Genomic DNA, 57,303 nt, shown 5'->3' on the forward strand with positions numbered 1-57,303 from the left:
TGCCGTGCCCCTCGATGGCGTACGGGTATCCGGGGCCCTCGTACAGGAGGGCCCCGGGCAGCACGGCCGGGCGTTCCCCGCTCGTGCGGCCCCGGAGGAACCGGTCGTGGTTGTGCCGGCCGGGGAGCAGCGTGCCGTACACGAAGAACGGCAGTCCGGAGCCGGTCACAGGGCGGCCGCTGCCGCCGTCTCCGCCGTCACCCAGCCGAGGTAGCGGGCGCTGCCCCGGACGATCGGTGTGGCCATGATCTCCGGGGTGTCGTAGTCGTGCGCCGCGACGAGGTGGGCCTCCAGCTCGTCGTACCGCCGGGCGGTGGTCTTGAACAGCACCTGCCACTCCTGGCTGGTCTCGATGGCGTTGTGCCACCGGTAGACGGAGGTGACGGGCGCGGAGATCTGGGCGCAGGCGGCGAGCCGGGCCTCCACCGCGCCCTGGGCCAGGGTGTGGGCCTTCTCCTCACTGTCCGTCGTGGTCAGTACGGTCAGCCATGCCGGTTCTGTCATCTCCGGCCTCCTCGGTCTCATGGGTTCGTCGGTTCGTCGGTCTCGTCGGTTCGTCGGTGCGTCGGTTCGTCGGTGCGTCGGTGCGGGCGGCTCTCCGATTGTCGGTCCGGGCCGGGTCAGCCGCTGTACGGACGCAGATTCCTGGCCTCGCGGAGCGCCCGCCCCCACCAGACCAGCTGATCGAGCATCGTCTTGACCGCGGCTTCGGCGGCCGCCGGGTCGCCGAGCCGGCCGCGGTCGTCGAAGAGGGCGCCCGCGTTGTGGAAGGAGACGGTGTCGCGGACGGAGACGGCGTGCAGCTCGGCGAAGACCTGGCGCAGGTGTTCGACGGCCCGCAGGCCGCCGGAGATCCCGCCGTACGAGACGAACGCGACGGGCTTGGCCTGCCATTCGGCGAAGTGACCGTCGATGAGCTCCTTCAGCGGGGCCGGGTACGAGTGGTTGTACTCGGGGGTGAGCACGACGAAGGCGTCGGCCCGGGCGAGCCGGCCGGACGGGGGCTCCGCGTCGGCGACGTCGACCAGCTCGACGTCGAGGTCCGGGTGGCCGGCGGCCCGGGCGAGGAACCACCTGGCCACGACGGGGCCGAAGCGGCCCTCGCGGTTGCTGCCGAGGATGGCGGCCACCTTCAGCGGGGCGTCGGACGGGGCGGGAACAGCTGGGGTGAGGTCCATGCACCGAAGACTCACGCCTCAAGCGCGGTTGAGGTCAAGTGCGGTGGAGGCCGGGCCCGCCGTGCCCGGCACACGGCACGCTCTACCGTGGGCGCATGACCTCCGCCGCGCCCGCCCCGTACGTCGAGATCGACGGCCGTCCGGCCACCGCCGAGGATCTGCGGATCCCGGCCTTCACCGGCTACGGCCACTTCACGGCGATGCAGGTCAGGGGTCGTGGCGTGCGCGGCCTCGGTCTGCATCTGGACCGGCTGGACGCCGCGAGCCGGGAGCTGTTCGACCAGCCCCTGGACGGGGAGTACGTGCGCGGGCTGATCGGGCACGCGCTCGACGGCGCCGGGGCCCGGGACGCGTCGGTCCGGGTGCACGGCTTCCTGCCGCCGGGGGACACGGTGACGACACCGATGGTGACGGTGCGGGGGCCCGCGCGGATGTCCACGGCCCCGAAGAGCCTGATGTCCGTCCCCTACACGCGCACCGTGCCGCACATCAAGCGTCCCGGCGAGTTCGGGCAGACCTATTACGGCCTGCTGGCCGGGCGTTCGGGCTTCGACGAGGCGCTGCTGACCGCGCCCGGCGGCGTGGTGACCGAGGGGGCGATCACCAACATCGGCTTCTGGGACGGCGCTTCGGTGGTCTGGCCGGACGCCCCCGCGCTCACGGGCATCACCATGGCGCTGCTGGAGAGCGGACTGGCGCGTACGGGCCGGCCGTCGGTGCGGCGGCCGGTGACCCTGGACGGGCTCAGCGCGTACCGGGCGGCGTTCGTCACCAACTCGCAGGGCATCGCGCCGGTGCACCGGATCGACGACACGTCCTTCGAGGTCGACGTGGAGCTGATGAAGCACCTCGGGCTGGTGTACGACGACGTCCCCCCGGACACCGTCTGAGCCCGGCCCACCGGAGGATCCGGCCCCGGGCCGGGTGCAGCACCATGGGGTCATGCAGATCCACATCGAGGCCTCAGACCTCCCGGGCCGCACCTGCCGGCCCGGCACCGACTTCGCCGGATACGACAACATCCACGTGGGCGTGCAGCGCAAGGACCGACTCGACGAGCTGCTCGGCCCGCACCCCGGCGATGCCCCGTCGGCCGCCTGGACCCTGGACTGCACCGCCGTGCCCGCCGAGGACGGCATCGAGGTCTCGGGACCCTACATCCAGAACAGGCTCGGTGGCCGCTTCGTCTATCTGTCCTGGGGGACGGTGGACGGGGCCGGAACCTTCACGATGTTCCGGCGGGCCAAACTCATGATCGCCGATGTCCCCCGTGACGTCCTGGAGACCGCCGTCCTGACCGGGCACCTCACCGCCCGGCTGCGCCTGACGGACGACCGGGGGCTGCCGCGGTGCGCCCGCGTGCGCCCGCCGGACATCGCGTGGTCCGCCACGGGCGGGACATGACGTCGCCGGACGGCACACACCGCGGCGCAGGAGGCCGGGCAGCGCGAAACCCCGGGGCATGACACCGCCCCCACCGGTCCCGGGGGGGGGGTGGGCCGGTGGGGGCGGTTGCCGTGGGGGCGGCGGGGGGCTGCCGTCCCGTGGGGGGTGTGGAGCGTGTTCCCGGCCTCCGCCGGACCATGCATGTGATGTGCATCACACTGCAGGCGCGGGGTGTCACCCGATCGGCACCGGGTGGGCCGGACAACCGGCGTCACCGCCGCGACCTGCACCGGGCCGCTGGAGCGAAGGCGCGGCGGAGGCCCGTACGGGTGAAAGCTGACCATGCGTCAGCATGCGACGGGCGGGCGACGGGCGTTGTCTCGGAGGCAGGACACATCCGTCTGCCCGGAGGATTCCCATGCGCAGCCCTGCCCGCCTCGTGACCGGCACCGCCGCCGCGGCCCTCACCGCCGTCGCGCTCGGTCTCGCCACCACGCCGTCCGCGTACGCCGAGGGGGCGGTGACGAGGCCGGAGTCGCACGCCTGGCCGGCCTCCCTGACGAGTCCGGGGACGCGTCCTGCGACCGGGGCCGCAGCAGAGACCGACCCGAAGCCGGGGACGGAGCTGGGGGCGGACACGGAGCCGGCGGAGAGCGAGCTCTTCGGAACCGCGCTCACGGAGACGGAACCGACGGAGACCGGACTGACGGAGGAAGAGCTGCCGGAGGCGGAGCTCGACGCGGAGGCGGAGCTCGACGCGGAGGCGGAGCTGTCGGACCTGGAGCCGGAGCCCGGCGCGGAGGAAGAGCTGTCGGAGGCGAAGCTCGGCGCGGGGACGAGGCCGGGGGCGAGCCCGCGGCCCGAGCCCGTGAAGCCGCCGCCCGGGACGAGGCCGCCCGGAACGAAGCCCGAGCCCTTGAAGCCGCCCGCACCGCCGACCGGGACCTGGCCCGAACGCCCCTCCGGGCACGTCGGGACCGGTGTCGGCGGCAGCGCCGGCCCCGGCACCGCACAGCTCGCGACGGGCGCCGGGATCCTCGGCGCGGCGGCCGTGGGCGGCGCCTGGCTCCTGCGCCGGCGTCGCACGGACGGCGCGCAGGACGGCTGACGACGGCACGGCGAGGACGACCACGTGGACAGGACGACCCTGAGGTCCCGGGCATGGCTGGTGGGCGTCGCCGCGCTGTGCGGCGTCTGGCTCGTCCAGAACGGGGCGGTTCCCCGGACCGCCGCCCCGCAGCCGTCCACCGCCGAGGCCTTCGCAGCCGGTCCCGAGCCGCGCACCGGTTCGCCGGTCGCCGGACCGCTGGGCCCTTCCGATCCGGTCAGGGTCCGCATCCCGGGCATCCGTGTGGACGCCCCCCTGACGGGCCTGGGCCTGAACGCGGACGGCAGCCTCGGTGTCCCGCCGGCGGAGAACCGCAACCTCGCCGGGTGGTTCGAGAACGGCACCCCGCCCGGAACGCGGGGCACCGCCATCGTCGCCGGCCACGTCGACGACGCCGAGGGGCCGGCCGTCTTCTACTCGCTCGGGTCCCTGAAGAAGGGCGCCCGGGTCGAGATCGACCGCAGGGACGGCCGCACCGCGGTCTTCGCGGTCGACGCGGTCGAGGTGTACGAAAACGAGGACTTCCCCGACCGCCGGGTCTACGGCCCCACGGCGCACGCCTCGCTGCGGCTGATCACCTGCGGCGGAGGCTTCTCGCGGGAGACCGGCTACCTGGGCAACGTGGTGGCGTACGCCCACCTCACCGGCGTGCGGTGATCAGGCGGTCCACTGGTCGAAGCCGAGCTTGGCGACGAGCGAGAACACCACGACCAGCAGGACCCCCCGGACGAAGCCGCTGCCCTTCCTGAGCGCCATGCGCGCCCCGAACAGGGCGCCCGCGAGATTGAATACGGCCATCAGCGCGCCCAGCTGCCACAGCACGGTGCCCTGGTAGGCGAACATGGCCAGCGCACCGGCGTTGGTGCAGACGTTCACGATCTTCGCGGTGGCGGACGCCGTCACCAGGTCGAGGTGCAGCACGGCGGTCAGCGCCAGCACCAGGAAGGTGCCCGTACCCGGCCCGAACAGCCCGTCGTAGAAGCCGATGCCGCCGCCGACCAGCACGATCGCGGTGACGGTGCGGGCCCGGGTGGCCTTCTTCCCCGTCCCGTCGCCGGCGGCCGCCGTGCCGAAGGACGGCCGCAGCAGGACGAAGGCCGCCACTCCGAGCAGCACCACCATGATCACCGGACGCAGCACGTCGCTGCTGATCCCCGCGGCGAAGAAGGCGCCCGTCATCGACCCGGCCAGTGCCATGAGCCCGATCCGCACGGCGGTCCCCACCTGGACCGGCGCCCTGCGCACATAGGTCACGGCGGCCCCCGCGGTGCCGACGATGGCGACCGCCTTGTTGGTGCCGAGAATGTGGGCGGCGGGGACGTTCGGCAGTCCGAGCAGCAGAGCGGGCAGCAGGAGGAGACCTCCGCCGCCCACCACCGCGTCGATCCAGCCGGCCGCCGCGGCGGCAAGGCAGAGCAGGACGAGGGTGGTCAGCGTCATCTCGGGCATGTCCGCGACCTTAGGCAAGCAATAGGTGCCCCGTCCAACCAGTTGCCCGGCCCTCACAGAGGTCGTCCGCACGCGCTGAGCGCAAGGTTCCTCCCGGGAAACAGGAGGGATGCGGTCGGGTAACACCGGCCCCGCAGTCTCATTGGCATGAGGACACAGAGCGGGAACACGGCGCGTGTGGTGGTGATCGGCGCCGGGATGGCGGGCGCGCGGCTCGCCGCCCGGGTCCCCGGTGTCACCGTCATCGGCGAGGAGGAGCACGCACCGTACAACAGGGTGCTGCTCGCCGAGGTGCTCGCCGGACGGTACGAGCCGGACGTCATCGCCCTGCCTCCCGCCGACGTGCGGCGCGGGGTGCGGGTCGTGCGGATCGACCGGTCCGACCGGCTGGTGCACTGCGACGACGGCAGCGTCATCGGGTACGAGCGCCTGGTGCTGGCCACCGGATCCAACCCGGTGCTGCCGCCGCTGCGGGGGATCGGCCGCACGCTGCCGGACGGAGTGCATCCGTTCCGCACCCTCGACGACTGCCTGGCCCTGCGGGCGGCCGTACGCCCCGGCGTACGCGCCGTCGTCATCGGTGGCGGGCTCCTCGGGGTCTCCGCGGCCCGCGCGCTGGCCGAGTGCGGCGCCCAGGTGGTGCTGGCCCAGCAGGGCGAGCACCTCATGGAGCGGCAGCTGGACGCCGAGGCGGCCGGGTTGCTGCGCCGCCACCTGGAGGCCCTGGGTGTCGAGGTGCACACCGAGTGCCGGGTGCGCGGTCTGCGCTGCACCGACGGCGCCACCCCCGCGGTGCGCGCCGTGGAGCTGGCCGACGGCTACGAACTGGAGGCCGAGATCACGGTGCTGGCCTGCGGGGTGCGCCCCAGGACGGGTCTGGCTCAGGCTGCCGGGCTCGAGGTCCGCAAAGGCGTCGTCGTCGACGACGAACTGCGCACCTCGGACCCGTACATCCACGCGGTCGGCGACTGCGCGGAGCACCGCGGCACCGTGTACGGGCTGGCCGGCGCCGCGCTGGAACAGGCGGACGTGCTGGCCGGGGTACTGGCCGGAGGGTCCCCGCGCTACGGCGGCACCCGGGCCCTGACCCGGCTCACCCTGCGCTCCCCCGCCGCCGTCCCCGTCGCCGCCGGTGCCGGTGCCCCCGGCGGTCTCGACCTGGCCGCCTTCGGTGAGTCCCGCCCGCTGCCCGGCGACGACGTGATCCGGCTGGCCGACGCCACCCGGGGTGCGTACCGCACGGTCGTCGTCCGGGGCGACCGGCTGGCCGGCGGGGTGCTGTTCGGCGATCTCGCCGCGGTCGGCACCCTCGCCCGGACCTGGCAGGACGACGAGCCCCTCCCCGCCGACATGTCCCTGCTCCACCTGCTCACCAACGACGGAGGCTTCTGATGCCGGTGTCCACTCCCCCGACCGCCCCCACCGCGGGCGTGCCGACGATCGTGGTCGTCGGGCACGGCATGGTCGGCCAGAGGTTCCTGGAAGCACTCGCCGACCGCGGGCTGACGGCCGCCGCGGGCACCGCCCGGGTCGTCGTGCTCTGCGAGGAGCCCCGCCCCGCCTACGACCGGGTGCAGCTGACCTCGTACTTCGCCGGGAGGACGCCGGAGGACCTCTCGCTCGTCGAGCCGGACTTCATGGCACGGCACGGAATAGAGCTGCACGTGGGCGACCCGGCGGAGAGCGTCGACCGCGAGGCGCGCACGGTCACCGCACGCTCCGGGCAGACGTTCTCGTACGACACGCTGGTGCTGGCGACCGGCTCGTACCCGTTCGTGCCGCCCGTTCCCGGCAAGGACGCGGAGGGCTGCTTCGTCTACCGCACCATCGAGGACCTGCTCGCGATCGAGGAGTACGCGAAGACCGCGACGACCGGCGCGGTGGTCGGCGGCGGGCTGCTCGGCCTGGAGGCCGCGGGCGCGCTGAAGGGCCTCGGACTCAGCACGCACGTCGTGGAGTTCGCACCCCGGCTGATGCCCGTCCAGGTCGACGAGGGCGGCGGGGCCGCGCTGCTGCGCACCATCGAGAACATGGGCCTCTCCGTCCACACGGGCGTCGGCACCCAGGAGGTCACCGCGGGCGAGGACGGCCGGGTCAACGGCATGGCGCTCTCCGACGGCTCCTCGCTCGCCACCGACCTCGTCGTCTTCTCCGCCGGCGTACGCCCCCGGGACCAGCTGGCCCGTGACTGCGGCCTGGCGGTCGGCCCGCGCGGCGGCATCGTCGTCGACGAGGAGTGCCGCACCTCCGACAGCGACGTCTTCGCCATCGGCGAGTGCGCGCTCGCCGCGGACGGCCGGGTCTACGGGCTGGTGGCGCCCGGTTACGAGATGGCGGTGGCGGTGGCGGAGGTGATCGCGGGCAACGCGGCCTCCTTCACCGGCGCCGACCTCTCGACGAAGCTGAAGCTGCTCGGGGTGGACGTCGCCTCGTTCGGCGACGCGCACGGCGCGGCCGAGGGCTGCCTCGACGTGGTCTACGCGGACTCCCGCTCGGGTGTGTACAAGAAGCTGGTGATCGGGCAGGACGGCACACTGCTCGGCGGTGTCCTGATCGGGGACGCCGACCAGTACGGCACCCTGCGGCCGATGACCGGCACGGTCCTGCCGGTCGCCCCGGAGCAGCTGGTGCTGCCGGCCGGTGCGGGCGGCCCGGTCACGCTCGGCCCGTCCTCGCTGCCCGACGAGGCCGTGATCTGCTCCTGCCACAACGTGACCAAGGGCGCGATCTGCGAGCACACCACACTGCCCGAGGTGAAGAAGTGCACCAAGGCGGGCACGGGCTGCGGAAGCTGTGTCAAGGTCATCGGGCAGCTGCTGCCGCAGCCCGAGGACCAGGGGCTGTGCGGCTGCTTCGCGTACACCCGCACCGAGCTGTACGAGATCGTCCGCACCCTGGGCGTCACCTCGTACGCCGGCCTGCTGGACTCGCACGGCCGCGACGCGGCCAGGGGCGGGGACGGCTGCGAGGTCTGCAAGCCGACGGTCGGTTCGATCATCGCCTCGCTGGCGCCGACGGTCGGCGCGAGCGGCTACGTCCTGGACGGCGAGCAGGCGGCCCTCCAGGACACCAACGACCACTTCCTCGCCAACCTCCAGCGCAACGGCTCCTACTCGATCGTGCCGCGCATCCCGGGCGGTGAGATCACCCCGGAGAAGCTGATCGTGATCGGTGAGGTGGCCCGGGACTTCGGCCTCTACACGAAGATCACCGGTGGTCAGCGGATCGATCTGTTCGGCGCCCGCGTCGACCAGCTGCCGCTGATCTGGACCCGGCTGGTGGACGCCGGCTTCGAGTCGGGGCACGCCTACGGGAAGTCGTTGCGCACGGTGAAGTCCTGTGTGGGGCAGACCTGGTGCCGCTACGGCGTGCAGGACTCGGTGAAGATGGCGATCGACCTGGAGCTTCGCTACCGGGGTCTGCGTTCCCCGCACAAGCTGAAGTCGGCGGTCTCCGGCTGCGCCCGCGAGTGTGCGGAGGCCCGCGGCAAGGACTTCGGCATCATCGCGACCGCCCAGGGCTGGAACCTGTACGTCGGCGGCAACGGCGGCGCCACACCGCGCCACGCGGACCTGCTGGCCCAGGACCTGTCCGACGCCGAACTGGTCCGCCTCATCGACCGGTTCCTGATGTTCTACATCCGTACGGCGGACCGCCTGGAGCGCACCTCGACCTGGCTGGACCGGATCGAGGGCGGTCTGGACCACGTGCGGGACGTCGTCGTCCACGACTCGCTGGGGCTGTGCGACGAGCTGGAGCGGCTGATGGCCGACCACGTCCGCGGCTACCGCGACGAGTGGGCCGAGACCATCAACGACCCGGAGCGGCTGCGCCGTTTCGTGACCTTCGTCAACGCCCCCGACGCACCCGACCCCTCGGTCAAGTTCGTCCCCGAGCGCGACCAGGTCAAGCCCGACCTGGACATCCTCGCGGGCCCCGTGCTCGCCATCCGTACCCTCGAAGGGACTCCCTCCTGATGACGACCCAGATGATGGAAACGGCGCGGGACACCCGGACGATCCAGCTCGCGGACGGGGACGGGTGGCTCACGGTCTGCGACCGCGAGCTGCTGACCCCGGGGCGCGGTGTGGCGGCCCTCCTCCCGGACGGCCGGCAGGTCGCCCTGTTCGTGGACCGGGCGGGGCGGGCGTACGCGATCGACAACCGTGACCCGTTCACGGGGGCGTACGTCCTCTCCCGGGGCCTGGTCGGCTCGGCCGGCGGACGGCCGTTCGTGGCGTCGCCGCTGCTGAAGCAGCGCTTCGACCTGGAGACGGGCGCCTGCCTGGACGACGACGAGGTCACCGTGCCGGTCTTCGCGGTCCGCGCGGACTGATCGCGCTCCGTTCACCACCTGTTGACACCCCGTCAACTGCGCACCTCTACTGTCCTGACGTTCGACCCGCCGGGCCGACCGGACCGGCGGGCCCTCACGTCACCCGTGGAGTGATCGTGGAACGTCGGACCTTCTTGCGCACTGCGGTGATCGGCGGCTCGGCGGCGGCCTTCGGCGGCACCCTGTGGCGGGGTGCCGCCTTCGCCGACCCCGCCCAGCCGGGCGCCGGCCCCTACGGCGCGCTGCAGGCCGCCAACGGCAACGGCATCCTGCTGCCGAGCGGCTTCACCAGCAGAATCGTCGCCCGTTCGGGACAGGCCGTCCCCGGCACCTCGTACACCTGGCACAGCGCACCCGACGGAGGTGCCACGTACGCCGACGGCAGCGGCTGGATCTACGTCTCCAACGCCGAGGTCTCCTCGGGCAGCGGCGGTGGGGCGAGCGCGGTGCGCTTCAACTCCTCCGGAACGGTCACCTCCGCCTACCGGATCCTGTCCGGCACCAACAACAACTGCGCGGGCGGCAGCACTCCGTGGAAGACCTGGCTGTCCTGCGAGGAGGTCAGCCGCGGATTCGTCTACGAGACGGACCCCTGGGGGGTGAACGCGGCCGTCCAGCGGCCCGCCCTCGGCCGCTTCAAGCACGAGGCGGCGGCGGCCGACCCCGACCACGGGTACGTGTACCTCACCGAGGACGAGACGGACGGCCGCTTCTACCGCTTCCGCCCCACGACGTGGGGCAACCTGTCCTCCGGCACCCTCCAGGTCCTGGTGGCGGGCTCCGGCACCTCGGGCCCGGTGACCTGGGCGACGGTCCCGGACCCGGACGGTTCACCCACCCTGACCCGCTACCAGGTCTCCGGCGCGAAGGTCTTCAACGGCGGCGAGGGCTGCTTCTACGCGGCGGGCACCTGCTGGTTCACCACCAAGGGCGACAACCGGGTGTGGGCGTACGACGCGAACACGTCCAGCATCTCGCTCGCCTACGACGACTCGCTGGTCACCGGCGGCGCCCCGCTGACCGGCGTGGACAACGTCACCCGGTCCGCCTCGGGCGACCTGTACGTCGCCGAGGACGGCGGGAACATGGAGATCTGCCTGATCACCCCGGACGACACCGTCGCCCCGTTCCTGCGGATCAGCGGGCAGTCCGGCTCCGAGATCACCGGTCCCGCCTTCTCCCCGGACGGCACCCGCCTCTACTTCTCCTCTCAGCGCGGGACGAGCGGGAGCTCCTCCGGCGGCATCACGTACGAGGTCACGGGGCCGTTCCGCCGCTGAGCGGGACATGGGCCGCGCGGTGCCGGTACCGGCGCCGTGCGGCCGTCCCCGCGGTCATCAGGCCTGGCCGCCGCTCTCGACCGCCGCCGGGTCCATCCACACGACCTCCCAGATGTGGTGGTCGGGGTCCTGGAAGGAGCGGCCGTACATGAAGCCCATGTCCATGGGCTCGTTGGCGGGCGAACCGCCGGCGGCGAGTGCGGCGTCGGCCAGCCGGTCGACCTCGGCCCGGCTGTCCGCGCTCAGGGCGAGGAGGACCTCCGTCGTCCTCGACGCGTCGGCGATCTCCTTCTTGGTGAAGTCCTTGAAGCGCGGCTCGCTGATGAGCATGGCGAAAATCGTGTCACTGATGACCAGACACGCGGTCGTCTCGTCGCTGAACTGCGGGTTGAAGCCGAAGCCGAGCTTCCCGAAGAAGTCCTTCGTCGTCTCCAGGTCCTTGACCGGCAGGTTCACGAAGATCATCTGAGGCATGGCGGTTCCACTCTTCCGTCCTGGCACTTCACGTGCTCCGTGGCGCCGTGTTCGAGCGCCTTCGAGAGGTAGACGGCGGGGCCCGGCGAAACTCATCGCTCGCACGGGATCTTCCACCCGTATGCCGGAGCCGGTCGCGCTGCGGGGGCCCGCGCCCGCCGGCCCGTCCGTGGCGGGGTGCGGGCCGGCGGCCTGAAAGGTCTCCGGGACTCCTCCGGCCGGGGCCCTGCCGGCGGAGTCCCGTGTCCCGTCAGGACATGGCGAGCGGGGCGCCGCCCCTGAGCAGCGACGCGCCGAGCGGGGTGAGCGTGTGCAGGACCGAGCTGCCGTGGCGCAGGGTCAGGACCAGGCCGGCCTCGCGCAGCACGCAGGCGTGCTGGCTCGCGGAGGCCAGGGACACACCGGTCCTGCGGGCCAGCTCGCTGGTCGTGCAGCCCTTGTCTATGGCCTGCAGGACGGCGGAACGGGTGTGCCCCACAAGCCGTCCGAGCCAGGGGCCGGGCCCCGCGAAGGCCGGGGCGCCCGAGTGGGTGACCGGATAGACGAGCACCGGCGGAAGGTGCGGGTCGCGGTAGACGACCGGGGTACCGCGGCAGAAGAACGAGGGCTGCAGGAGCAGGCCCCGTCCGTCCAGGTGCAGCTCGCGGTCGACGGGGTAGTCCGCCTCCAGCACGGGTGCCCGCCAGCGGATCATCGACGGCAGCGTGGCCAGGAGCTCGTCGGCCCCGCCGTCCAGCAGCGCGCGGCCCCGGAGGGCACGGTCGGCCTCCACGCTCGCCTGGATGTGCGGCCAGTACGGCTCGACGGCGGCGCGGTGGTAGCCGCGCAGGGCGGCTATGAGGCGGCCCAGCGGCTCCGTGCGCCCCTCCGCGAGCGTGTCCAGCAGGGCGGTGGGTGACCCGCCACCGCCCCGCGCGCGCACCACGGCGGGACGGCTTTCGGCCAGCAGGGCCAGATCGCCGTGGAGCCGGTCCGCAGGAGTGTCGCGGAGTGCCTCCATTCCGACGTCGAGGCCGAACGGCTCGGCACCTTCCTGGGAAGGCGTCAGGAAGTCGGGGAAATAGCCGCGGAGCGGAACGACCGCCGACAGCAGACGCGCCTCACCATTCAGTCTGGTACGGGATTCCGTCCGCCATTTCCCGAACACCGACGAGCCCCGCCGGTCCCTCAGTCGGTGAAAACTGAGAATGGTTTCCCACATTGCGTCGGGCCTCGTGGCCATCCGCACTCTGGAAAGGTCCACCCCGGACACATGGATACGCAGCACCGAACCCCCACTGTTGCAACCGCAATCGCCCCCATCAAAGGGTATGCATGCCGTCACAGGAGGTCACCACGGGGTTTCGGCCAGAGTTGAAACGTCTCGCCCGCATCCTCGCCAGCCGAAAGGCTGTACGACGTCGGGTGCGAATCCGGCGCCACCGAAAGAGCGGGTGAGGGCCGTGGGGGGCTTTGCCTGTTCGGCGGCGGTGGTGACGGTGCGGCTCCGTACCCGGCAGGGGTAAGCCGGGTGCGGTCCATGGGTGGGGATCCATGGACCGCACCCCGGTCCGCCGGCCGCGGGATTTGCTCACCGAACGAAGAAAAGAAACAACCTTAAATGGTTCGCTATTCAATTGAAGAGGAGCGGAACCCCGCATGAAGAAGCGGCAGCACCCCCGCACAGGGTGCTGCCGCTTCCGGGTTATCCGCAGCCGCCGGAGGATCGTCGAGGGTACGGGTGATCCTCCGGCGCCCCCGGAGTCGTGGTGGTCGTCGCCGGACCGGCCGGCCCCGGGCTCAGCGGCTGTCGCTGCCCTTCGGCCCGGCAGCGGCGCGGCCCGCCTCCAGCCGCGCGACCGGAATGCGGAACGGCGAGCAGGAGACGTAGTCCAGACCCACCTCATGGAAGAAGTGCACCGACTCCGGGTCCCCGCCGTGCTCACCGCAGACGCCGAGCTTGAGGTCGGGACGGGTGGCCAGGCCGGCCTCCACGGCGCTGCGCACGAGGGCGCCGACACCGTCCTTGTCGATCGTCTCGAACGGCGACACCCCGAAGATGCCCTTCTCCAGGTACGCGGTGAAGAACGAGGCCTCCACGTCGTCGCGGGAGAAGCCCCACACCGTCTGGGTGAGGTCGTTGGTGCCGAAGGAGAAGAACTGCGCGGCCTCGGCGATCTGGCCCGCGGTCAGCGCGGCCCGGGGCAGCTCGATCATCGTGCCGATGGTCAGCCTGAGGCCGGTGCCGGTAGCGGCCTCGACCTCGGCGATGACCTGGACGGCCTCGTCACGGACGATCTCCAGCTCCTGGACCGTGCCCACGAGCGGGATCATGATCTCGGCGCGCGGATCGCCCTTGGCGTTCTTGCGGTACGCCGCCGCCTCCGCGATCGCCCGGACCTGCATCGCGAACAGGCCGGGGATGACCAGGCCGAGACGGACCCCGCGCAGTCCCAGCATCGGGTTCTGCTCGTGCAGCTTGTGCACGGCCTGCAGGAGGCGCAGGTCGTTCTCGTTCGCGTCCTTGCGGGACTCGGCGAGCGCGACGCGCACGGAGAGCTCCGTGATGTCCGGGAGGAACTCGTGCAGCGGCGGGTCGAGCAGCCGTACGGTGACGGGCAGTCCGTCCATCGACTCGAACAGCTCGATGAAGTCGGCCTTCTGGAGCGGCAGCAGCGCGGCGAGCGCCGCCTCGCGCTCGTCGTCGGTGTCGGCGAGGATCAGCTTCTCGACCATCTCGCGGCGCTCGCCGAGGAACATGTGCTCGGTGCGGCACAGACCGATGCCCTGGGCACCGAAGCGCCGGGCCCGCAGGGCGTCCTCCGCGTTGTCCGCGTTGGCGCGCACGCGCAGGCGGCGCACCCGGTCCGCGTACGCCATGATCCGGTGAACGGCTGCGACCAGCTCGTCGGCGTCGTCGGCACCCGCGTGCATGCGGCCCTCGAAGTACTCGACCACCGGGGACGGCACGACGGGTACCTCACCGAGGTACACCTTGCCGGTGGAACCGTCCACGGAGACGAGGTCGCCCTCCTCCACGACGGTGCCGCCGACCGTCAGCCGGCGGCGCTTGGTGTCGACCTCGATCTCCTCGGCACCGCAGACACAGGTCTTGCCCATGCCGCGTGCGACGACGGCGGCGTGCGAGGTCTTTCCGCCGCGCGAGGTGAGGATGCCCTCGGCGGCGATCATGCCGTCGAGGTCGTCGGGGTTGGTCTCCCGGCGGATGAGGATGACCTTCTCGCCGGAACGGGACCACTTGACGGCGGTGTACGAGTCGAAGACGGCCTTGCCGACGGCCGCCCCCGGGGACGCGGCGATACCGCGGCCCAGGAGGACGGTGCTGGCTTCGTGGTCGAAGCGCGGGAACATCAGCTGGGCGAGCTGGGCGCCGTTGACGCGCTGGAGCGCCTCGGCCTCGTCGATGAGGCCCTGGTCGACGAGCTGGGTGGCGATCCGGAAGGCGGCTCCGGCGGTGCGCTTGCCGACCCGGGTCTGCAGCATCCAGAGCTGCCCGCGCTCGATGGTGAACTCGATGTCGCAGAGATCCCTGTAGTGGGTCTCCAGCGTCTCCATGATCGCGATCAGCCGGCCGTACGACTCCTTGTCGATCGACTCCAGCTCGGCGAGCGGCACGGTGTTGCGGATGCCCGCGACGACGTCCTCGCCCTGCGCGTTCTGCAGGTAGTCGCCGTAGACGCCCTGGTGGCCACTGGCCGGGTCGCGGGTGAAGGCGACGCCCGTGCCGGAGTCGGGGCCGAGGTTGCCGAAGACCATCGAGCAGATGTTGACGGCCGTGCCGAGGTCGCCGGGGATGCGCTCCTGGCGGCGGTAGAGCTTGGCGCGGTCGGTGTTCCACGAGTCGAAGACCGCCTTTATGGCCAGGTCCATCTGCTCGCGCGGGTCCTGCGGGAAGTCGCGTCCGGCGTCCCGCGTGACGATCTTCTTGAACTGCTTGACCAGCTTCTTCAGGTCGGCCGCGTCGAGGTCCACGTCGACGGTGACGCCCTTGGCCTCCTTCGCGGCCTCCAGCGCCTCCTCGAAGAGCTCGCCGTCGACACCGAGGACGGTCTTGCCGAACATCTGGATCAGACGGCGGTACGAGTCCCAGGCGAAGCGCTCGTCACCGGCCTGGGCGGCGAGCCCGACGACCGAGGCGTCGGAGAGACCGATGTTGAGGACCGTGTCCATCATTCCGGGCATCGAGAACTTGGCGCCGGAACGTACGGACACCAGCAGCGGGTCGTCGGCCTGGCCGAGGTTCTTGCCCATCCGGTTCTCGAGCGCGACGAGGTGCGCACTGACCTCGTCGCGCAGTTCGGCCGGCTCGTCACCGCTGTCGAGGTAGACCTTGCAGGCCTCGGTGGTGATCGTGAAACCCGGAGGGACCGGCAGCCCGAGATTGGTCATCTCGGCGAGGTTGGCACCCTTGCCGCCCAGAAGGTCCTTCAGATCCTTGTTGCCCTCGGTGAAGTCGTAGACGAACTTCTGAGAATCTTTGTTTTCCGACACGGGTCTCGACTCCTCGAGGACGCGGTGGCTGCCCTGACGGCGAGGAACATACCCAGATCGAAGGTGTCTGGGTACGCCCACTTGCGCGTCGTGAGGCCTCAACCACCCGTCCGCCAGCAGATCGAATGTGACGCCTCGAACCACCTCGGAGAACATCCGCGTTCACTTCCTGAAGTGAAGACCGCGAAGAGTGACGGTCTTCACCCGAATCGCGTACGGAGAGTGCTCAACGCGTCGATCGATCAAAATAAAGGCCACTGGCACCCAGTGCCATCATTTGAGAAGTACAGCATCGAAAAATCCGCTCATCTGAGCCGCCAAGCTCTCAGGGGTGGCGAGAATCACCCTCTGGGGCGCGCTCAGATGTCACCATCCGAACGCCGCGGGGACGACCGCAGGTCACCGTGTGCTTCCCGACGTGGCGCGGAGAGTGAACAAAGGGCGCTCGAAAGGGGTGCGCATGCCCGGCACGGGCCGGATCACGCCCGGACCCTGCACAAAAACCCGCTCATGTGAGCGGGCTCCTGTTCGGGCACCCGGTGCCTCGTGCGGCAGCGCCCCGCTCAGCCGCCCGAGGTGTCCAGCTCGGCCTCGGCGCCCACACCCGCGCAGTCGTACGGGTCCTTGAGCCAGCCGTCCGGCAGGGCCACGCGGTTGTTTCCGGAGGTGCGCCCGCGGGGGCCGTCGGCCCCGTCCGGCCACGGCTGGTCGAGGTCCAGTTCCTGCAGCTGCCCGCCCAGCTCCTCCAGGGAGGAGGTGACCGCGAGCTTCCGGCGCATCTCCGAGCCCACGGCGAAGCCCTTGAGGTACCAGGCCACGTGCTTGCGGAAGTCGATCACGCCACGGCTCTCGTCGCCGATCCACTCCCCCAGCAGCGTCGCGTGGCGCAGCATGACGTCCGCGACCTCGCGCAGGGCGGGCGCCTGCCGCGTCTCCACGCCCTCGAAGGCGGCGACCAGGTCTCCGAAGAGCCAGGGGCGGCCCAGGCAGCCACGGCCGACGACCACTCCGTCGCAGCCCGTCTCGCGCATCATCCGCAGCGCGTCGTCCGCGCACCAGATGTCGCCGTTGCCGAGGACGGGGATCTCCGGGACGTGTTCCTTGAGGCGGGCGATGGCGTCCCAGTCCGCGGTGCCGCCGTAGTGCTGGGCGGTGGTCCTGCCGTGCAGGGCGACGGCCGTGACGCCCTCCTCGACAGCGATGCGGCCCGCGTCGAGGTAGGTGGTGTGGTCGTCGTCGATGCCCTTGCGCATCTTGATGGTGACCGGCAGGTCGCCCGCGCTCGCCACGGCCTCACGCAGGATCGCCCGGAGCAGCGGCCGCTTGTACGGGAGCGCGGAGCCGCCGCCCTTGCGGGTGACCTTGGGGACCGGGCAGCCGAAGTTCAGGTCGATGTGGTCGGCGAGGTCCTCGTCGACGATCATGCGGACCGCCCTGCCGACGGTGACCGGGTCCACTCCGTACAGCTGGATGGAGCGCGGGGTCTCGCTCGCGTCGAAGTGGATGAGCTGCATGGTCTTCTCGTTGCGCTCGACCAGCGCCCGCGTGGTGATCATCTCGCTGACGAACAGCCCCTTGCCGCCGGAGAACTCGCGGCACAGGGTGCGGAACGGGGCGTTGGTGATGCCGGCCATGGGGGCGAGCACGACCGGCGGCTGCACGGTGTGCGGGCCGATCCGGAGCAGCGGGAGGGCGGGGGCGAGCGTGGTCATCCACCCATTGTCGCGCACGCCGGGCGGGCCCCGGCGCCGGCCGCCGCGGGGGCGCACCCTCGGCGGCCCTGCCGGCCGGGTGGACGCCGCGGCCGGGAAACGCGGGTGGGCCCGGACCACCGAGGTGATCCGGGCCCACCGTCGTGCCGGTGCGTCAGCTCTGCGCCGCCGTGCCGTCCTGCTCGGAGGCGGCGGCCGGAGAGGCGTCCGTCTGCGCGGAGCCGTCGGCGCGCTCGCGCATCTTGCGCACCAGCTCCTGCTTCTGCTCGGCCGCGGTCCGGCGGTCGGCGTCGCGCGCGGTGCCCGCGCCCTGCTGCTCGGCGCGGGACAGCTTCTTGCGCTGTCCGCCCACACCGAGGAGGTTGTTGCGGCTCTTGGCCACGGGGTTCTCCCATTCGTGGTGAGAAGTGAGGTCTGAAGTGATCAGGGATCTCAGGGATCGATTCGATGGGCGACGGGCGCTCGGCCCGTCGCACGCTCACTCGTAGATCTGGAAGAACGAAGACATACCGAAAAAGGTACCCCGGCCCGGGCAGAGCTCTCACCCGGTTTTCGCCGGAGGTGCGGTGCCGGCTCAGGCGGTCGGGTCGACCGTCGCCTGGTGGGCCTCGGCAAGGTGCTCCTCGGCCTTCAGCCAGGGCAGGAACTGCGCCGCCTTGTGCCACCCGCAGGTTCCGCAGGTCAGCTGCCGCTGCATCCCGGACTTCCGTACCCGGACGACGTGTTCGCGGCCGTGCTGGTCCCATCTGGTGACCTTGCTCGTGGTCATGGACGCCATCCGAGCCTCCTGTAGGGGTGTGCCCAGCAGTGTGCACGAAGCCCCCGGCTCCCTGCGCGGGAACCGGGGGCTTCGTTATGAAGCTGCGTACCGTCAGCAGCCCAGCAGACGGGAGCCGAGGTAGCCCTGGATCTGGTCCAGGGAGACGCGCTCCTGCTTCATGGTGTCGCGCTCGCGCACGGTCACCGCGTTGTCGTCGAGGGTGTCGAAGTCGACGGTGACGCAGAACGGCGTGCCGATCTCGTCCTGGCGGCGGTAACGGCGGCCGATGGCACCCGCGTCGTCGAACTCGATGTTCCAGTTCTGCCGCAGGTCCGCGGCGAGGCCCTTGGCCTTGGGCGACAGCTGCGGGTTGCGGGACAGCGGCAGGACCGCGACCTTGACCGGCGCCAGACGCGGGTCGAGACGCATGACCACGCGCTTCTCCATGACGCCCTTCGCGTTGGGCGCCTCGTCCTCGGTGTAGGCGTCGAGGAGGAAGGCGAGCAGCGAACGGCCGACACCGGCGGCGGGCTCGATGACGTACGGCGTCCAGCGCTCGCCGGACTCCTGGTCGTAGTACACCAGGTCCGTGCCCGAGGCCTTGGAGTGCGCCTTGAGGTCGTAGTCCGTGCGGTTGGCGACGCCCTCGAGCTCGCCCCACTCGCTGCCGCCGAAGCGGAAGCGGTACTCGATGTCAGCGGTGCGCTTGGAGTAGTGCGAGAGCTTCTCCTGCGGGTGCTCGAACCACCGCATGTTCTCCTCGCGCATGCCCAGGCCGGTGTACCAGTTCCAGCGCTGCTCCATCCAGTACTCCTGCCACTGCTCGTCCTCGCCCGGCTTGACGAAGAACTCCATCTCCATCTGCTCGAACTCGCGCGTGCGGAAGATGAAGTTGCCCGGAGTGATCTCGTTCCGGAAGGACTTGCCCATCTGCGCGATGCCGAACGGCGGCTTCTTGCGCGATGTCTGCGCCACCTGACCGAAGTTGGTGAAGATGCCCTGGGCGGTCTCGGGACGCAGGTAGGCGACGGAGCCGGAGTCCTGGGTCGGGCCGAGGTGGGTGGAGAGGAGACCGGAGAACTGCTTGGGCTCGGTGAACGTGCCCTTGTTGCCGCAGTTGGGGCAGTTGAGGTCGGCGAGGCCGTTGACCGGCGGCTTGCCGTGCTTCTCCTCGTACGCCTCCTCCAGGTGGTCGGCGCGGTAGCGCTTGTGACAGGAGGTGCACTCGGTGAGCGGGTCGGAGAAGGTGGCGACGTGGCCGGAGGCGACCCAGACCTCGGGGGCCAGGATGACCGACGAGTCGAGACCGACCACGTCCTCGCGCGAGGTGACCATGTAACGCCACCACTGGCGCTTGAGGTTCTCCTTCAGCTCGACGCCCAGCGGCCCGTAGTCCCAGGCGGCCTTCTGACCGCCGTAGATCTCACTGCAGGGGTAGACGAAGCCACGGCGCTTGCTCAGGCTGACGATGGTGTCGATCTTGTCGGCGGCCACGGTGCTCTCTTCATTACGACGGCGAAACGGACAGGGGCGGGGCGGAGCGCCTCGCTGCGGGGGGTGATGCTCAGGTGACGCTGCGGGCGAATGGCTCAGATTACCGGCGGGCGCACCCCCCGGATCAAATCGGCAGGGGGTACAGCGGCCCGCAGGGTGTGATCCGGGCATCTCATCAGCCTTGTTGACAATCGTTTCCACTTTTGTTGAAAATGACTGTCATGAACGTACGCCGTCTGATACCCACCGCCGCCGTCGCCGGGGCAGCCGTCCTCGGCCTCACCACGCTCTCCGCCTGCTCCTCCTCGGACGCGGCCGACCGCGGGAGCGGCGACAAGCTGAACGTGGTGGCGTCCTTCTACCCGATGCAGTTCCTGGCCGAGGAGATCGGCGGATCGCACGTATCGGTGACCACGCTGACGAAGCCCGGGGTGGAGCCGCACGACCTGGAGCTCACCCCGCGCCAGATCGGCGGTCTGGGCGACGCCGACCTCATCCTGTTCCTCAAGGGCATCCAGCCCGCCGTCGACGACGCGGTGGCCCAGTCCGGCGTCGAGAACACCGTCGACGCGGCGAAGCTCACCACGCTCGAGAACCACGGCACCGAGGTCGACGGTCACGACCACGGACACGACGAGGGCGAGGAGCACGCGCACGAGGAGGGTGAGGAGCACGCGCACGAGGGCGAGGAGGCGGGCGCCGACCCGCACATCTGGCTGGACCCGGTGAAGTACGCCGAGGTCGCCGAAGGTGTCGGGAAGTCCCTGGAGAAGGCCGACCCCGACCACGCGGCGGACTACCGCAAGAACACGGATACCCTGGTCGGCGAACTGAACGCGCTGAACACGGCGTACGAGACCGGGCTGAAGGACACCGCGACCACGACCTTCATCACCACCCACTCCGCCTTCGGGTACCTCGCCGAGCGCTACGGCCTCACCCAGGAGGGCATCGCGGGCATCGACCCCGAGGCCGAGCCCAGCCCCGCCCGGATCAACGAGATCCACGGCGTCGCGGAGAAGAGCAGGGCGACCACCGTGTTCTTCGAGACGCTCGCCAGCGACAAGACCGCCAAGACCCTGGCGAAGGACCTCGGCCTGAAGACCGGCGTCCTGGACCCGCTGGAGGGAATCACGGACAAGTCCGAGGGCGCTGACTACATCGAGGTCATGAAGTCCAACCTGGCCGCACTGCAGAAGGCTCTCGGCGCGAAGTAGTCCACGCACCACCCGTACCAGTCCCAGCAGCATCGGAGGCGCTCGTGTCCGAGCCCAGTACGCCCGAACCCGTGATCAGCATGCGCGGAGCCACGGCCACGCTCGGTGCGCGCACCGTGCTGCGCGGCGTCGACCTCACCGTCGGCCGCGGCGAGGTCGCGGCCCTGCTCGGGGCCAACGGATCCGGCAAGTCCACCGCCGTGCGGTCCGTCATCGGGCAGGTACCGCTCACCGGCGGCACCGTCGAGCTGTTCGGCACTCCGCTGCGCCGCTTCCGCCAGTGGGCCCGCGTCGGGTACGTACCGCAGCGCACCACGGCGGCCGGCGGCGTCCCCGCCACGATCCGCGAGGTCGTCGCCTCCGGACGGCTGTCCCGTACGAAGCTGCGGCTGCCGGGCAGGGCGGACCGGGCGGCCGTCGACCGCGCCATCGAGCTCGTCGGCCTCTCCGACCGCGCCAAGGACTCCGTGAGCGCCCTCTCCGGCGGCCAGCACCAGCGGGTGCTGATCGCCCGCGCGCTCGCCGCCGAACCCGAGCTGCTGATCATGGACGAGCCGATGGCCGGGGTCGACCTGGCCAGCCAGGAGATCCTCGCCGAAACCCTGCGCGAGCAGGTCGGGGCCGGTACGACGGTGCTGCTCGTCCTGCACGAGCTCGGCGCCCTGGAACCCCTCATCGACCGGGCGGTCGTGCTGCGCGACGGCTGTGTCACGCACGACGGACCGCCTCCGGAGGCCATGGGCCAGCACGCACTGCCCGGCCACGACCACGTACACCCCCACGCGGCCTCCGAGCCCGCCCGGACGGGACTGCTGACCTGATGGAATTCCTCACACCCCCCTTCATGCAGCGGGCCCTGGTAGCGGCCGTCCTGGTCGGCATCACCGCTCCCGCCATCGGCATCTACCTGGTCCAGCGCCGCCAGGCCCTGATGGGCGACGGCATCGGGCACATAGCCATGACCGGGGTCGGCCTCGGCTTCCTGCTGTCCACCAACCCCATCTGGATGGCCACCCTGGTGGCCGTCGTCGGCTCGGTCGTCATGGAGCTGATCCGCTGGTACGGGCACACGCGCGGCGACATCGCCCTGGCCATGCTGTTCTACGGCGGCATGGCGGGCGGGGTGATGCTGATCAACCTCTCCGGCACCGGCTCCAACGCCAACCTCACGTCGTACCTCTTCGGCTCGCTGTCGACGGTCTCCGAGGAGGACGTCACCGCGATCGTCGTGCTGGCCGCCTTCGTGATGCTGGTGACGCTCGCGCTGCGGCGGCAGCTGTTCGCCGTCAGCCAGGACGAGGAATTCGCCCGGGTCACCGGGCTGCCGGTGCGCGTGCTCAACCTCCTGGTCGCCGTGACGGCGGCGGTCACGGTCACCGTCGCGATGCGGGTGGTCGGTCTGCTGCTGGTCAGCGCGCTGATGGTGGTCCCCGTCGCCGCCGCGCAGCAGATCGCGAAGTCCTTCAAGGTGACGTTCGTGCTGGCCGTCGCGATCGGCACGGCGGTGACCCTGGCCGGCACCGTGACCTCCTACTACCAGGACGTGCCGCCCGGCGCCACGATCGTGCTGCTGGCCATCGCCGTGTTCATCGCGCTGACCGCGCTCGCCACGCCGCTGGCGCGCCGCCGGGCCCGCGGACGCGACAAGGACTCCGAGGAGTGCACCCTGGAGGTACCGGTGGCTCGCCCGGACGCCGACGACGTGCGGGTGTGACCGTGCCGCCGGGGCGGGCTGGCACAATGGCCCGACACACGTACGGGCGACACGAGGAGGCACCTGTGGCCACGGCGCCGATCAGTGGCACGAACGCGGCCCCGGTACGCGGCCGGTCGACCAGGCAGCGCGCGGCGGTGGCCGCCGCGCTCGACGAGGTCGACGAGTTCCGCAGCGCCCAGGATCTGCACGACGTGCTGAAGCACCGGGGCGACTCCGTCGGTCTGACGACGGTCTACCGCACGCTGCAGTCCCTCGCCGACGCGGGCGAGGTCGACGTGCTGCGCACGACGGACGGCGAGGCGGTCTACCGCCGCTGCTCGACGGGCGACCACCATCACCATCTGGTGTGCCGGGTCTGCGGCAAGGCGGTCGAGGTCGAGGGTCCTGCCGTGGAGCAGTGGGCCGAGACCGTCGCCGCCCAGCACGGCTACGTGAACGTGGCCCACACGGTCGAGATCTTCGGCACCTGCGCGGAGTGTGCGGGCGCGGAGGGCTGATCCCGCGGGCCGCCCCCGGTTCGTCCCGCCATGGCCCCCCACCGCCCGGTGGGGGGCCATGGCCGTACCGGGGTGCGGGGCTCAGGCCGTCGGTCCCGCCTTCTCGGCGGCTTCGGCGGCCTTCTGCACGGCCTTCTCCTCCGCGCCCCCGAAGCGGCGGTCGCGCCGGGCGAACTCCAGGCAGGCACGCCACAGGTCCCGGCGGTCGAAGTCGGGCCACAGGACGTCCTGGAAGACCATCTCGGCGTACGCGCTCTGCCAGATCAGGTAGTTGGACGTGCGCTGCTCGCCGCTGGGGCGCACGAAGAGGTCCACGTCCGGCATGTCCGGGTAGTAGATGTACTTCGCGAACGTCTTCTCGTTGACCTTCGACGGGTCGAGCTTCCCGGCCGCGACGTCCTGCGCGATGCGCTGCGCGGCGTCGGCGATCTCGGCCCGGCCTCCGTAGTTGACGCAGAAGTACAGCGTCATCCTGTCGTTGTCCTTCGTCTGCTCCTGGGCGACCTGGAGCTCCTGGACGACGGACTTCCACAGCTTCGGCATGCGGCCGACCCAGCGGATGCGGATGCCGAGCTCGTCCATCTCGTCCCGGCGGCGGCGGATGACGTCCCGGTTGAAGTCCATCAGGAACTTCACCTCGTCGGGCGAGCGCTTCCAGTTCTCCGTGGAGAAGGCGTACAGGGAGAGGTTCTTGACACCCATCTCGATGCAGCCCTTGAGCACGTCCATGACGACGCCCTCGCCGACCTTGTGGCCCTCGGTGCGCGGCAGGCCGCGCTCCTTGGCCCAGCGGCCGTTGCCGTCCATCACGACCGCCACGTGCTTGGGCACCAGGTCGCCGGGGATCTTCGGCGGGGTGGCGCCGGAGGGGTGCGGCTCGGGCGTCTTGTAGTCACGCCGGTTACGTCCGCCGAGCATCCCGCGTACTGCCATGAGCTTCTCTCGTCTCCCTGTGTCACTTCTCTACGTACCGCAGCGAGCGCAGGCCGCGCTCCAGATGCCAGTGCAGGTAGGCGGACACGAGTCCGCTCCCCTCCCTGACATGACGCGCCTGTGACGCGTCCGCCGTCGCCCAGTCGCCGGTGAGCAGCGCGCTCAGCAGTTCGACGGCCTCCGCCGAGGGTACGACGCTGCCGGGTACCCGGCAGTCGCCGCATATGACGCCGCCGGCCGCGACGGAGAAGAAACGGTTCGGTCCGGGCATTCCGCACTTGGCGCAGTCGACGAAGCTGGGGGCGTACCCGTTGACCGCGAGGGAACGCAGCAGGAACGCGTCGAGGATGAGGTTCGGCGCGTGTTCGGCGCGCGAGAGGGTCCGCAGTCCGCCGACGAGCAGCAGGTACTGCTGGACCGCGGGCTCGCCCTCGTGGTCGGTGAACCGTTCGGCCGTCTCCAGCATCGCGGTGCCGGCGGTGTAGCGCCCGTAGTCGGAGACGATGCCGCCGCCGTACGGCGCGATCGTCTCGCTCTGGGTGCACAGCGGGAGGCTGCGGCCGACGAGTTCGCTGCCGCGGGCGAAGAACTGCACGTCCACGTGGGAGAAGGGTTCCAGCCGCGCCCCGAATTTGGACTTGGTGCGCCGCACCCCGCGCGCGACGGCGCGCACCCGGCCGTGGCCGCGGGTCAGGATCGTGATGATCCGGTCGGCCTCGCCCAGCTTCTGCGTGCGCAGCACGACGCCGTCGTCCCGGAACAAGCTCATGCGCCCATTGTCGCCCACCGGGGCGGCCGTCCGTCGACGGTCCTCGCTCCCGATGGTCCGGCGGGCACGGCCGGATCCCGTGCACGCCGACCGGGGCCGCGCGGGCCCGGGCGGCGCCTCGCCCCGGGAGTCGGGCGGGGGCCGTGGCGTCGGCACCCCCGGGAAGGGGCTCCACGGCCGGCCTGCCGCCCGAACCGCGCGCGCACGCCGCCCGCCCCTCGTCGGCGGGCCCGGGCCGGGAGACGCCCGTACCCGGCTTCGGTCCCGTGGGCGGTGCGCACGGGGGCGCGGGCGGAGTCCGGTCCTGCTCCGCGCGGGCGTGCGCCGGCGCCCGGTCCTACGAGGGCGTGCGCGCGGCGGCCGCGAGCAGTTCGGCGGTGTCGGTGGGGCAGAGCTGGAGCGCGCTGCCCACCGTCGTCAGCACCTCGCGCTCGGCCTGGCTGTACGGGCCGTCGGCGAGCGCGATCCTGGCGCCCTGCAGCAGGACCGTCCCGCGGCCGGCCACGGCCAGATGCGGGGCCAGCGGCTTCAGCACCTCGTGCAGCTCGATGGCGAGGGCGGCTCCGCAGGCCTCGGCCGCGGGGTCGTGGCCGTCACCGGCCCCGGTGTCCGCGGCGAGCACCTCCACGATGGTGAACAGCTGCTCCTGGGTGCAGTCGTCGAGCCCGGCGTCGCGGACAGTGGCCGCGGCGGCCTCCAGGACCGTACGGGAGGTGGTTCCGCCGGCGGCGAGCACGGCGAGCGTGACGGTGTGCACGGCCTCCCGCAGCATCGCGGAGAAGCGGGTGGTGGTGGGGTGGTCCAGGGTGTCGGTCGGGTAGTGCCCCAGACAGGCGGCGCACTCCAGGACGGGCCCCGCGCTGCCGCGCCGCAGCAGCGGCATGCCGATCACGGTGAAGCGGTGACGGCCGGTGAGACGCCGGTAGTTGCGGTCGCCGCCGCACCCCGGACAGAAGAACTCACCGTCACCGACGGTGTCCCAGACGGTACGGGTGCCGTAGATGCGCAGTCTCATGGCGCGTTGTCCTTTGGCTGACCGCACGTCGCACACCTCCGTAATGCTCCGGCAACATTGCCGTGTTGGACGTGATGTTAGCCACATGCGTGAGGTGCCGTCAGCATCCTGGATGTCACAACACCCGGAGATGGCCGAACCCCGCCCACCCCTTGCGGGGCGGCGGGGCTCTCCTGCCACATCACTTCACGGCTTATCGGACGTTTGTCCGTAGCACCTGGGGGCTGTCAGCGAGTCGCGCGGTTCACCGCGGAGACGACCGCCTTGAGCGAGGCCCGCGTCGTGTTGGCGTCGATGCCGATGCCCCACAGGACCTTGCCGTCGATCGCGCACTCGATGTAGGAGGCCGCCTGGGCGCTCGCGCCCTCGCTCATCGTGTGCTCGGTGTAGTCCAGCAGGCGGGCGTCGATGCCGACGGCCTGCAGCGCCTCGAAGAACGCGGAGATCGGACCGTTGCCCGTACCGGTCAGCACGGTGTCCGCGCCGTCGACGGTGGCTTCCACCGTGATCGTGTCCCGGCCGTCCGAACCGGTCGTGGTCTGGCCGGAGCGGATCTGCACCCGGCCCCAGGCGTTGTCCGGGTTGGGCAGGTACTCGTCCTGGAAGGCCGACCAGATCTCACCCGGTGTGACCTCGCCGCCCTCGGCGTCGGTCTTGGCCTGAATGATCCGGGAGAATTCGATCTGCATCCGGCGCGGCAGGTCCAGCTTGTGCTCGTTCTTCAGGACGTACGCGATCCCGCCCTTGCCGGACTGCGAGTTGACCCGGATGACAGCCTCGTAGGAACGGCCGACGTCCTTCGGGTCGATCGGCAGGTAGGGCACCGCCCACTCGATATCGTCGACGGTCTTCCCCCGGGCCGCCGCGTCGGCCTCCATGGCGTCGAAGCCCTTCTTGATGGCGTCCTGGTGGGAGCCGGAGAAGGACGTGTAGACCAGGTCGCCCGCGTAGGGGTGGCGCGGGTGGACCTCCATCTGGTTGCAGTACTCGCTGGTGCGCCGGATCTCGTCGATCTGCGAGAAGTCGATCTGCGGGTCGACACCCTGCGAGAAGAGGTTCATGCCCAGGGTGACCAGGTCGACGTTGCCGGTGCGCTCGCCCTGGCCGAACAGGCAGCCCTCGATGCGGTCGGCGCCGGCCATGACGGCCAGTTCGGCCGCGGCGACCGCGGTGCCGCGGTCGTTGTGCGGGTGCACGGACAGGCAGACGTGCTCGCGGCGGGACAGGTTGCGGGACATCCACTCGAAGCGGTCCGCGTGCGTGGACGGCGTCGAACGCTCCACGGTGGCGGGCAGGTTCAGGATGATCTCGCGGCCCTCCTCCGGCTGCCAGACGTCGCAGACGGCCTCGCAGACCTCCAGGGCGAAGTCCAGTTCGGTGTCGGTGAAGATCTCCGGGCTGTACTGGTAGCCGAAGACCGTCTCGCTGCCCAGGATCTTGTCCGCGTACTCCATGACCAGCCGCGTGCCGTCCACGGCGATCTGCTTGACCTGCTCCTTGGAGCCGCGGAAGACCACGCGGCGGAAGGTGGGTGCGGTGGCGTTGTACAGGTGCACGGTGGCGCGGCGGGCCCCGACCAGCGACTCGACGGTGCGCTCGATCAGTTCCTCGCGGGCCTGCGTCAGGACGGAGATCGTCACGTCCTCGGGGATCGCGCCCTCTTCGATGATGGAGCGTACGAACGCGAAGTCGGTCTCGCCGGACGACGGGAATCCGACCTCGATCTCCTTGTAGCCCATGCGTACGAGCAGGTCGAACATCTCACGCTTGCGGGCGGGGGACATCGGGTCGATCAGCGCCTGATTGCCGTCGCGCAGGTCCGTGGACAGCCAGCGGGGCGCCCGCGTGATGCGGTTGTCCGGCCAGGTGCGGTCGGAGATGTCCACGGTCTCGTATCCGCGGTACTTGTGGACCGGCATCCCGGACGGCTTCTGCAGCTGCGTCGCGTTGGTGATCGGGGTGGGTCCGCCCACGGGGGCAGGGGCGTTCTCGGCGGGGTTCACGGCAGTCATGGCGTAGGGCTCCTCTGGGGTCCAGCAGGGGCGGCCGACTGTGTCGCTGCAACAGCGAACTCCGCGGGGAGGGAGCCGGCCTACGACTACAGGCCCTCGCCGCGGCAGCTAAGAAGGAGCAGCCCGAAACGCATGATGCGGCAACACTAACCGAGGGGCGCCCGATACGTCGGTCCGTATCAGTATGCGGGATCACGTCCCGATGAGGGCAAAACGGTGACTCATCACTCTATTTCGTCAATCACGATCGCAAGCAGTGACAGGCATGTCACGGAGTGCCACAGTCGATGGCATGCAGCCTCGCACCAACGGGTTCCAGCCCGTCTTCTGCACCATCGTGCCGCCCCACCTCCTCGACAAGCTGTCCCAGGCCGACGACCCCCTCCTCGCAGGCCCCGCCCGCCGCACCCTGGAGGCGGACGGAGCGCGGCGCCACCACCGGCAGGTGACCGCACTGGCCTGGGCACCCCATCCCCCGCGCACCGCCGACCCGGTCCCCACCAAGCCCCACCGCACCCTGTACGACTGCCGCCACGGCACGGACCTGCCGGGCCGCAAGGTCCGGGACGAGGGCGACGACCCCACCGGGGACGCCAGCGTCAACCGTGCCTACGCGGGACTCGGCGCCACGTTCGAGCTGCTGCTCGCGGAGTACGGCCGCAGCTCGATCGACGGCAAGGGGCTGCCGCTGATCGGCTCCGTGCACTACGACGAGAAGTACAACAACGCGTTCTTCGACGGCGAGCAGATGGTCTTCGGGGACGGGGACGGGGAGATCTTCCTCGACTTCACGGTCGCCATCGACGTGATCGCCCACGAGCTGGCACACGGACTGACCCAGTACACGGCGAATCTCACCTACCAGGGCCAGTCGGGCGCGCTCAACGAGTCGGTGTCGGACGTGTTCGGCTCGCTGGTCAAGCAGTACTCGCTGGGTCAGAGCGCGGAGCAGGGCGACTGGCTGATCGGGGCGGGACTGCTGGCGCCCCGGGTGAGCGGGGTCGCGCTGCGCTCGATGAAGGCCCCCGGCACGGCGTACGACGACGACGTGCTCGGCAAGGACCCGCAGCCCGCGTCGATGGACGACTACATCGAGACGGACGAGGACAACGGCGGGGTGCATCTCAACTCCGGCATCCCCAACCGTGCCTTCTACCTGCTGGCCACCGCACTCGGCGGCAACGCGTGGGAGCGGGCCGGCCGGATCTGGTTCGACGTGCTGACCGGGGGCGAGCTGGCGCAGAACGCGGACTTCGCGGCCTTCGCCCGGCTGACGGTCGCGGCGGCGCGCAGCAGGTTCGGCGAGGGCGACGAGGTGGAGGCCGTGCTGAAGGCCTGGTCGGAGGTGGGCGTGCCGACCAGATGAGCGGGTAGGTACGAGCGGGCCGTCCGGACGGGTCAGGCAGGAGTCATCACGCATGCGCATTCAGGTGAGCCGGACCGGCGGGTTCGCCGGCATCGCACGTCATGGCGAGGTCGACACCTCGGGACGGCCCGACGCCGCGGAGTGGGAGGCCCTGGCCGAGGCGGCGCTCGCCGTCGGCCGGGGCGGCCCGCCCGCGCGGGTGCCGGACGGTTTCCGCTATCGGATCACGGTCGGCGGCCGGACCGTGGACTGCGCGGACCCGCGGCTGACCGAGGCGCAGCGGGCGCTGATCTCCCGGGTCCTGAAGGAGGGCGCGTGATCCGGCGCCCCGCGCCCGTACGCACGAGCGGCCCGGGCCCCGGGCCGCTCGTGGGCGCCCGGGGCCGGACGCACCCGGACGCTCAGAACCCCAGCTTGCGCAGCTGCTTGGGGTCGCGCTGCCAGTCCTTGGCGACCTTCACGTGCAGGTCCAGGTAGACCGGAGTGCCCAGCAGGGCCTCGATGTGCTTGCGGGACTTCGTGCCGACGTCCTTCAGCCGCTGGCCCTTCGGGCCGATGATGATGCCCTTCTGGCTGGGGCGCTCGATGTAGACGTTCGCGTGGATGTCGAGCAGCGGCTTGTCCGCCGGGCGGTCCTCGCGGGGCAGCATCTCCTCGACGACGACGGCGATGGAGTGCGGCAGCTCGTCCCGGACGCCTTCGAGCGCGGCCTCGCGGATGAGCTCGGCGACCATGACCATCTCGGGCTCGTCGGTGAGATCGCCCTCCGGGTAGAGCGGCGGGCTCTCGGGGAGCAGCGGGGCGATCAGGTCGGCCAGCAGACCGACCTGCTGGTCCTTGACCGCGGAGACCGGGATGATCTCCGCCCACTCGAAGCCGAGCTCTTCACCGAGGCGGGACACGGCCAGCAGTTGCTCGGCGAGCGCCTTGGACTCGACCAGGTCGGTCTTGGTGATGATCGCGATCTTCGGGGTCTTCTTGATCCCGGCGAGTTCCTTGATGATGAACTTGTCGCCGGGGCCCAGCTTCTGGTCGGCGGGCAGGCAGAAGCCGATGACGTCGACCTCGGCCCAGGTGGTCCGTACGACGTCGTTCAGCCGCTCCCCGAGCAGGGTACGCGGCTTGTGGAGTCCCGGCGTGTCCACCAGGATCAGCTGCGCGTCCGGACGGTGCACGATGCCTCGCACCGTGTGCCGGGTGGTCTGGGGGCGGTTGGAGGTGATCGCCACCTTCTGACCGACCAGAGCGTTCGTGAGGGTGGACTTGCCCGCGTTGGGGCGGCCCACGAAGCAGGCGAAGCCGGCCCGGTGGGGGGCGTTGTTCTCAGCCTGCTGCGCAGCAGCTTCTGTGTTCGGTCGAGCGCTCATGGCGCCCATTCTCCCCGATCCCGGCGGCGGCGTTGCACAGCAGGGCGCCGCCGCCCCGGTTCAGCCCGCGGACACGGTGCTCCGGAGCGTCCCGTCGGGCCCGGCGAGCAGCACGGGTGTGCCGGGTCCGCCCAGGTCACGGACGGCTGCCCGGTCCTCGGCGGACGGGGCCCCGGTCTCGGAGACGATCGCGGCGGCCTCCAGGGATGTGGCCCCGCCGGCCACCGCCATCGCGACGGCGGTCTGCAGCGCGCTGAGCTTCAGCGAGTCCAGGGCCACGGTGCCCGCGGCGTACGTGCGCCCCGTCTCGTCCCGGACGGCGGCGCCCTCCGGCACCCCGTTGCGGGCGCGGACGCTGCGGGCCAGCGTGACGATCTTGCGGTCCTCGGGTCCGAGGTCGGTGCTGTCGGTCATGTGCTGAGCATACGAAGCAGGCGTGCACCCTCCGCGCCACGGGGGTCCGGTCGCCCGGTGCACGGCGCTCGTCGGGCCACCCGTGCACCGGGCTCGTCGCGCCGCGCCGCCCTCCGGCCGAGGCCGGGGCGCTGCCCCTACGGCCGGTCCAGCCGGAGGCGCTCCGTCTTCGGCAGACCGGCCACCACCAGGTCGTAGCTGTCCTCGACCAGCTCCCGGACCATCCGGCCCGGGAGCTCCTGCACGGTCAGCGTGTTCCAGTGCCGCTTGTTCATGTGCCGGCCGGGCACGATCGCGGGGTGCTCCTCGCGGAGCCGCACCGCGTCGTCCGGATCGCACTTGAGGTTGACCGTCAGCGGCCTCCCGTCCAGCGCGCTCAGGGCGAACACCTTCCCGAGGACCTTGAAGACCGAGGTCTCGGGGCCGAAGGGGAACTCCTCGGTGCTCGCGTTGAACTCCAGGCAGAGGGCACGCAGTTCCTGGGGCGTCATTCCGGTTGTGATCCCTCCGGTTCCACCAGCACCGTGACGATCTTGTTCCTGCGCCCGGCGGGGGACTCCGCGGTCAGCCGGAGCCTGCGCCCATCGGGAAGGTCCACCACCGACGAGGCTCCGGCGATCGGGACCCGTCCGAGGGCCTTCGCCAGCAGTCCGCCGACCGTCTCCACGTCCTCGTCGTCGTACTCGTCGAGGCCGAACAGCTCCCCGAGGTCGCCGATGTCGAGCCGTGCGGTCACCCGGTAGCAGCCGTTCTCCAGCTCCTGGACCGGCGGGAGTTCACGGTCGTACTCGTCGGTGATCTCGCCGACGATCTCCTCGAGGATGTCCTCGATGGTCACGATGCCGGCGGTGCCGCCGTACTCGTCGATGACGACGGCGACGTGGCTGCGGTCCTGCTGCATCTCGCGCAGCAGGTCGCCGGCGTTCTTCGTGTCGGGGACGAACGCGGCGGGGCGCATCGCCGTGGAGACCAGATCGGCCTCCGCCTCCCGGTTGACGTGCGTCTTGCGGACCAGGTCCTTGAGGTAGACGATGCCGACGATGTCGTCCTCGTTCTCCCCGGTGACCGGGATCCGCGAGAAGCCCGAGCGCAGGGCGAGGGTCAGCGCCTGGCGGACCGTCTTGTAGCGCTCTATGCAGACCAGGTCGGTGCGGGGCACCATCACCTCGCGCACGAGGGTGTCGCCGAGCTCGAAGACCGAGTGCACCATGCGGCGCTCCTCGTCCTCGATGAGCGACTCCTGCTCGGCGAGGTCGACCATGGCCCGCAGTTCGGCCTCACTGGCGAAGGGACCCTTGCGGAAACCCTTGCCGGGCGTCAGCGCGTTGCCGATGAGGATCAGCAGCTGCGGGATCGGGCCCATGATCCTGGCCAGCGGCAGCAGGACGTACGCCGCGGCCGTGGCCGTGTTCAGCGGGTGCTGACGGCCGATGGTGCGCGGCGAGACCCCGATGGCGACGTAGCTGACGAGGACCATCACCCCCATGGCGACGGCCAGCGCCTCCCAGGTCTCCGGGAACTCCTGCAGGCAGGCGTACGTGACGAGTACCCCGGCCGACATCTCGCAGGCGACCCGCACGAGCAGGGCCACGTTGAGGTAGCGGGTGGGGTCGGCGGCGACCTGTTCCAGCTTGGCGCTGCCGCGCCGTCCGGCCCGGACGGCCTCCGCCGCCCGGAAGCTGGAGGTGCGTGCGATGCCGGTCTCGGCACAGGCGGCGAGCCAGCCGACCACGACCAGCAGGACGGCGCCCGAGATCAGGGGGACGCTCACGAGACGGTGGGGGCGGGGGACGGACCGGTCAGCCCGCGCTCACCACGCCAGCCGTCGACGATGGCCGCCTGGAGGCCGAACATCTCGGCCTTCTCGTCCGGTTCCTCGTGGTCGTATCCGAGGAGGTGCAGCACTCCGTGGACGGTGAGGAGCTGCAGCTCCTCGTCCATGGAGTGCTGGGTGTCCGCGTCCTCGCCCTGCTTCTTCGCGACCTCCGGGCAGAGCACGATGTCACCGAGGAGCCCCTGCGGGGGCTCCTCGCCGTCCTTGGCCGGCGGACGGAGTTCGTCCATCGGGAAGGACATGACATCCGTCGGGCCGGGGAGGTCCATCCACTGGATGTGCAGCTGCTCCATGGCGGCGGTGTCCACCACGATCACCGAGAGTTCGGACAGCGGGTGGATCCGCATCCGGGCGAGGGCGTAGCGGGCGATGTCGAGGATCGCCTGCTCGTCGACCTCGGTTCCGGACTCGTTGTTGACGTCGATCGACATGGTGCGGTGCGACTACTTCCCGTTGCGGCCGTTCCGGCCCTCTTCGTTGTCGTACTTCTCGTACGCGTCGACGATACGGCCGACCAGCTTGTGCCGGACGACATCCTCGGAGGTGAGCCGGGAGAAGTGCACGTCCCGGACACCGTCCAGGATCTCCTGGACCTGGCGCAGACCGCTCTTCGTCCCGCTCGGGAGGTCCACCTGGGTGACGTCACCGGTGACGACGATCTTCGAGTCGAAACCGAGCCGGGTCAGGAACATCTTCATCTGCTCGGCGCTGGTGTTCTGCGCCTCGTCCAGGATGATGAAAGCATCGTTCAACGTCCGGCCACGCATGTAGGCCAGCGGCGCGACCTCGATCGTGCCCGCGGCCATGAGCCGGGGGATCGAGTCGGGGTCGAGCATGTCGTGCAGGGCGTCGTAGAGCGGGCGCAGATACGGGTCGATCTTGTCGAAGAGCGTGCCGGGCAGGAAGCCGAGCCGCTCCCCCGCCTCCACGGCGGGCCTGGTCAGGATGATCCGGCTCACCTGCTTGGACTGCAGGGCCTGGACCGCCTTGGCCATGGCGAGATAGGTCTTGCCGGTGCCCGCGGGGCCGATGCCGAAGACGATCGTGTGCTTGTCGATCGCGTCGACGTACCGCTTCTGGTTGAGCGTCTTGGGGCGGATGGTGCGGCCGCGGCTGGAGAGGATGTTCTGGGTGAGCACCTCCGCGGGGGTCTCGGCGCCGTCCCCGGTGCCGTTCCCGCTCGCCCTGAGCATGGCGATCGAGCGTTCCACAGCGTCCTCCGTCATCGGCAGCCCGGTGCGGAGCACCAGCACCATCTCGTCGAACAGGCGTTGGATCAGGGCGACGTCCGCCGCACTGCCCGTCGCGCTGATCTCGTTGCCCCGGACATGGATGTCGGCGGCCGGGAACGCCGTTTCGATCACGCGAAGCAGGGAGTCGCCAGACCCCAGGAGCATCACCATGGGGTGTGCGGCCGGAATCTCGATCTGGGCACGCGCCTGCGGCTGTGTGGGTGACTGAGTCATGGGCCGGCCCTCGGGCCTGCACATACCTCCCGTTGCAGGGCAGTCGCTGCTCGACGGCCTCTGGAGTACCAGCGTACGACTCCGCGCCGACAACGCCGAGAGGTTTTACCTGGTGATCATCAGCCCTTCACTGGCGGAAGCCGATGGTGGGGACGGCGCGGCGCAGTGGCCAGGCCCGGCCCGTGGCGGGCAGCAGCTCCTCCAGGAACGCGTACCGCTCCAGGGCAGCCGGGTCCTGGTCGGCGCAGGCGCGGACCTGCTGCCACCAGCCCGCCACCTCCGCCCAGCCGGGTGCGGAGAGCGATCCGCCGAACTCCTGGACCGAGAGCGCGGCCGTCAGCCCGGCGAAGGCGAGCCGGTCGGCGAGGGGCCAGCCGGCCAGGGTGCCGGTGACGAATCCGGCGACGAAGACGTCGCCCGCCCCGGTGGGGTCCAGGGCCTTCACCTCGATGGCGGGCACCTCGGCGGCGGCCCCGGTCCCCCCGTCGACGGCGTAGGCGCCCTCCGCGCCCAGGGTGACGACGGCGAGGGGCACCCGTTCGGCCAGGGCGTGGGCGGCGGCGCGCGGGCAGTCGGTGCGGGTGTAGCGCATCGCTTCCTCCGCGTTGGGGAGGAAGGCCAGACAGTGCCCCAGGTCGGGCAGGGCGTCGAGGTCCCAGCGGCCGGTCTCGTCCCAGCCGACGTCACCGAAGACCATGGCGCCGTCCCTGGCGGCTCCGGCCACCCACGGCTCGCTGCGGCCCGGGGTCAGCGAGGCGATGGCTGCCCGGGCCCGCGGCGCGCAGTGCGGCAGTGTCCGGCCGGGCGTCGCGGCGGGCGCGGGGGCGGGTGCCTCGTGGCCGTGCGAGACCATCGTGCGCTCGCCCTCGTAGGCCATGGAGACGGTGACCGGCGAGTGCCAGCCGGGCACCGTGCGCGACATCGACAGGTCGATGCCCTCGCCCTGTTCGAGGGCGTCCCAGCAGTACTCGCCGTAGTGGTCGTCGCCGAACGCGGCGGCCAGCGAGGTGCGCAGCCCCAGCCGGGCGAGAGCGGTGGCCATGTTGGCGACGCCGCCGGGGCTGGATCCCATCCCCCGGGCCCATGACTCGGTGCCGCGCACGGGCGCGCTGTCCAGGCCGGTGAAGATGATGTCCAGGAAGACCGGGCCGGTCAGGAAGACGTCGCAGGCCGGATCCTGCGGGGCGCGGAGGCCCAGCAGCGGGTCGATGCCTGAGATACCTGTGCTCACCGTGCGCTCCCGGCCGTGGCGGATCTGGACAGTGCGAGTTCCGGCCAGTGTGCCTGACGCGCTTCGGTATCCGGAGTGCCCGCGCCGCCGCTCCCACACTCGCTCCGACCTGCATAAACATGCGCTGCTACCCGGTCGGAAGATGCATAAACCCGCAAGTGACCCAGATCACATCGAGGCGGCTTTCCGTCGGCTGTGCGCGCTTGATACAAATTGGCCCGCGAGCACCGTTCGGGACAGTTGACGACGAGTGCCGCGTCTCCCGCTTTTCACCGCTTTACCCTCCCCGCTCCACTCCCCTCGCTTCGCCCTGCCCGGATACGCCCGGGCCCTCGCTCTGCCCTCCCCTGCCTTCTTCGCCTCTTCTGGCATGTCATCAGGAACGCCCATGTCCTCGCGCCCCCGCGCCGCGTGGCCCCTGGTAGCCGTGTTCACCGCCGGTTACCTCGCCGCCTATCTGCTCCCCACCATCGTCGGCCGCCTCAGCGCCTATCTGGGGCTGAGCTCCGCCCAGGCGGGTCTGGTCGGCAGTGCCCTGCTGCTGAGCTCGGCCTCGGCCGGTTTCGCCCTGGCGGGGCGCGTCGAGCGCTACGGGTCACGGAACCCGGCGCGCCTCGGACTGGCGCTGGCCGTGGTGGGCTACGGCTGCGCGGCCCTGACCGCCTCGGTACCGCTCGTGGTCGCGGGGGTCGTGGTCGGCGGGTTCGGCTCCGGTACGGCGACCGCGGTCGCGGCGGCCGGCATCGCCGCGCAGCACGATCCGCACCGGACCTCGTCCCTGGGGCTGCTCAGCGTCTCGGCGACGGCGGGCCTCCTCTACCTGACGGTCCCCCATCTCGGCGGCGGCCACCGTCTGCCGTTCGCCTCGATCGCCCTCATCGCGCTGCTCGTCTGGCCGGCCACGTCCCGGCTGGGCGGTTCCTCGCCGGTGGGTGCCGCCACGGCCGTCCAGGGACGGCTGCCGCACCGGCGGTCGGGCCTCGTGCTGGCGGGCGGCATGCTCGTCTGGTCCATGGCGCAGAACGCGCTGTGGGGGGTGAGCAGCCGGATCGGTGTCGTCCAGGTGGGGCTCTCCGAGGTGACCGTCGGCGCGGTGTTCGCCGCCGCGCTGGGGGCCGGGCTGCTCGGCGTCATGGGCGCCGGGATGCTGGGCGCCAGGCTCGGCCGCGCCGTACCGATCGGCCTCGGGACGATGATCATCGCGGTGAGCATCGTGCTCAGCTCCTCGGCCGACGACCTCGGTTCCTTCGCGACCGGCGAGATCATGTGGAACGCCTTCTACCCGGTGGTCCTGTCGTACCTCATCGGGCTGGCGGCCTCGCTCGACGTACGCGGCCGCTGGGCGGTCCTGGCGGGCTCGGCGTCCTCGGTCGGTGTGGCCTGCGGACCCGTCCTCGGCAGTGTGCTCTCCGAACAGGCCGGCTACGCGGTCATGGGGCTGATCCTGGGCGCCGCCACGCTGCTGGTCGCGGCCCCCGTCACCGCCGTCGCGCTGCACACCGGCGGGCGCCCGCTGGTGCCCGGCTCCGTCCGACGCAGGGGCGGTGCCCCGGCCGCACTGCTGGCCGCGACGACCGGCAGCCTGTCCGGCGCGGTGCCCAAGCTGGGAGCACCGGAGCAGGCCGTCACGGAGCTCAGCGTGCCCGCGCTGCGGCGCAGGCGGATGGTCAGGAGCGCGTTCCGGACGGCCGGCCCGGCGGGTGGATCCGGTCAGTCGAACGCGTACGCCTCGACCTCGGACAGGTAGCGCGCCCTGCGCTCCTCGTCGTGGTCGAGGAAGGCGGCCTCGAAGGAGTTCCGGGCGAGGGTGCGCAGCTGCTCCCGGTCCAGGCCGAGTGCCTCGTGGACGGCGTGGAAGGTGTCTCCGACGTATCCGCCGAAGTAGGCGGGGTCGTCGGAGTTCACCGTGCAGAGCAGTCCGGCGGCCATCATGGCCGGCAGGGGGTGCTCCTCCAGGACGTCGACGGCGCGCAGCCGTACGTTGGAGAGCGGGCAGAGCGTCAGCGGGATCCGTTCGGAGACCAGCCGGTCCACCAGCTCCGGGTCCTCCATGCACCGCAGGCCGTGGTCGATCCGTTCGACGCCGAGGACGTCCAGGGCCTCCCGGACGTACTCCGGCGGACCCTCCTCGCCGGCGTGGGCGACCTTGCGCAGACCGAGGGCCGTGGCCGCCGCGTACACCTCGCGGAACTTCGCCGGCGGGTGGCCGACCTCCGCCGAGTCGAGGCCGACGGCGCTGATGCGGTGCAGATGGGGCTTCGCGGCCTCCAGGGTCTCCAGCGCCGACTCCGCGGACTTGTCGCGCAGGAAGCACATGATCAGCTGGGTGGAGATGCCGTGCGTCTCCTCGCTGCGCTCCAGCGCCCTGCCGAGTCCCTCGATCACGGTGCCGATCGGGACACCGCGGTCGGTGTGGGCCTGCGGGTCGAAGAAGATCTCCGCGTGGCGGACGCCCTGGGCGGCGGCGCGGGCGAGGTAGGCGTCGGCCAGTTCGGCGAAGTCGTCCTCGGTGCGCAGCACCGCCATGAGGGCGTAGTAGAGGTCGAGGAAGCTCTGCAGGTCGTCGAAGAGGTAGGCGGTGCGCAGCTCTTCGGTGTCCGCGTAGGGCAGGACCACGCCGTTGCGTCCGGCGAGGGCGAAGGCCAGCTCGGGTTCGAGGGTTCCTTCGATGTGGAGGTGGAGTTCGGCTTTGGGGAGGTGCACGGGGTTCTCGTTACTGGTGGCGGGTGGGTACGGGGACCGTGATCAGGTCCTGGGCGATCGTCAGTTCGCCTTCGAAGCCGGCTGCCCTGGCCTGGTGCTCGAAGGCATCGGGGTCGTTGTAGCGCTGCGAGAAGTGTGTCAGCACGAGGTGCCGTACGCCCGACTCCTTCGCCACGCGGGCCGCCTGGCCGGCGGTGAGATGGCCGTGGTCGGCGGCGAGCCGGCCGTCCTCGTCGAGGAAGGTGGACTCGATGACCAGCATGTCGCAGCCCTCGGCGAGCGCGTACGCGCCGTCGCAGAGCCGGGTGTCCATGACGAAGGCGAACCGCTGTCCGCGCCGGGGCTCGGAGACCGCGTCGAGCGGGATGCCGCGCAGGACGCCGTCGCGCTGGATCCGTCCGACGTCCGGGCCGCCGATGCCGTGCTCGGCGAGCTTCGCGGGGAGCATCCGCACCCGGTCGGGTTCGGTCAGGCGGTAGCCGTAGGACTCGACGGGGTGCGAGAGCCGGTGGCTGTCGAGGACGTACGCGTCCGTGGTGGCGAGGACCCCGTCGGCGGCCACCGGGACCTCGGCCAGGTCGACGGACTGGCGGTAGGCCGTCGCGTGGCGGAGCCGGTCGAAGAAGTGCTGCCCGCTCGCCGGGAAGTGGGCGGTGACGGGGTGGGGGACCTGGTCGAGGTTGATCCGCTGGATCACGCCGGCCAGCCCCAGCGAGTGATCGCCGTGGAAGTGCGTGACGCAGATCCGGTTGATGTCGTGGGCGGCGACGCCGGCGCGCAGCATCTGGCGCTGGGTGCCCTCACCGGGGTCGAAGAGGATGCCCTCACCGTCCCAGCGCAGCAGATAGCCGTTGTGGTTGCGGTGACGGGTCGGGACCTGGCTGGCGGTGCCGAGGACCACGAGTTCGCGTACGGACACGGGATGCGGACCTTCTAGCCGGGGGGCCACTGCATCCCGCGTCCGCCCAGGACGTGGGCGTGCGCGTGGAAGACGGTCTGGCCCGCACCGGCACCGGTGTTGAGCACGATGCGGTATCCGCTCTCCGTGATCCCCTCGCCTGCAGCGACGAGTCCTGCCTCGCGCAGCACGTCCGCGGCGATCTGCGGTTCCGCCTCGGCGAGGGAGGCGGCGTCCGGGTAGTGCGCCTTCGGGATGACCAGGATGTGGGTGGGGGCCTGCGGGTTTATGTCACGGAAGGCCACGGTCGTGGCGCTCTCGCGGACGATGGTCGCCGGGATGTCGCCCGTAACGATCTTGCAGAACAGGCAGTCGGTCTGCGGCTCTCCCGCCATGGCCCGGCCTCCTCGGTCGTCTGGTGCTCGTGATCAGTACACCGGCATGCTATCCGGCCGGTCCCGGCGGACGGCCGGTCGGCGTGCCCGGGCCCCGGTGGAGCGCGTGGCGGCCGCGGGCGGTCGGGGGCTCAGCTCCAGCGCCCGGTGCGTCCCATCAGCAGGGCGGCGGCGGCCGTCCCCGCGGTCGAGGTCCGCAGCACGCTGGGACCGAGCCGGTAGGCGGGCGCGCCCGCCTCGGCGAAGACGGCCAGCTCCTGGGGCGAGACCCCTCCCTCCGGCCCGACGACCAGCACGATCGTTCCCCCGTCGGGGAGCGCGGCGGTGGCGAGCGGCTCGCTCGGGCTGTTCCGGTCCTCGTGCAGCACACCGGCGAAGTCGGCCCCGGCCAGCAGCGCCGCGACCTGCTTGGTCGTCATCGCCTCGGCCACCTCCGGGAAGCGCACCCGGCGGGACTGCTTCCCCGCCTCGCGCGCGGTGCTCCGCCACTTCGCCAGGGACTTGAGGCCGCGGTCGCCCTTCCACTGGGTGATGCAGCGGGCCGCCTGCCAGGGCACGATCGCGTCGACGCCCGTCTCGGTCATCGTCTCCACGGCGAGCTCACCGCGGTCGCCCTTGGGGAGTGCCTGGACGACGGTGATCCGGGGCGACGGTGCCGGTTCCTCGCGGACGTCCTCCGGAACGGTGACGACGAGCCGGTCCTTGCCCTCGGCCGTCTTCACGACGCCCTCGGCCCATCGGCCCCGCCCGTCGGTGAGGACGACGTCCTCCCCGGGGTTCAGCCTCTTCACGGAGACGGCGTGCCTCCCCTCGGGTCCGTCCAGCACGAACTCCGTCCCGCTGGGCAGGTGTTCGACGACGAAGACCGGTGCCGTCACTGGGCACTCCTCACGTTCACTGCCGCACGCGCGGCCTCGGTTTCAACGGCGAGCAGTTCCACGAGCTCACCGGCAGGCAGCTCGCGTGCCATGCGGTGGCCCTGGCCCGCCCAGAGGGCCATGCCCTGGGCGTCGCCGGCCTTGGCCGCCGCCTTGCGGAGCCCGCTGGTCAGCTGGTGGACCTGTGGGTAGGCGGCCGGGGCGTACCTGCCGTGCTCACGCACGAAGCGGTTGACCAGCCCGCGCGCGGGGCGGCCGGAGAACGCCCGGGTCAGGGCGGTGGTCACGAACAGCGGATTGGTCAGGGCCTGCTTGTGGAGCGGATGCGCACCGGACTCGGGGCAGGCCAGGAAGGCCGTGCCGAGCTGCGCCGCGTCGGCGCCCGCCGCCAGCACGGCCGTGATCTGGGAGCCACGCATCAGCCCTCCGGCCGCGAGGAGCGGCAGCCGGACGCTCTCCCGGACCTCGGCGACGAGGGTGAGCAGGCCGGTGCCGGTGAGGCCGTCCTGCGGGTCGTCGCGGTGCGTGGACTGGTGGCCGCCCGCCTCGGTGCCCTGGACGCAGACCGCGTGGGCGCCCGCCCACTGGGCGTTCCGTGCCTCCTGGGGCGTGGTGACCGTGACGACGGTGAACGTGCCGGCCGCGGCGAAGGCGTCGAGGACCTCGCGGGTGGGGCAGCCGAAGGTGAAGGAGACGACGGGAACCGGGTCGTCCAGCAGGATCGCGACCTTGGCCTCGTAGCCGTCGTCCCCGCTGGAGTCCGGGTCGCCGAGCGGGGTCTCGTACCAGGAGGCCTCACCGGCGAGCTGGTGGCGGTAGACCTCCACGGCGCTCGGGTCGGCGAGCAGCGGCTGCGGCATGAAGAGGTTGACGCCGAAGGGCCGGCCGGTCAGCCGGCGCAGCTCCTTGATTTCGTGGTACATCCCGTCCGCCGTCTTGTAGCCGGCGGCCAGGAAGCCGAGTGCTCCGGCATCGGCGACGGCCCCGACCAGCTGGGGCGAGGAGACACCGCCCGCCATCGGGGCCTGCACGATCGGATACCGGCAGAGATCGGTCAGCGCCAAGGACATGACGGCATCGTGCCACGTCCCGTGCACCGCGCCGAATCAGCCGATGCGGGCGGCCGGAGGGGCGGGCGCAGCACGCGGCACCGCCCGCCGGTACGGAGCCGGCGGGCGGTGGGGTGACGCGGTCGTACGGGGTTCAGCGGCCGTTGAAGGCGTCCTTCAGCCGGGAGAACAGTCCCTGCTGGCCCGGCTGGAACTGGCCGGTGGGCCGCTCCTCGCCGCGCAGCTTGGAGAGCTCCCGCAGGAGGCGCTCCTGCTCGGGGTCCATCTTCGTCGGGGTCATGACCTCGACGTGCACGATCAGGTCACCGCGGCCGCCGCCGCGCAGGTGTGTGATGCCGCGCCCGTGCAGCGGGACCGACTGGCCGGACTGAGTGCCCGGTCTGATGTCGATCTCCTCGAGCCCGTCCAGCGTCTCCAGCGGCACCTGGGTGCCGAGCGCAGCGGCGGTCATCGGGATGGTGACGGTGCAGTGCAGGTCGTCACCGCGCCGCTGGAACACCGCGTGCGACAGCTCGTGGATCTCGACGTACAGATCACCGGCCGGGCCGCCGCCGGGGCCGACCTCTCCCTCGCCCGCGAGCTGGATGCGGGTGCCGTTGTCGACGCCCGCGGGGATCTTCACGGTGAGGGTGCGCCGCGAGCGGATGCGGCCGTCGCCGGCGCACTCGGGGCACGGGGTCGGCACGACGGTGCCGAAGCCCTGGCACTGCGGGCAGGGCCGCGAGGTCATGACCTGGCCGAGGAAGGACCGGGTGACCTGGGAGACCTCGCCGCGGCCGCGGCACATGTCGCAGGTCTGCGCGGAGGTGCCGGGTGCGGCGCCCTCGCCACTGCAGGTCGTACAGACGACCGCCGTGTCGACCTGGATGTCCTTGGTCGTACCGAAGGCCGCCTCGTTGAGGTCGATCTCCAGCCTGATCATGGCGTCCTGGCCGCGCCGGGTCCGCGAACGGGGCCCGCGCTGGGCCGCGTTGCCGAAGAACGCGTCCATGATGTCGCTGAAGTTGCCGAAGCCGCCGGCTCCGAAACCGCCCGCGCCACCGCCACCGCCCGAGGCGGACAGCGGGTCGCCGCCGAGGTCGTAGACCTGCTTCTTCTGCGGGTCCGAGAGCACCTCGTAAGCGGCGTTGATCTCCTTGAACCGCTCCTGGGTCTTCGGATCCGGGTTGACATCCGGGTGCAGCTCGCGGGCGAGCCTGCGGAATGCCTTCTTGATCTCGTCCTGAGATGCGTCGCGGCGCACGCCGAGTACGGCGTAGTAGTCCGTGGCCACTTACGACTCCGCCAGGATCTGTCCGACGTAACGTGCCACTGCGCGTACCGCTCCCATCGTTCCGGGGTAGTCCATGCGGGTCGGTCCGACCACGCCGAGTTTGGCGACTGCCTCGTCGCCCGAACCGTAGCCGACCGCGACGACGGACGTGGCGTTGAGGCCCTCGTGGGCGTTCTCGTGCCCGATCCGTACGGTCATGCCCGAGTCCTTGGCCTCACCGAGCAGCTTCAGCAGGACGACCTGTTCCTCCAGTGCTTCCAGCACCGGCCGGATCATCACAGGGAAGTCGTGCCCGAAGCGGGTGAGGTTGGAGGTGCCGCCGATCATCAGCCGCTCCTCCGTCTCTTCGACCAGAGTCTCGAGAAGGACGGAGAGAACCGTCGAGACGGTCCCCCGGTCCTCGTTCTCGAAGGACTCCGGCAGGTCCTGCACCAGTTGCGGAACGTCCGCGAAGCGGCGTCCGACGACCCGGCTGTTGAGCCGGGCCCGCAGATCGGCGAGAGAGGTCTCGCCGAACGGGGCGGGGCAGTCGATCATACGCTGTTCGACCCGGCCCGTATCCGTGATCAGTACGAGCATCAGGCGGGCCGGCGCGAGCGCGAGCAGTTCCACGTGCCGCACCGTCGAACGGGTCAGCGAGGGGTACTGCACGACGGCGACCTGACGGGTCAGCTGCGCGAGCAGCCGGACCGTGCGGCCCACGACGTCGTCGAGGTCGACCGCGCCGGCGAGGAAGTTCTGGATGGCCCTGCGCTCCGGCGACGACAGGGGCTTGACGCCCGCGAGCTTGTCGACGAAGAGCCGGTATCCCTTGTCCGTCGGAATCCGCCCCGCACTGGTGTGCGGCTGGGCGATGAAGCCCTCGTCCTCCAGCACCGCCATGTCGTTGCGCACGGTGGCCGGGGAGACCCCGAGCCTGTGCCGCTCCGTGAGCGCCTTGGAGCCGACGGGCTCCTCGGTGCCGACATAGTCCTGGACGATGGCGCGCAGCACTTCGAGTCTGCGTTCGCTGAGCATCGCGCACACCTCCAGCTGTGGTTCTCCGGTGTCTGCCTGGCACTCTGCGCTTTCGAGTGCCAGCAATCCCCCCGGTCAGTGTACGGGGGCGGGGTGGGGCCGGGGCAAGGGCGACCGGCCACGCCGTCGCGCGAGTGTGCAGGTCGTTGCCGATAGCGTCGCCGTATGGACGCCTCTTGGGAAGACTTCGGCTGGGAGCGGTTGGGCAACGGTACGGGACGCCGGCGCCTTCCCGTCTGGGACGCGACGGCCACGCTGGTGGCCGGGGCGGACGCCGTGCTGCTCCACGACACCGGTTCGACGCTGCGGGAGGGGGCCGAGCTGCGCACCCAGGCGGAGGCCCTGCTCGGCCGCAGGGTGACGCATATCGCACTGAGCCATCCGCACTTCGACCACGTACTGGGCACCGCCGCGTTCGCCGGGGCGGAGGTCTACGGGGCGGTCGGCACGGCGGAGCTGCTGACGCACGGGGCCGCACAGCTGCGCGCGGACGCGATGCGGCACGGGATGAGCGAGGAGGACGCGACCGCCGCGACGGACGTGCTCGTGGCGCCGCACCACCAGGTGAGCGGCGAGTGGACGCTCGACCTGGGCGGCGGCCTGCAGGTCCTGCTGGCCAACGTGGGGCCGGGTCACACCGGCCACGACCTGGCGGTGCTGGTGCCGGGCTCACCCGCCGTGGTGCTCTGCGGCGACCTGGTCGAGGAGTCCGGCGAGCCGCAGGCCGGCCAGGACGCGGTCCCCTCGCACTGGCCCGCCGCACTGGACCGGCTGCTGGAGCTGGGCGGGGAGGACGCGCTGTACGTGCCGGGACACGGGGCGGTGGTGGACGCGGCGTTCGTACGGGCGCAGCGCGACCGGCTGGCCACCCGCTTCGGCGTGTCGTGAAAGGGGCCCCGATTATCGTGCTGCCATGCGCAGCTACCAGCCGGACCTGACTCCGCCGTGGAAGAAGTCCGCCCCCGCCCCCGAGGTGCCCGCCGAGCCCGATCTGGTCGTCGAGGAGGCCGCCAGCGGCTTCTGCGGAGCGGTGATCCGGTGCGAGAAGACGGCCCAGGGGCCCACGGTCACCCTGGAGGACCGCTTCGGCAAGCACCGGGTGTTCCCGATGGAGCCCCGCGGCTTCCTGCTGGAGGGGAGGGTGGTCACCCTCGTGCGCCCGTCGGCCGGCGGCCCCGTGCGCCCCGCACGGACCGCCTCCGGTTCGGTGGCGGTCCCCGGTGCGCGGGCGCGGGTGGCGCGGGCCGGCCGGATCTACGTCGAGGGCAGGCACGACGCCGAGCTGGTCGAGCGGGTCTGGGGGGACGACCTGCGCATCGAGGGCGTGGTCGTGGAGTACCTGGAGGGCGTCGACGACCTCCCGGCGATCGTCCGCGAGTTCTCCCCGGGCCCGGACGCCCGGCTCGGGGTCCTGGTCGACCACCTGGTGCCGGGGTCCAAGGAGTCCCGGATCGCCGCGCGGGTCACGGACGCGAACGTGCTGGTGGTGGGGCACCCGTACATCGATGTCTGGGAAGCGGTGAAGCCGTCGTCCGTGGGGATCCCCGGGTGGCCGGCGGTGCCGCGCGGCCAGGACTGGAAGACGGGGGTGTGCCGTGCGCTGGGGTGGCCGGAGAACACGGGCGCGGCCTGGCAGCACATCCTGTCCAAGGTCGGCTCCTACAAGGATCTGGAACCGCAACTGCTGGGCCGCGTAGAGGAATTGATTGACTTCGTCACGGTTCCGGACTGATGTACCGAGGCCGTTGACGAGGATCCGGTACCGATCCCCATGAAGGGCTGCGCCACACGCGCACCATCGGTTATTGAGGGGGGAGGGGCTCCGCGGGCCCGGCGGGCCCGATGTCTTCCACGGGCCCGGCGTGCACGGAGGGGCCGGCGTGTTCGGCGGGCTGACGGGGAAGGCCGGGGGCGGATGACGCGCGAGGTATGGCGGGACAGTGCGGAGAACGAGGCGGCTTCGGCCGTCTTCCACCTCATACAGGAACTGATCGACCAGTACCGGGTCAACCGGCCGGTGATGCCCCTGGTCGTGGCGCAGGCCGCGGACGCGGGCGCCGGAGGGGACATCGACGGCAGGGTGCGGCAGATCGTCCTGCAGGTCCACCGGGCGAACCAGCTGCGCCGGGTCCCGGTGAAGCTGCTCGACGCCCACGGCGACACCGCGTACGAGGCAGCACTGTCCATGGTGCGCACGCTGGCGGAGCGCCCCTGGGAGACCCGGGGCACCTCGCAGTACAAGCCCTTCGTCTTCCCGCGTTCCCGCCTCCTGAGCGCCATCGAGCAGGCCACCGCGACGGTCGTCGACCAGCCGGGCGGCGGCTCGCCGGCCGAGCGCGACGAAAGGATCCTGGAGCAGCTGGGCAGCCTGCGCTGGCGGGCGCGCCGGTCGGGTCCCGCCACCTGGTGGGACTCGCTGCGCGCGTCGATACGGCCGGAGACCTTCCTGGGCGCCGTCTTCATCGCCGTACTGAGCGTGCTCCTCGGCGAGATCGGCTGGCTGCTGACCGCCCTGGTCGCCGCCGCCGCCCTGCTGGGCCTGGCGGTCGTACGGCTGGTGACCACGGCCGCCCCGCCGCTGCTGTGGCTGCGCCGGGCCAGCCGATGGCTCGCGACCACCTCCTCGCTGGCCGCGTCCAGCACCGCGTACCCGTCCGACGGCTGGTCGTGGTTCTCGCCGAGCGGTTCGTGGCGGGTGATCCGGGCCCGGGCGGCCGCAGTGGCGGAGCGGGTGGCCGACGCGGGGGCGGGCGACGAGCACGCGCGCCAGTTCCACCTGGAGGTGCGGGTCCAGGCGCTCCTGGAGGACCTGCGGCACAACTACCGGCCGCACGCCTGGGACTGGCGGCGCAGCAAGCGCACCGTGCCGCCGGTGGTGCTCCTGCCGACGGCCACCCACGACAACGGCGGGGTGCTGCTGATCAACGCGATCAACAACGTGCGCTCCCGGCGCAGCGAGGTCGACCCGCTGCTGCTCCTGGCCTCCCTGCCGGCCGCCCAGATCATGCGGCACACCCCGCCGCTGGCCCCGGAGCCGCCCCCGCACACCGGGGGCAGGTCGGGTGCCCGCGCACGGTACGAGACCTGGGTCCAGGACCTGAGCGTGGGGCAGTCCCCCGCGGCGGCAGTGACACTGGCCTGGGTGCTGCGGCTGCCGCTCTCCACCGGCCAGCTGACCCATGAGCACGCCCATGCGCAACTGGCCACGCAGCGCGTCCGGCGGACCTGGGCCTGGTGGGTGATGTCACGGACGACCATCGCCTTCCTGCTGGTGGGCGCACTGCTGGGGACCTTCCTGTGGAGCGGGCACTGGAAGGAGACCTACTGCCACGGCCCGCTCGTCGGCCGCAACACGGATGCCGTCAGGCTGGCCGGCCCCGACGGCGGCAAGGAGTGCATCGGGGTGGCGACCGCCCCCGAGGTGCGCTTCGCCGAAGGCAACGGTCTGCAGCTGAACGGGGTGGGCAGGGGCATCACCTTCGAACGGATCGAGCAGGCGGTCCGGGAGCAGAACGCGGACATAGGACCCGGCGACGAGCACGTGACCATCGTCTACGCCGGCCCGCTCACCGGGACGCACAGGAGCAGGGAGGACACCCGCAAGGGCCTGGAGGAGCTGACCGGCGTCTATCTCCACCAGCGGTCCGTCAACGCCGACCGTTCCGTGAAACTCCGTGTCCTGACGGCCAACGGCGGCCAGGACATGCTGCGGCAGACGACGGCGGTCGAGAAGATCATCGAGGTCGCCCGGCGGGACCCCTCCGTGGTCGGCGTGGTCGGCCTGGGCCGCAACACCACCGAGAGCACGACGGCCACCGGACTGCTGCAGACCGCCGGGCTCCCCGTCGTGGACACCACCAACTCCGACAGCGGTCTCGCCCGCGCCTACCCGAACTACTTCGGCCTCGCGGCGACCGACGAGGAGCAGGCGAGCGCGCTCGGTCTGATAGCCGGGCAGCTCGCGGAGACGCTGGAGGACCCGCAGGCGGTCGTCCTGTCCAGGAAGGTGGGCAACGAGGACAAGGACCGCTACACCACCGAGCAGAGGAGGGTGGGTGAGGAGATGCTGACGGAGTCGGGCTTCACCCTGGCCGCGGATCCGGACAGCACCCAGTACTCCCTTTCCAAGGACGGCGGGTCCGCCAACCTCGACGGCCCCCTGCACGACATCTGCGGCGCGGAACGCGTTCCCGACGCCCTCTACTTCGCCGGCCGGGTCGAGGACGTCAACACCCTGATGTCCGGCCTCGGCCAGATCTCGGGCTGTTCCGAGAAGGAGATCACGGTCTTCACCGGCGACGACCTGACCAAGGCGCGCTTCGACGACGCCACGAAGCTCGCGGAGAAGGTCACGCTCTACTACGGCTCGCTGGCGCCCATGAGCCTGGGCGGGGGCAGGGCGTTCTACGAGGACTCCCGCAAGGCCCTGGAGACGCTGCTCCCGGAAGGCGGGCGTCTGGACCCGCTGCCGACGGGCGTCCCACCGTACGAGGACAAGCTGTTCACCAGCGGCCAGAGCGTCATCTCGTACCAGGCGACGGCGACGCTCTACGCCGCCGCCACCCGGAGCGACAAACCGCAGAGCGCCGCGGAGACCTGGGCGACGCTCTACTCGGTGGCGCTCAACGACATGCCGACCGGGAGGGTGACCTTCCGGGGGACGATCCCCTACGCGGACCAGAAGGTGCACGGTCTCGGTGTCATGAAGGTCACGCGGCCGGGTCCGGACGCCGAGATCGGCGTGGTGTGCGGCCGCGCGGCCGGTGATCCGGTGGCCCTCACCCGAAAGACCTGCCCGCTGGCGTAGCCGGCGGTGCGGGTCGTCAGTCGACCAGGTCGCGCACCACGGCGTCGGCCAGCAGGCGCCCGCGCAGGGTGAGGACGGCGCTGCCCTCGGCGTACGGTCCGGGCTCCAGCAGTCCGTCCGTGACGGCCCGGCGGGACGCCGCGAGCCCGGCGGGGGCGAGGAGCGACAGCGGGCACCCCTCGACGAGCCTCAGCTCCAGCAGGATCCGCTCGACCCGCCGGTCCTCGTCGGTCAGGACCTCGCGTCCGGCCCCGGGCGAGCGGCCCTCGGCCAGGGCCTGCGCGTACGCCCCGGGGTGCTTGACGTTCCACCAGCGGACGCCGCCGACGTGGCTGTGCGCTCCGGGCCCGGCGCCCCACCAGTCGGCTCCGCGCCAGTACAGCTCGTTGTGCAGGCAGCGGCCCTCGGGCGTGCGGGACCAGTTCGACACCTCGTACCAGGAGAAGCCCGCCGCGGCCATCGCCTCGTCGGCGATCAGGTAGCGGTCGGCGTGCGTGTCGTCGTCGGTCATCGGGACCTCGCCGCGGCGGATGCGGCGGGCCAGCTGGGTGCCTTCCTCCACGATGAGCGCGTAGGCCGACACATGGTCGGGGCCGGCACCGATCGCCGCGTCCAGGGAGGCCCGCCAGTCGTCGTCGGACTCCCCCGGGGTGCCGTAGATCAGGTCGAGGTTGACGTGTTCGAAGCCGGCCTCGCGCGCCTCGGCGACACAGGCCTCGGGCCTGCCGGGCGTGTGGGTGCGGTCCAGGATCTTCAGGACGTGCTGCCGGGCGCTCTGCATCCCGAAGGAGACACGGTTGAAGCCTCCCTCCCGCAGCGCTGCCAGGTACGCGGGATCGACGGACTCCGGATTCGCCTCCGTGGTGATCTCGGCGTCGTCCGCCAGCCCGAACTCCTCACGGATCGCCGCGAGCATCCTGACCAGGTCGGCGGCGGGCAGCAGGGTGGGCGTGCCGCCGCCGACGAAGACCGTGCGGACGGGCCGGGGGTCGTCGCCGAGCACCTTGCGGGCCTGGCGGACCTCCTCGATGAGATGCGCCGCGTAGTTGTCGCGGGAGGCCAGTGCGCCGCCGGAGCCGCGCAGCTCGGTCGCGGTGTAGGTGTTGAAGTCGCAGTAGCCGCAGCGGGTGGCGCAGTAGGGCACATGCAGGTAGAAGCCGAGCGGCCGGCCGGCAGCGCCTTCCAGGGCATGGCGGGGCAGTGCCCCGTCGTCGGGCACGGGCTCACCATCGGGCAGTACGGAAGGCATACCGTCCATTGTCGCTCGCCGCGGGAGCTCCCCCGGCCACGCTCCCGGTCAGTCGACCTGGAGGACCAGCAGCGCCAGGTCGTCGTCGGGCGGGCGCTCCGCGAAGGCGTGGACGGCGTGCGTGATCCGGTGGGCGATCCGTTCGGCGGACAGCCCGGCGCAGTCCGACAGGGCGTGCGCGAGGCCGTCGCCGTCGTCGAACATCAGCCGTCCTGACCGCCGCTCGGTCACCCCGTCGGTGACGCAGAGGAGGCTGTCACCGGGCACGAGGTCGAAGCACTGGCTCTCGTACGCCACGTCCTCGACGACGCCGAGCAGGACCTGCGGCTCGGCGGCCGGGCGTACGGACCCGTCGGGGCGCAGCAGCAGCGGGAGGGGGTGGCCCGCGCTGGCCACGGTGCAGCGGACACCGCCGTCCGGGAGCGGCACGATGTCGCCGTACAGGAGGGACAGGAACCGGGACTGCGTGCCGTCCTGGATCTGCTGGCCCCCCGCCGCCGCGACCATCAGGGCGGCGGCCTCGGCCGCCTCCATGGCGTCGTCGAGGAGGAGCCGGTTGAGCCGGTCGAGCACCTCGCCGACGCGGAAGCCCTCCCGGGACAGCAGCCGCAGCCAGGGGCGGGCGAGGCCCGTGACGACGGCGGCTTCGGGGCCGCTGCCCTGCACGTCGCCGAGGACGAAGCACCAGCGGCCGCCCGGGCACGGGAAGAGGTCGTAGAAGTCGCCGCCGACGACGGCGTCGTCACCGGGCTCGTACACCAGGGCGCTGGTGACGCCGGGTATGTCGGCGACCTTGCTGGGCAGCAGGCCGCGCTGCAGGATGCGGCTGATGGTGGCCTGCCGGGTGTAGGCGCGGGCGGCGCCCACGGCCAGTCCGACGCGGCGTACGAAGTCGGCGATGAGTGCGGCCACCTCCTCGGGGAAGAGCGCGACCCCCTCCCGGCCCACGAGCACGGCGCCGAGCGTGCGCCCGCCCGAGGCGATGCGGTGGGCGAGCGCGGCTCCGCCGCCACCGCGCCCCGCGGCGGCGTCTCCGGGCCACGGGACGGGTACGGGGCCGGTGCCGACACTGCCGGGTAAGCGGAGCGGCTCCTTCTCCAGCTCGGGCCGCAGGAGCTCGGTGCCGCCCTTGTCGCCGTGCCAGACCCCTGCGAGCCGGGGGACGGCCGCGGGGCCGCCGGCCTCGCTCTCCAACCAGATCGCGCACCAGTCCGCGAGCCGGGGCACCATCAGCTGGCCCGCTATGGACGCCACCAGGTCCTCGTCGAGCTGCCCCGCGAGCAGATCGGACGCCTCGGCGAGGAAGGAGAGCGCCCCGCGCCCCGCCCAGTCCGTGTCGTCGCGCTCGGCCCCCCGGGCGGCGGGGGCGGGGATCTCGGCGCGCGGGGCCCGCCGGTGGACCCCGTCCTCGGCCGGCGCGGGGTCGGGGAGGCCCTCCCAGTCATCGGCCTGCAGCCGGGCCCAGACGGTCTTGAGGCCGGTGCGGTAGGTGATCCCCCAGGATTCGGCGAGAGTGGCGACGAGCTGCAGCCCCCGGCCGTACTCGGCGGGGTCGGGCCGCTCGGCCCCGCCGTCCCGCACCGAACGCGCGGGATGGTGGTCGGTGATCTCCAGCACCAGCGCGGCGGGCTCCGCCCCGGCCGCGTCCTCCAGCCTGACGAGCAGCTCGACCGTCGTACCGGCGTGCACGACCGCGTTGGTCACCAGCTCGTTGGCCACGGTCACCGCGTCGTCGGTGAGGCGGTCTCCGAAGGGCCCGGCGGAGGGCAGTCCGGTCGCGGTCCAGTCGGTGAGCGCGGCCCGGACGAACCGGCGGGCCGCGGAGGGGGCCAGCGGGATTCCGGGCAGGCTCGTGCGGGCGACCGTGCGCACATCGCCGCCCTGACCGGCAAAAACACCTTCGGGACGGTGAACGATGTCCCGCTGGATTGGAATGGGCCCCACGGTGCGGCTCCTGACGGTTCTCGCGATACACCGCTGACGTTCTACGACAGAGTGACAGACCGGGCGGGCACATAAGCACCGAGTGACCGAAGTGGGCGGAGCCGGAGGGGGACGCGCGGTAACGCGGACGGGGCCGGCGAGTGCTCACGCACCCACCGGCCCCGCCTGTGACCTGCTCCTCGGCTCCGTACCGGCTGCCGCTACGCCTCGCGGGAGCCCGCGTACATGTCGTCGATGAGGTCCTTGTACTCGCGCTCGACGACCGGCCGCTTCAGCTTGAGGCTGGGGGTCAGCTCGCCGTGCTCGATGTCGAGGTCGCGCGGCAGCAGCCGGAACTTCTTGATGGTCTGCCAGCGCTGCAGCCCCTCGTTGAGCCGCTTCACATAGCCCTCGATGAGCTCCACGGCCTGCGGGGAGGCCACCACGTCGGCGTACGGCTTGCCGCCCAGTCCGTTCTCCTGCGCCCAGCCGAGGATGGTCGGCTCGTCGAGGGAGATCAGGGCGGTGCAGAAGTTACGGTCCGCGCCGTGCACCAGGATGTTGGAGACGAACGGGCACACCGCCTTGAACTGTCCCTCGACCTCGGCCGGGGCGATGTACTTGCCACCGGACGTCTTGATCAGGTCCTTCTTGCGGTCGGTGATCCGCAGGTAGCCGTCCTCGGAGAGCTCGCCGATGTCGCCGGTGTGGAACCAGCCGTCGGACTCCAGGACCTCGGCGGTCTTCTCGGGAAGCCGGTGGTAGCCCTCCATCAGACCGGGGCCGCGCAGCAGGATCTCGCCGTCGTCCGCGATCCGGACCTCGGTGCCGGGAAGCGGCTTGCCGACGGTGCCGGTGCGGTAGGCCTCGCCCGGGTTGACGAAGGAGGCTGCGCTGGACTCGGTGAGGCCGTAGCCCTCCAGGATGTGGATCCCGGCGCCGGAGAAGAAGAAGCCGATGTCGGGGGCGAGCGCGGCGGAGCCGGAGACGCAGGCGCGGAGCCGGCCGCCGAAGGCCTCCCTGATCTTGGCGAAGACGAGGGTGTCGGCCACCTTGTGCTTGGCGCGGAGCGCGAACGGCACGGAGGCGTTCCCGGTACGGCGGAAGTTGTCCTGCGACACCTTCGCGTGCTCGCGGGCCACGTCCGCCGCCCACTGGAAGATCTTGTACTTGGCGCCGCCCCCGGCACGCGCCTTGGCCGCGACCCCGTTGTAGACCTTCTCGAAGATCCGGGGGACGGCTGCCATGTAGGTCGGCCGGACCACCGGGAGGTTCTCGATGATCTTGTCGACGCGGCCGTCGACCGCCGTGACGTGGCCGACCTCGATCTGGCCGGAGGTGAGGACCTTGCCGAAGACGTGGGCGAGCGGCAGCCACAGGTACTGGACGTCGTCCGCGCTGATCAGGCCGGTCGCCACGGTCGCCCTGGCCATGTACGACCAGTTGTCGTGCGGCAGGCGTACACCCTTGGGGCGGCCGGTGGTCCCCGAGGTGTAGATCAGGGTCGCCAGCTGGTCGGCGGTGATGGCAGAGACCCGGTCGGTGACCGCGTCCGGGCTCTTCGCCAGGTATGCGGCACCCCGGGCCTCGAGCTCGGCCAGCGTGAGGATCCAGCCCTCCGGGTCGCCCTCCACGGGCTCGGCACCGGCCGGGTCGATGACGACGACATGGGCGAGGGCGGGCAGCCCGGCCCGGCTCTCGCGGGCCTTCGCCAGCTGCGCGGCGTCCTCGGCGATCAGGACGCGGCTGTCGGAGTCGGCCAGGATGAAGGCGGACTCCTCGGCGTTCGTGGACGGGTAGACCGTCGTGGTCGCGGCGCCCGCGCACATGACGGCGAGGTCGGCGAGGATCCACTCGACACGGGTGGACGAGGCGAGCGCGACACGCTCCTCGGGCCGGACCCCCAGACCGATCAGACCAGCCGCGATCGCGAACACACGGGTCGCCGCCTCCCCCCAGGTCAGCGACTTCCAGTCGTCCGGTCCCTGGCCGGAGGCCGACGGCACGGGATAGCGGTACGCCTCCCCGTCCGGGGTGGCCGCCACGCGGTCGACGAAGAGGGCCGCCACGGAGGGCGGTCGGCTATCGATCAAGGTCTGTGTGTCGCTCACGACGTCCTCCGGGCCTGCGGCGCTGCTACGACCGGCTGCTGGGTACTGGTACTGGGTATATGGGGGGGCTGCTGCCTGTATTCCTGCTTCTCGTGCCCGCTCGGCCTGCTTGCTTAACTGGCGAGTAACTAACGGGTGGTGATCAGAGTAGAGCGCACGGCTCCGCGACGTAAGGGGCAACAGGCCGCCGCTTCATAACGAACGGGCCCCCGCACCGCGGACAGCTGCGGTGCGGGGGCCCGTCGGGCTCCTCCGGGGACCGGTCCCCGGGAGAGGGGCACGGCTACTTCTTGGCCTTGCTCTCGCCGGCCGACTCGTCGGTCGACAGGACGGAGATGAACGCGTCCTGCGGTACCTCCACGTTGCCGACCATCTTCATCCGCTTCTTGCCTTCCTTCTGCTTCTCCAGCAGCTTGCGCTTACGGGAGATGTCACCGCCGTAGCACTTGGCGAGGACGTCCTTGCGGATGGCGCGGACGGTCTCACGGGCGATGACCCGGGCGCCGATGGCGGCCTGGATCGGCACCTCGAAGTTCTGCCGGGGGATGAGCTTCTGCAGCTTGGCGACGAGCCGGACGCCGTAGGCGTACGCCTTGTCCTTGTGCGTGACCGCCGAGAAGGCGTCGACCTTGTCGCCGTGCAGCAGGATGTCGACCTTGACGAGCTGCGCGGACTGCTCGCCCGTGGGCTCGTAGTCGAGCGAGGCGTAGCCGCGGGTCTTGGACTTCAGCTGGTCGAAGAAGTCGAAGACGATCTCGGCGAGCGGCAGGGTGTAGCGGATCTCGACCCGGTCCTCGGAGAGGTAGTCCATGCCGAGGAGGGTGCCGCGCCGGTTCTGGCAGAGCTCCATGATCGCGCCGATGAACTCGCTGGGCGCCAGGACCGTGGCCCGGACGACCGGCTCGTGCACCTTGTCGATCTTGCCCTCGGGGAACTCGCTCGGGTTGGTGACGATGTGCTCCGAGCCGTCCTCCATCTCCACGCGGTAGACCACGTTGGGGGCGGTGGCGATGAGCTCGAGCCCGAACTCGCGCTCCAGGCGCTCGCGGACCACGTCGAGGTGGAGCAGGCCCAGGAATCCCACGCGGAAGCCGAAGCCCAGCGCGGCCGAGGTCTCCGGCTCGTACACCAGGGCGGCGTCGTTGAGCTGGAGCTTGTCCAGGGCCTCGCGCAGGTCCGGGTAGTCCGACCCGTCCAGCGGGTACAGGCCGGAGAACACCATCGGCTTGGGGTCCTTGTAGCCGCCCAGCGCCTCGGTCGCCCCGTTGTGCAGGGAGGTGATGGTGTCACCGACCTTGGACTGCCGGACGTCCTTCACCCCGGTGATGATGTAGCCGACCTCACCGACGCCGATGCCGTCGGACGGGGTCATCTCCGGGGAGGAGACACCGATCTCCAGCAGCTCGTGGGTGGCTCCGGTCGACATCATCCGGATGCGCTCGCGCTTGTTGAGCTGGCCGTCGATGACCCTGACGTAGGTGACGACTCCGCGGTAGGGGTCGTAGACCGAGTCGAAGATCATCGCGCGGGCCGCCTCGTCCGCCCGGCCGATGGGGGCGGGGACGTCCCTGACCACACGGTTGAGCAGGGCGTCCACGCCGACACCCGTCTTCGCGGAGACCTTGAGCACGTCCTCGGGCTGGCAGCCGATGAGGTTGGCCAGCTCCTCGGAGAACTTCTCGGGCTGCGCGGCGGGCAGGTCGATCTTGTTGAGCACCGGGACGATGGTGAGGTCGTTCTCCATCGCCAGGTAGAGGTTGGCGAGGGTCTGCGCCTCGATCCCCTGGGCGGCGTCGACGAGCAGGACCGTGCCCTCGCACGCGGCGAGCGAACGGGAGACCTCATAGGTGAAGTCCACGTGGCCCGGGGTGTCGATCATGTTGAGGATGTGGGTCGCACCCGTGTCCTCGCCCTCGGTGGGCGCCCACGGCAGGCGGACCGCCTGGGACTTGATGGTGATTCCGCGCTCGCGCTCGATGTCCATCCGGTCGAGGTACTGAGCGCGCATCTGCCGCACGTCGACCACGCCCGTCAGCTGAAGCATCCGGTCGGCAAGCGTCGACTTGCCGTGGTCGATGTGCGCGATGATGCAGAAGTTGCGGATCAGCGCCGGGTCGGTACGGCTCGGCTCGGGCACGTTGGAAGGAGTCGCGGGCACGCAGGGTCCTGATTCTTGAGACGCCGAACGCCGTGTCTCGGGTCGATGTCGGGTCGGTCGGATCAATACGTAGGCTCCATCGTCCCACGCCTGCGGGGCGGGGACCGGTTTGGGCCGGTCCGAGGGTGACTGCTACCGTGGGCAGCTGTGCCTCGTGGCCCTCAGAAGCGGCGTGGCGCACATAGGAGATCCAACGAACCTGAAAAGGCTCTTTCGTGGCGAACATCAAGTCCCAGATCAAGCGGAACAAGACGAACGAGAAGGCGCGCCTGCGCAACAAGGCCGTCAAGTCCTCGCTCAAGACCTCGATCCGCAAGGCCCGTGAGGCTGCCGCTGCCGGTGACGTCGAGAAGGCCACTGTGGCCGTCCGTGACGCGTCCCGCCAGCTCGACAAGGCCGTCTCGAAGGGTGTCATCCACAAGAACGCCGCCGCCAACAAGAAGTCGGCGCTGGCGCTCAAGGTTGCCGCCCTCCAGGGCTGAACCACTGATGTGAAAGCCGGAACGGACTCCGCGGGCCCTCTCTCCCGCTCCTGACCGGCACCCCCGCGCCGCACACCGAACCTGCGTTCGCCACGCGGGTGCGGCGCACACAGCGTGAACCGAAGGCCCCGGTCCGTCCTCCCCAGGACGTGACCGGGGCCTTCGTGCTGCGCGGCTTCCGGCCCGGGGAGGATTCCGTGCTGCGGAGGGGCAGGGTCTGCTGACGGGGGCGGCGGGCTTCGGGGCGGGGTGGGCGGGTGCGGGGCGGGCGTGGCTTCGACGGGGGTCTTCAGAACAGGAACGACGCGACGCCTACCCCGCCTGGCTGCACACCTACAATCACCACCGCGGACACACCGCGCTCGCAGGCAAACCACCCGCAAGCCGCGTCCCCAACCTCACAGGGCAGTACACCTAGCGCCCGCCGGACCGTGCGGCGGTCGCGACAGCCACCACGGCCTTCTCCAGGGCGTACTCCGGATCGTCTCCGCCGCCCTTGACCCCCGCGTCGGCGGCCGCGACCGCGCGCAGTGCGACCGAGACCCCGTCCGGCGTCCAGCCACGCATCTGCTGGCGCACCCGGTCGATCTTCCAGGGCGGCATGCCGAGCTCGCGCGCGAGGTCCGCCGGCCGGCCGCCACGGGCCGACGACAGCTTGCCGATCGCCCGGACGCCCTGGGCGAGGGCGCTGGTGATCAGGACGGGCGCCACCCCGGTCGAGAGCGACCACCGCAGCGCCTCGAGTGCCTCCGCCGCCCTTCCCTCGACCGCACGGTCCGCGACGGTGAAGGAGGAGGCCTCCGCCCGGCCCGTGTAGTAGCGGCCGACGACGG

Annotated in this window: 53 protein-coding genes and 1 pseudogene (2 of these 54 cut by a window edge); 20 read left to right on the top strand and 34 right to left on the bottom strand. The window is 71.3% G+C overall.

Annotated elements, in window-relative coordinates:
• The 3 genes from OG927_RS10380 to OG927_RS10390 form a co-directional block, all read right to left on the bottom strand.
• Positions 1-169 carry the start of a gamma-glutamylcyclotransferase family protein gene (locus OG927_RS10380; protein WP_056785222.1) on the bottom strand. It extends 287 nt beyond the left edge of the window, so only the first 169 of its 456 coding nucleotides appear in the window; it begins with the start codon at positions 167-169; its stop codon lies beyond the left edge, outside the window.
• On the bottom strand, positions 166-504 hold the full coding sequence (gene cutA, locus OG927_RS10385) for a divalent-cation tolerance protein CutA (protein ID WP_056785225.1): 339 nt from the start codon (positions 502-504) through the stop codon (positions 166-168). Before cutA ends, OG927_RS10380 begins: the two co-directional genes overlap by 4 nt.
• Before the next feature lie 116 nt (positions 505-620).
• Positions 621-1,178, bottom strand: a complete 558-nt coding sequence (locus OG927_RS10390) for an NADPH-dependent FMN reductase (protein ID WP_056785228.1) — start codon at positions 1,176-1,178, stop codon at positions 621-623.
• A gap of 95 nt (positions 1,179-1,273) precedes the next feature.
• Between OG927_RS10390 and OG927_RS10395 the strand changes: the two genes are divergently transcribed.
• The 4 genes from OG927_RS10395 to OG927_RS10410 all read left to right on the top strand — a co-directional run bounded on the left by OG927_RS10395 (position 1,274) and on the right by OG927_RS10410 (position 4,329).
• Positions 1,274-2,068, top strand: coding sequence for an aminotransferase class IV family protein (locus OG927_RS10395; protein WP_056785233.1), 795 nt, complete (start codon positions 1,274-1,276; stop codon positions 2,066-2,068).
• A gap of 52 nt (positions 2,069-2,120) precedes the next feature.
• Positions 2,121-2,582: a DUF5990 family protein gene (locus OG927_RS10400; protein ID WP_056785236.1), complete on the top strand. Its 462-nt coding sequence runs from the start codon at positions 2,121-2,123 to the stop codon at positions 2,580-2,582.
• Between the two features lie 400 nt (positions 2,583-2,982).
• Positions 2,983-3,672: a hypothetical protein gene (locus tag OG927_RS10405; protein WP_056785239.1), complete on the top strand. Its 690-nt coding sequence runs from the start codon at positions 2,983-2,985 to the stop codon at positions 3,670-3,672.
• Positions 3,673-3,696: 24 nt separating this feature from the next.
• Positions 3,697-4,329 (top strand): class F sortase, encoded by a 633-nt coding sequence (locus OG927_RS10410; RefSeq protein ID WP_330320046.1) that lies wholly within the window; start codon positions 3,697-3,699, stop codon positions 4,327-4,329.
• Here the strand turns inward: OG927_RS10410 and OG927_RS10415 are convergent, their stop codons facing one another.
• Complete coding sequence (locus tag OG927_RS10415; protein ID WP_056785246.1) at positions 4,330-5,121, bottom strand: sulfite exporter TauE/SafE family protein; 792 nt, start codon at positions 5,119-5,121, stop codon at positions 4,330-4,332.
• 147 nt (positions 5,122-5,268) lie between these two features.
• Between OG927_RS10415 and OG927_RS10420 the strand changes: the two genes are divergently transcribed.
• The 4 genes from OG927_RS10420 (at position 5,269) to OG927_RS10435 (ending at position 10,737) form a co-directional block, all read left to right on the top strand.
• Positions 5,269-6,513 carry an NAD(P)/FAD-dependent oxidoreductase gene (locus OG927_RS10420; protein ID WP_056785250.1) on the top strand — a complete coding sequence of 415 codons (1,245 nt, stop codon included), beginning with the start codon at positions 5,269-5,271 and terminating at the stop codon, positions 6,511-6,513.
• The gene (nirB, locus tag OG927_RS10425; RefSeq protein WP_330320047.1) at positions 6,513-9,098 is read left to right on the top strand and encodes a nitrite reductase large subunit NirB; all 2,586 of its coding nucleotides are present in this window, start codon (positions 6,513-6,515) and stop codon (positions 9,096-9,098) included. Before OG927_RS10420 ends, nirB begins: the two co-directional genes overlap by 1 nt.
• Complete coding sequence (gene nirD / locus OG927_RS10430) at positions 9,098-9,457, top strand: nitrite reductase small subunit NirD (RefSeq protein ID WP_056785260.1); 360 nt, start codon at positions 9,098-9,100, stop codon at positions 9,455-9,457. Before nirB ends, nirD begins: the two co-directional genes overlap by 1 nt.
• 116 nt (positions 9,458-9,573) lie before the next feature.
• Positions 9,574-10,737 carry an alkaline phosphatase PhoX gene (locus OG927_RS10435; RefSeq protein ID WP_056785983.1) on the top strand — a complete coding sequence of 388 codons (1,164 nt, stop codon included), beginning with the start codon at positions 9,574-9,576 and terminating at the stop codon, positions 10,735-10,737.
• Positions 10,738-10,794: 57 nt separating this feature from the next.
• Here OG927_RS10435 and OG927_RS10440 read toward each other — a convergent pair whose 3' ends face one another.
• The 7 genes from OG927_RS10440 to OG927_RS10470 form a co-directional block, all read right to left on the bottom strand.
• Complete coding sequence (locus OG927_RS10440; RefSeq protein WP_056785264.1) at positions 10,795-11,211, bottom strand: VOC family protein; 417 nt, start codon at positions 11,209-11,211, stop codon at positions 10,795-10,797.
• 250 nt (positions 11,212-11,461) lie between these two features.
• Entirely contained in the window at positions 11,462-12,478 is a 1,017-nt protein-coding gene (locus OG927_RS10445) for an ArsR/SmtB family transcription factor (protein WP_063887869.1), read from the bottom strand.
• Positions 12,479-12,990: 512 nt separating this feature from the next.
• Entirely contained in the window at positions 12,991-15,702 is a 2,712-nt protein-coding gene (ppdK, locus tag OG927_RS10450) for a pyruvate, phosphate dikinase (protein ID WP_330320048.1), read from the bottom strand.
• 563 nt (positions 15,703-16,265) lie between these two features.
• Entirely contained in the window at positions 16,266-17,414 is a 1,149-nt protein-coding gene (gene dusB / locus OG927_RS10455; protein WP_056785277.1) for a tRNA dihydrouridine synthase DusB, read from the bottom strand.
• Positions 17,415-17,568: 154 nt separating this feature from the next.
• Complete coding sequence (locus OG927_RS10460; protein WP_056785280.1) at positions 17,569-17,796, bottom strand: DUF6243 family protein; 228 nt, start codon at positions 17,794-17,796, stop codon at positions 17,569-17,571.
• 192 nt (positions 17,797-17,988) lie between these two features.
• Positions 17,989-18,192 (bottom strand): hypothetical protein, encoded by a 204-nt coding sequence (locus OG927_RS10465; RefSeq protein ID WP_056785284.1) that lies wholly within the window; start codon positions 18,190-18,192, stop codon positions 17,989-17,991.
• A gap of 93 nt (positions 18,193-18,285) precedes the next feature.
• Positions 18,286-19,668 (bottom strand): glycine--tRNA ligase, encoded by a 1,383-nt coding sequence (locus OG927_RS10470; protein WP_056785287.1) that lies wholly within the window; start codon positions 19,666-19,668, stop codon positions 18,286-18,288.
• A gap of 221 nt (positions 19,669-19,889) precedes the next feature.
• Here OG927_RS10470 and OG927_RS10475 point away from each other — a divergent pair, with 221 nt between their 5' ends.
• The 4 genes from OG927_RS10475 to OG927_RS10490 all read left to right on the top strand — a co-directional run bounded on the left by OG927_RS10475 (position 19,890) and on the right by OG927_RS10490 (position 23,099).
• On the top strand, positions 19,890-20,885 hold the full coding sequence (locus OG927_RS10475) for a metal ABC transporter substrate-binding protein (RefSeq protein ID WP_056785290.1): 996 nt from the start codon (positions 19,890-19,892) through the stop codon (positions 20,883-20,885).
• Between the two features lie 44 nt (positions 20,886-20,929).
• Positions 20,930-21,706, top strand: a complete 777-nt coding sequence (locus tag OG927_RS10480) for a metal ABC transporter ATP-binding protein (protein ID WP_056785295.1) — start codon at positions 20,930-20,932, stop codon at positions 21,704-21,706.
• Positions 21,706-22,599 (top strand): metal ABC transporter permease, encoded by an 894-nt coding sequence (locus OG927_RS10485; RefSeq protein ID WP_056785300.1) that lies wholly within the window; start codon positions 21,706-21,708, stop codon positions 22,597-22,599. Before OG927_RS10480 ends, OG927_RS10485 begins: the two co-directional genes overlap by 1 nt.
• Before the next feature lie 65 nt (positions 22,600-22,664).
• The gene (locus OG927_RS10490; protein WP_056785304.1) at positions 22,665-23,099 is read left to right on the top strand and encodes a Fur family transcriptional regulator; all 435 of its coding nucleotides are present in this window, start codon (positions 22,665-22,667) and stop codon (positions 23,097-23,099) included.
• Between the two features lie 81 nt (positions 23,100-23,180).
• On the opposite strand, the gene OG927_RS10495 is transcribed toward OG927_RS10490, so the two are convergent.
• The 4 genes from OG927_RS10495 to leuA all read right to left on the bottom strand — a co-directional run bounded on the left by OG927_RS10495 (position 23,181) and on the right by leuA (position 27,828).
• A complete protein-coding gene (locus OG927_RS10495) occupies positions 23,181-24,032 on the bottom strand; it encodes an isoprenyl transferase (protein ID WP_056785311.1) in 852 nt (283 codons plus the stop codon).
• 22 nt (positions 24,033-24,054) lie between these two features.
• Positions 24,055-24,801: a DNA repair protein RecO gene (recO, locus tag OG927_RS10500; RefSeq protein ID WP_056785314.1), complete on the bottom strand. Its 747-nt coding sequence runs from the start codon at positions 24,799-24,801 to the stop codon at positions 24,055-24,057.
• Positions 24,802-25,138: 337 nt separating this feature from the next.
• Positions 25,139-25,816, bottom strand: a complete 678-nt coding sequence (locus tag OG927_RS10505; protein WP_056785318.1) for a TerB family tellurite resistance protein — start codon at positions 25,814-25,816, stop codon at positions 25,139-25,141.
• A gap of 227 nt (positions 25,817-26,043) precedes the next feature.
• A complete protein-coding gene (gene leuA / locus OG927_RS10510) occupies positions 26,044-27,828 on the bottom strand; it encodes a 2-isopropylmalate synthase (RefSeq protein WP_209470561.1) in 1,785 nt (594 codons plus the stop codon).
• A gap of 292 nt (positions 27,829-28,120) precedes the next feature.
• On the opposite strand from leuA, the gene OG927_RS10515 reads away from it, so the two are divergent.
• Entirely contained in the window at positions 28,121-29,194 is a 1,074-nt protein-coding gene (locus tag OG927_RS10515) for a M4 family metallopeptidase (RefSeq protein WP_056785325.1), read from the top strand.
• Positions 29,195-29,246: 52 nt separating this feature from the next.
• Positions 29,247-29,513, top strand: a complete 267-nt coding sequence (locus OG927_RS10520; protein WP_056785328.1) for a protealysin inhibitor emfourin — start codon at positions 29,247-29,249, stop codon at positions 29,511-29,513.
• Positions 29,514-29,595: 82 nt separating this feature from the next.
• Here OG927_RS10520 and era read toward each other — a convergent pair whose 3' ends face one another.
• From era to OG927_RS10555, 7 genes are all read right to left on the bottom strand, one after another.
• On the bottom strand, positions 29,596-30,570 hold the full coding sequence (gene era, locus OG927_RS10525; RefSeq protein ID WP_199862835.1) for a GTPase Era: 975 nt from the start codon (positions 30,568-30,570) through the stop codon (positions 29,596-29,598).
• A 51-nt stretch (positions 30,571-30,621) separates the two neighbouring features.
• Complete coding sequence (locus OG927_RS10530; RefSeq protein WP_056785332.1) at positions 30,622-30,975, bottom strand: hypothetical protein; 354 nt, start codon at positions 30,973-30,975, stop codon at positions 30,622-30,624.
• 137 nt (positions 30,976-31,112) lie between these two features.
• Positions 31,113-31,466, bottom strand: coding sequence for an MmcQ/YjbR family DNA-binding protein (locus OG927_RS10535; RefSeq protein ID WP_209470560.1), 354 nt, complete (start codon positions 31,464-31,466; stop codon positions 31,113-31,115).
• A complete protein-coding gene (locus tag OG927_RS10540) occupies positions 31,463-32,746 on the bottom strand; it encodes a hemolysin family protein (protein ID WP_056785338.1) in 1,284 nt (427 codons plus the stop codon). Before OG927_RS10540 ends, OG927_RS10535 begins: the two co-directional genes overlap by 4 nt.
• A complete protein-coding gene (gene ybeY / locus OG927_RS10545) occupies positions 32,743-33,240 on the bottom strand; it encodes an rRNA maturation RNase YbeY (RefSeq protein ID WP_330320049.1) in 498 nt (165 codons plus the stop codon). The genes OG927_RS10540 and ybeY overlap by 4 nt, the downstream gene beginning before the upstream one ends.
• 12 nt (positions 33,241-33,252) lie before the next feature.
• On the bottom strand, positions 33,253-34,275 hold the full coding sequence (locus tag OG927_RS10550; protein WP_209470559.1) for a PhoH family protein: 1,023 nt from the start codon (positions 34,273-34,275) through the stop codon (positions 33,253-33,255).
• A 127-nt stretch (positions 34,276-34,402) separates the two neighbouring features.
• Positions 34,403-35,506, bottom strand: coding sequence for a carbohydrate kinase family protein (locus OG927_RS10555; RefSeq protein ID WP_056785347.1), 1,104 nt, complete (start codon positions 35,504-35,506; stop codon positions 34,403-34,405).
• Between the two features lie 388 nt (positions 35,507-35,894).
• Here OG927_RS10555 and OG927_RS10560 point away from each other — a divergent pair, with 388 nt between their 5' ends.
• Positions 35,895-37,253: an MFS transporter gene (locus OG927_RS10560; protein ID WP_056785350.1), complete on the top strand. Its 1,359-nt coding sequence runs from the start codon at positions 35,895-35,897 to the stop codon at positions 37,251-37,253.
• Here the strand turns inward: OG927_RS10560 and OG927_RS10565 are convergent.
• The 7 genes from OG927_RS10565 to hrcA all read right to left on the bottom strand — a co-directional run bounded on the left by OG927_RS10565 (position 37,217) and on the right by hrcA (position 43,740).
• Positions 37,217-38,209 carry an adenosine deaminase gene (locus tag OG927_RS10565; RefSeq protein WP_124282413.1) on the bottom strand — a complete coding sequence of 331 codons (993 nt, stop codon included), beginning with the start codon at positions 38,207-38,209 and terminating at the stop codon, positions 37,217-37,219. The two genes, OG927_RS10560 and OG927_RS10565, sit on opposite strands and share 37 nt — an antisense overlap.
• Positions 38,210-38,219: 10 nt before the next feature.
• A complete protein-coding gene (locus OG927_RS10570) occupies positions 38,220-39,128 on the bottom strand; it encodes a ribonuclease Z (RefSeq protein ID WP_056785354.1) in 909 nt (302 codons plus the stop codon).
• A gap of 14 nt (positions 39,129-39,142) precedes the next feature.
• The gene (locus OG927_RS10575; RefSeq protein WP_124282412.1) at positions 39,143-39,502 is read right to left on the bottom strand and encodes a histidine triad nucleotide-binding protein; all 360 of its coding nucleotides are present in this window, start codon (positions 39,500-39,502) and stop codon (positions 39,143-39,145) included.
• Positions 39,503-39,633: 131 nt separating this feature from the next.
• Complete coding sequence (locus OG927_RS10580; protein WP_124282411.1) at positions 39,634-40,380, bottom strand: 16S rRNA (uracil(1498)-N(3))-methyltransferase; 747 nt, start codon at positions 40,378-40,380, stop codon at positions 39,634-39,636.
• Positions 40,377-41,450: a nitronate monooxygenase gene (locus OG927_RS10585; protein WP_056785369.1), complete on the bottom strand. Its 1,074-nt coding sequence runs from the start codon at positions 41,448-41,450 to the stop codon at positions 40,377-40,379. The genes OG927_RS10580 and OG927_RS10585 overlap by 4 nt, the downstream gene beginning before the upstream one ends.
• A gap of 133 nt (positions 41,451-41,583) precedes the next feature.
• Entirely contained in the window at positions 41,584-42,723 is a 1,140-nt protein-coding gene (gene dnaJ / locus OG927_RS10590; protein WP_056785373.1) for a molecular chaperone DnaJ, read from the bottom strand.
• Complete coding sequence (hrcA, locus tag OG927_RS10595; protein WP_056785376.1) at positions 42,724-43,740, bottom strand: heat-inducible transcriptional repressor HrcA; 1,017 nt, start codon at positions 43,738-43,740, stop codon at positions 42,724-42,726.
• A 165-nt stretch (positions 43,741-43,905) separates the two neighbouring features.
• Here hrcA and OG927_RS10600 point away from each other — a divergent pair, with 165 nt between their 5' ends.
• The 3 genes from OG927_RS10600 (at position 43,906) to OG927_RS10610 (ending at position 48,547) form a co-directional block, all read left to right on the top strand.
• Positions 43,906-44,628 (top strand): MBL fold metallo-hydrolase, encoded by a 723-nt coding sequence (locus OG927_RS10600; protein WP_056785379.1) that lies wholly within the window; start codon positions 43,906-43,908, stop codon positions 44,626-44,628.
• Positions 44,629-44,653: 25 nt separating this feature from the next.
• Positions 44,654-45,472 (top strand): DUF3097 domain-containing protein, encoded by an 819-nt coding sequence (locus OG927_RS10605; protein ID WP_056785383.1) that lies wholly within the window; start codon positions 44,654-44,656, stop codon positions 45,470-45,472.
• 183 nt (positions 45,473-45,655) lie between these two features.
• Complete coding sequence (locus OG927_RS10610) at positions 45,656-48,547, top strand: type 1 periplasmic-binding domain-containing protein (RefSeq protein ID WP_209470556.1); 2,892 nt, start codon at positions 45,656-45,658, stop codon at positions 48,545-48,547.
• A gap of 16 nt (positions 48,548-48,563) precedes the next feature.
• Here OG927_RS10610 and hemW read toward each other — a convergent pair whose 3' ends face one another.
• The 4 genes from hemW to lepA form a co-directional block, all read right to left on the bottom strand.
• Positions 48,564-49,805, bottom strand: coding sequence for a radical SAM family heme chaperone HemW (hemW, locus tag OG927_RS10615; protein WP_124282408.1), 1,242 nt, complete (start codon positions 49,803-49,805; stop codon positions 48,564-48,566).
• 39 nt (positions 49,806-49,844) lie between these two features.
• Positions 49,845-51,740 carry an ATP-binding SpoIIE family protein phosphatase gene (locus OG927_RS10620; protein ID WP_056785396.1) on the bottom strand — a complete coding sequence of 632 codons (1,896 nt, stop codon included), beginning with the start codon at positions 51,738-51,740 and terminating at the stop codon, positions 49,845-49,847.
• A gap of 200 nt (positions 51,741-51,940) precedes the next feature.
• Complete coding sequence (locus OG927_RS10625) at positions 51,941-53,830, bottom strand: AMP-dependent synthetase/ligase (RefSeq protein ID WP_056785399.1); 1,890 nt, start codon at positions 53,828-53,830, stop codon at positions 51,941-51,943.
• A gap of 283 nt (positions 53,831-54,113) precedes the next feature.
• Positions 54,114-55,988 (bottom strand): translation elongation factor 4, encoded by a 1,875-nt coding sequence (lepA, locus tag OG927_RS10630; protein ID WP_056785402.1) that lies wholly within the window; start codon positions 55,986-55,988, stop codon positions 54,114-54,116.
• 215 nt (positions 55,989-56,203) lie between these two features.
• Between lepA and rpsT the strand changes: the two genes are divergently transcribed.
• Both rpsT and OG927_RS10640 read left to right on the top strand, forming a co-directional pair.
• Positions 56,204-56,470, top strand: a complete 267-nt coding sequence (gene rpsT, locus OG927_RS10635; protein ID WP_014156344.1) for a 30S ribosomal protein S20 — start codon at positions 56,204-56,206, stop codon at positions 56,468-56,470.
• Between the two features lie 307 nt (positions 56,471-56,777).
• Positions 56,778-56,888: pseudogene (locus tag OG927_RS10640) on the top strand (IS481 family transposase); the annotation flags it as partial.
• Here the strand turns inward: OG927_RS10640 and holA are convergent.
• Positions 56,885-57,303: the 3' end of a DNA polymerase III subunit delta gene (gene holA, locus OG927_RS10645; protein ID WP_056785405.1), read on the bottom strand. It continues 571 nt past the right edge of the window; only the last 419 of its 990 coding nucleotides appear in the window; the start codon falls outside the window, past its right edge — the gene reads right to left on this strand; the stop codon is at positions 56,885-56,887. The pseudogene OG927_RS10640 and the gene holA sit on opposite strands and share 4 nt — an antisense overlap.

This window comes from Streptomyces clavifer (genome assembly GCF_036345975.1).
GTDB lineage: Bacteria > Actinomycetota > Actinomycetes > Streptomycetales > Streptomycetaceae > Streptomyces > Streptomyces clavifer.

Coding starts and splice junctions, on each gene's coding strand:
- OG927_RS10475 (WP_056785290.1), top strand. CDS start 19,890: ATGAACGTACGCCGTCTGATACCCACCGCCGCCGTCGCCGGGGCAGCC.
- hrcA (WP_056785376.1), bottom strand. CDS start 43,740: ATGCTCAGCGAACGCAGACTCGAAGTGCTGCGCGCCATCGTCCAGGAC.
- OG927_RS10530 (WP_056785332.1), bottom strand. CDS start 30,975: ATGACCGACAGCACCGACCTCGGACCCGAGGACCGCAAGATCGTCACG.
- leuA (WP_209470561.1), bottom strand. CDS start 27,828: ATGACTGCCGTGAACCCCGCCGAGAACGCCCCTGCCCCCGTGGGCGGA.
- OG927_RS10535 (WP_209470560.1), bottom strand. CDS start 31,466: ATGACGCCCCAGGAACTGCGTGCCCTCTGCCTGGAGTTCAACGCGAGC.
- OG927_RS10395 (WP_056785233.1), top strand. CDS start 1,274: ATGACCTCCGCCGCGCCCGCCCCGTACGTCGAGATCGACGGCCGTCCG.
- OG927_RS10560 (WP_056785350.1), top strand. CDS start 35,895: ATGTCCTCGCGCCCCCGCGCCGCGTGGCCCCTGGTAGCCGTGTTCACC.
- OG927_RS10390 (WP_056785228.1), bottom strand. CDS start 1,178: ATGGACCTCACCCCAGCTGTTCCCGCCCCGTCCGACGCCCCGCTGAAG.
- OG927_RS10415 (WP_056785246.1), bottom strand. CDS start 5,121: ATGCCCGAGATGACGCTGACCACCCTCGTCCTGCTCTGCCTTGCCGCC.
- recO (WP_056785314.1), bottom strand. CDS start 24,801: ATGAGCTTGTTCCGGGACGACGGCGTCGTGCTGCGCACGCAGAAGCTG.
- hemW (WP_124282408.1), bottom strand. CDS start 49,805: ATGGACGGTATGCCTTCCGTACTGCCCGATGGTGAGCCCGTGCCCGAC.
- OG927_RS10420 (WP_056785250.1), top strand. CDS start 5,269: ATGAGGACACAGAGCGGGAACACGGCGCGTGTGGTGGTGATCGGCGCC.
- OG927_RS10515 (WP_056785325.1), top strand. CDS start 28,121: ATGCAGCCTCGCACCAACGGGTTCCAGCCCGTCTTCTGCACCATCGTG.
- OG927_RS10485 (WP_056785300.1), top strand. CDS start 21,706: ATGGAATTCCTCACACCCCCCTTCATGCAGCGGGCCCTGGTAGCGGCC.
- OG927_RS10550 (WP_209470559.1), bottom strand. CDS start 34,275: ATGACTCAGTCACCCACACAGCCGCAGGCGCGTGCCCAGATCGAGATT.
- OG927_RS10405 (WP_056785239.1), top strand. CDS start 2,983: ATGCGCAGCCCTGCCCGCCTCGTGACCGGCACCGCCGCCGCGGCCCTC.
- OG927_RS10505 (WP_056785318.1), bottom strand. CDS start 25,816: ATGAGACTGCGCATCTACGGCACCCGTACCGTCTGGGACACCGTCGGT.
- ybeY (WP_330320049.1), bottom strand. CDS start 33,240: ATGTCGATCGACGTCAACAACGAGTCCGGAACCGAGGTCGACGAGCAG.
- OG927_RS10600 (WP_056785379.1), top strand. CDS start 43,906: ATGGACGCCTCTTGGGAAGACTTCGGCTGGGAGCGGTTGGGCAACGGT.
- cutA (WP_056785225.1), bottom strand. CDS start 504: ATGACAGAACCGGCATGGCTGACCGTACTGACCACGACGGACAGTGAG.
- nirD (WP_056785260.1), top strand. CDS start 9,098: ATGACGACCCAGATGATGGAAACGGCGCGGGACACCCGGACGATCCAG.
- OG927_RS10465 (WP_056785284.1), bottom strand. CDS start 18,192: ATGGCGTCCATGACCACGAGCAAGGTCACCAGATGGGACCAGCACGGC.
- OG927_RS10400 (WP_056785236.1), top strand. CDS start 2,121: ATGCAGATCCACATCGAGGCCTCAGACCTCCCGGGCCGCACCTGCCGG.
- OG927_RS10575 (WP_124282412.1), bottom strand. CDS start 39,502: ATGGCGGGAGAGCCGCAGACCGACTGCCTGTTCTGCAAGATCGTTACG.
- dusB (WP_056785277.1), bottom strand. CDS start 17,414: ATGACCACGCTCGCCCCCGCCCTCCCGCTGCTCCGGATCGGCCCGCAC.
- OG927_RS10585 (WP_056785369.1), bottom strand. CDS start 41,450: ATGTCCTTGGCGCTGACCGATCTCTGCCGGTATCCGATCGTGCAGGCC.
- nirB (WP_330320047.1), top strand. CDS start 6,513: ATGCCGGTGTCCACTCCCCCGACCGCCCCCACCGCGGGCGTGCCGACG.
- OG927_RS10495 (WP_056785311.1), bottom strand. CDS start 24,032: ATGGCAGTACGCGGGATGCTCGGCGGACGTAACCGGCGTGACTACAAG.
- OG927_RS10605 (WP_056785383.1), top strand. CDS start 44,654: ATGCGCAGCTACCAGCCGGACCTGACTCCGCCGTGGAAGAAGTCCGCC.
- OG927_RS10610 (WP_209470556.1), top strand. CDS start 45,656: ATGACGCGCGAGGTATGGCGGGACAGTGCGGAGAACGAGGCGGCTTCG.
- era (WP_199862835.1), bottom strand. CDS start 30,570: ATGGGCGCCATGAGCGCTCGACCGAACACAGAAGCTGCTGCGCAGCAG.
- OG927_RS10520 (WP_056785328.1), top strand. CDS start 29,247: ATGCGCATTCAGGTGAGCCGGACCGGCGGGTTCGCCGGCATCGCACGT.
- OG927_RS10440 (WP_056785264.1), bottom strand. CDS start 11,211: ATGCCTCAGATGATCTTCGTGAACCTGCCGGTCAAGGACCTGGAGACG.